The sequence below is a fragment of the Legionella micdadei genome (genome assembly GCF_000953635.1).
In the GTDB taxonomy this organism is placed as follows: domain Bacteria; phylum Pseudomonadota; class Gammaproteobacteria; order Legionellales; family Legionellaceae; genus Tatlockia; species Tatlockia micdadei.
Genome location: NZ_LN614830.1, coordinates 2,097,473 through 2,155,143, shown reverse-complemented (window position 1 = coordinate 2,155,143; position 57,671 = coordinate 2,097,473). Strand labels below are relative to the sequence as shown.

Below are 57,671 nucleotides of genomic sequence, written 5' to 3'. Positions count from 1 at the left end.
AGGTCAAAAACGAGCCGAAGCGATCGTTAAATATCGTACAGAACACGGCAATTTTAATTCGATTGAAGGGTTGTCTAAGGTACCTGGTTTGGGCAATCGATTCGTTAAAAATCATCTAAAGGAATTGGAAAAAGTGTTTATGGTTAATTAATACTTCTATTCTCTAAATTTTTCTAAGTACCGCGCTTTATGCGCGGTATCTGTTATGTGAATGCGCTAATAAGGCGAGTCAGCTTAAATAGAAAGAAATAATCCATAATGAAAAGTGAGCTTGAGTTTATACTCTGTTCAACGCCATTTCTCGCACTCATGCGGGTAGGCACACGTTCGCCTACTTCGAGGAATTTAGACGCGGTAGCCTTGCAATAAATCTTTCAAAAGATCTGTCGATTTTTATCTCAATATAGGTTAAAGTGTTCGCCAAAAAAAGAACGAGGTAGTGAGGCTCATGTTCAGGAAATTGCGGGGCGTTTTTTCCAATGATTTATCGATTGATTTGGGGACGGCCAATACGTTGATTTATGTGCGGGATAAAGGGATAGTCTTAAATGAACCTTCTGTTGTTGCTTTACGCAATGAGTCGGGTCAAAAGCGAGTAGCGGCTGTTGGTCTCGAAGCCAAACGAATGCTTGGAAGGACTCCGGGTAACATTAATGCTATTCGGCCAATGAAAGATGGGGTAATAGCCGATTTCTTTGTTACTGAAAAAATGCTCCAGCATTTTATTCATAAGGTTCATGAAAATCGATTTCTGAGACCAAGTCCTCGGGTGCTGGTTTGTGTGCCTTGCGGTTCGACCCAAGTCGAGAGACGCGCAATTCGTGAGTCAGCAATGGGAGCAGGGGCGCGCGAGGTGTTTCTCATTGAAGAACCTATGGCGGCAGCATTAGGTTCTGGTATGCCAGTTGAAGAAGCTAGTGGCTCAATGGTCGTTGATATTGGTGGTGGTACAACTGAAGTTGCTATTATTTCTCTCAGCGGTATCGTTTATCATCAATCAGTGCGTATTGGCGGTGACAAGTTTGATGATGCGATCGTTTCTTATGTCCGTCGAAATTATGGAACTCTAATAGGTGAGACGACAGCTGAACGCATTAAGCATGAGATTGGTTCTGCTTTCCCAAGTCGCGATCTATTTGAGATTGAAGTCAGAGGGCGAAATCTAGCCGAAGGGGTACCCCGTAGTTTTACTCTAACCAGCGCCGAAATCTTGGAAGCTTTACAAGAACCATTATCTGGTATTGTCGGTGCTGTTAGGGCTGCTCTCGAACTGGCGCCACCTGAATTGGCTGCTGATATTGCGGAACGCGGTATGGTGCTAACTGGCGGTGGGGCTCTCTTGAAAAATATGGATACCCTATTGATGGAAGAAACAGGTCTACCCGTGCTAGTGGCAGAAGATCCATTAACTTGCGTTGCTCGTGGTGGTGGTAAGGCCCTGGAAACAATGGATCTACGTGGCGGTGATTTCCTCTCAACAGAATAATCCTAAAGACAGACTCTTCGCTAAAGGCAAGCATAGGCCATTTGGTTTTGTGTTTGCCTCAATGCTGTCGGTCTCACTGATGTTTTCAGACTATCACTATCGGTATTTAGATAGCGTGCGTAGCGGCTTTGCTTTGCTTGTCTCTCCTTTGCAATACGCAGTTGATTATCCTGTGCGCGTTATTGGTTGGATTCAATCGTTAGTCAGTGCTAAAAAGGCGTTAATTAACGAGAATATGCAGTTGCGGTATCAGCAAACTTTGCTTGAGGCCGAATTACAAAAACTGTTAGTGATTAAAGAAGAAAACTCTCAGCTTAGGGAATTATTACTCACCTCAACCAAAGCAAATATGAGGGCGATGGCAGCACAAATTTTAGCTGTCGACACAAGTATTTCACGGCAATTAGTTGTTTTGAATAAAGGAAAGCGTGACGGTGTGTATACGGGGCAACCCGTGCTTGATGCAAAAGGGGTAATGGGACAGATTATCGATGTAGGATATATGACAAGCACTGTGTTATTAATCTCAGATTCAAAAAGTGCTGTTCCTGTAAGAAATAATCGCACCGGTGAGCGAGCTATTCTAGTGGGAACCAATAATATGAGTCAGCTATCTCTGGTTAATTTACCGCGAACATCATCGATTGAAAAAGGAGATTTGCTGGTTACTTCAGGTCTTGGCCGTCTCTATCCGGAAGGTTATCCAGTTGGCCAAGTTGAAAGTGTCCGAAGTATTCCCGGAGAAGCTTTTATTAAAGTAGATGTGAGTCCTGTCGCATTGCTCAATAGGAATCGTTTGGTACTTCTTATATGGCCTGATAAGGAGCAAGAGGAATTAACAGCCCAAATTAATGAGCGGATGAATGCAATTGGAGCTAATGCATGAACCATAATGGCTCACGAAGGGACAAAGAATCCGATAAAGTGTTCGGATTTAGTCCAGTGTCTACACAAAATGACACAAGAAAACGCAGCATACCTTTTTATATGAACATTCCGAGGCGCTTTTTGTGCGTAAGATCGGGAAAACTTGGACATTTCCTTGTCCGGGGTGGGCTGCTGTCATGAATCCTTTGTATTTGCGCATAGTTACGGCAATCATCATCGCCCTGGCTTTAACCATTTTGCCTCTGCCAGAACTTCTCTTGGAGCTCAGGCCGCCATGGATATTAATCCTTATTTTATACATACAATTCTTTTTACCCGATTACTTTAATATTGTGTTTTTACTGATTATTGGTTTGGTGCTTGATGTTCTACTCTCTACTGTACTCGGGGAACATGCTTTCGCATTATCCCTTGTGGCCTGGTTAGCGAACAGTAAGGCTAGGCGATTCCGCTTGTTCGCCATGGGGCAGCAAATGGCATTGATAGGATTTTTTTGTTTACTGTATCAAGGGCTCATTGTAGTGATCGATGCATCGCTTGGGTATTACTACGGTTTTCTCATGTCGCTAGGCAGTACAGCCATAAGCGTCTTGTTATGGCCATGGATGAGGTTAATAGCCGATGATGCCTTAGGTAGCAGAGTGCCTAGGTTGGGTGATTAATTAAGCGGTACTCCCCAGGTTTTAAATCTCCTAAAGACCAATCGGCAATGCGATGGCGAACTAGCCGTAGGGTAGGGAAACCGATGGCAGCAGTCATCCTTCGAATTTGATGGTTTTTACCTTCTTTTAAAATGATCTCAAGCCAGCTGGTTGGCACAGTCTTGCGGAACCGCACAGGAGGTATTCTTGGCCAGAGTGTCGGCTCTTCAATGATTTTAACAATAGCAGGTAAAAATTTTGTTTGTTGGAGCATTAATCCTTTTCTTAGCGGCATTAATTCTTCGCTGGTTGGAATCCCTTCAACTTGAACCCAATAATATTTCTTTTTATCAAAGCGCGGATGGCTTAAGCGGTGTTGTAATTTCCCGTCATCAGTCAATAGCAGCAAGCCTTCGCTATTTTTGTCCAGTCGACCTGCGGCATAGAAATTCGGCACTTGAATGTAATTGGCTAAAGTTTCTTCTCCAAGCGCACCAGTAAACTGGCTTACTACCCCATAAGGCTTATTAAATAATAGAATAGAGCTCATAAAACGGGTGACCCCTTTTCACATTGGTAATGTGGGTTATACGAAAAAATGATTATGCATGCGAACGCAAGTTAGGGCAAAGGGTATTCCAGGATGTGCCTTTGTGGTTGAATAAAAAAAATTTTTGTTTGCTATACTCGTTTTTTTCAATTGAACATTTAAATCTGGTGGAGACCCCGGTGAATAAAGTCATAGATACTTACTGAGCTTTACTTAGCATGCTATTATAATTGTCTTTAATTAGCCGGAGTTGTCGATGACATTCGAAAAAATTCTTGTACCTACTAATGGCCAAGCCATTACCCTTAAAGCTGATCAATCATTACAGGTACCAAATTTTCCGATCATTCCTTTTATTGAGGGAGATGGTATCGGTGTGGATGTTACTCCTCCGATGCGAGAAGTAGTTGATGCAGCAGTCAAAAAAGCCTATGGAGAAAAAAAGAAAATTGCCTGGATGGAAATCTACGCAGGGGAAAAAGCAACAAAAGTTTACGGTGCTAATCAATGGCTGCCAGCAGAAACCCTTGAGGCAATTAGAAAATACATCGTCGCAATCAAAGGACCGTTAACTACCCCAGTGGGAGGCGGTATTCGCTCGTTGAACGTCGCAATTAGACAGGAATTGGATCTTTATAATTGTATACGGCCGATTCGTTATTTCGAAGGTGTACCAAGCCCTGTTAGAGAGCCATGGAAAACGAATATGGTAATTTTCCGGGAAAATTCAGAAGACATTTATGCAGGTATAGAGTGGCAGGCTAATTCAGAAGAAGCAAGGAAAGTCATCCATTTTCTACAAAAAGAAATGGGGGTTAAAAAAATCCGCTTTCCTGAGAATTGCGGCATAGGAATCAAACCAGTCTCTAAACAAGGTACAAGCCGTTTAGTTAAAGCAGCCATTCAATATGCTATTGATAACCAACTTGATTCAGTGACCTTTGTGCATAAAGGGAACATCATGAAATTTACTGAGGGGGCATTCAAGGAATGGGGTTATCAAGTCGCTAAAGAAGTTTTTGGTGCTACGGATTATGAAGGTGGTCCTTGGATGCAAATTAAGAATCCTAAGAATGGAAAGACCATTATTGTCAAAGATGTTATAGCTGATGCTTTTCTGCAGCAGATTTTGCTAAGACCGGAAGAGTATAGTGTTATTGCAACACTTAATTTAAATGGCGATTATATTTCTGATGCACTAGCAGCACAGGTTGGTGGGATAGGTATTGCTCCAGGTGCTAATATTGGTGATAAAGTGGCAGTTTTTGAGGCAACTCACGGGACCGCTCCAAAATACGCTGGTCAGAATAAGGTTAATCCTGGTTCTATCATTTTATCTGCTGAAATGATGCTCCGTTATTTAGGATGGTCTGAAGCGGCAGATTATATTGTTAAAGGTATGGAAGGCGCGATTAAGGCAAAAACCGTAACTTATGATTTTGAGCGTTTGATGGAAGGAGCTACCTGCTTAAGTTCCTCCGAATTTGGCAAAGCGATAATTAAACACATGTGAGCGAGTATCGACTAATTATCCTGAAGCACGCTACAGATTCTTTGAAGAGGAATCTCTTTTTCCATAAATTTGTAGCGCGACACCACTGTATGGCCAATATGGTCTTGTTTAAGAGTGGTTGTCCTAAATCATCTCAAGCTGTTCCCTGATAGAGGCTGCCCGATTTTGAGCCTCTTGGGGGCGCTTTTGTGCTTTGCTGTCGTTAAAGCACAGGGCTGTATTTATTTTTGTTTTACAAACAAATGGCGTGGGTCTTTATTCACCCTGCAAAAACGAATATGGGTGCGATCTAATCAAAGTGTAGCTGATTATCGCAAGGTTTAATTATTTCAATAATTAAATCATTTTTTTACTGGCCAAAATGCTCTTGGAAGTCTATAAAATTAGTAAAGGGTGTAAGTTATGAGTGGATGGTCATTAGAGGAAATAATTGAGCACAAAACGGCAGAGTCAAAGGCTGTGCCTGAGCTTAAGCAACCTAAAAAATATAGGGTAATTTTGCTCAATGATGATTACACCCCTATGGAGTTCGTGGTAGATGTACTAAAGCGGTTCTTCCATTTTAATGAGGAATTGGCAACGCAGGTGATGTTACAGGTTCACTTTTTAGGTAAGGGTATTTGTGGCGTGTTTACTAGGGATATCGCAGAAACAAAAGTAGCCTTAGTTAATGATTTCGCTAGAAGTAATGAACACCCACTGCTATGTACTATGGAACCCGAATAGTTTGGTGTTGTGGCTGGAGAGGAGCGACAAAATGTTAAACAAAGAACTTGAATTCACCTTAAATCTAGCCTTTAAGGAAGCGAAAGAGAAGCGTCATGAATTCATGACTGTTGAACATTTGCTATTGTCTTTGCTAGATAATCCGTCAGCTGGGAACGTGCTCCAGGCTTGTGATGCTAATATTGACGCACTTCGTCGCGACTTAACTGAGTTTATTGACGAAACGACTCCAAGAATTCCTGAAGATGAACTCGATCGTGAGACTCAACCAACTCTAGGTTTTCAACGTGTACTCCAAAGGGCTGTCTTTCACGTTCAATCAGCAGGAAAGACAGAAGTAACGGGTGCCAACGTTTTGGCTGCCATTTTTAGTGAACAAGAAAGCCAGGCTGTATATTTTCTGCGCCGTGAAAACATTACTCGCTTAGATGTTATCAATTACATTTCCCACGGTGTTTCTAAATATCATAACAACGAAATGAGTGATAGTATGAGCTCACCCATGGATGAAGATGCAATGGGCAGTGAGGGCAGTGAATCGCCACTTGAAAGCTATTGTATGAATCTTAATAAACGAGCCAGACTGGGTAAAATTGATCCGCTCATCGGGCGTCATGAGGAAATTCAACGCACGATTCAAGTTCTATGTCGCCGCCGCAAAAATAACCCCTTGTTGGTTGGTGAAGCTGGGGTTGGAAAAACCGCAATTGCTGAAGGATTGGCAAGGCGTATAGTTGATGGTGAAGTTCCAGATGCGATCAGAGGTTGTGTGGTTTACTCGCTTGATCTTGGCGCTTTGTTGGCAGGTACCAAATACCGGGGGGATTTTGAAAAACGCCTAAAAGCGGTATTAAAGCAATTAGGCCAACAAGAAGGCGCTGTTTTATTTATTGATGAAATTCATACCATCATTGGAGCCGGCGCTGCTTCAGGTGGGGTGATGGATGCTTCCAACCTGATCAAACCATTACTCGCGAATGGTGAATTAAAATGCATTGGTTCGACGACTTATCAGGAATATCGAGGTATCTTTGAAAAGGACAGGGCACTTGCCCGACGGTTCCAAAAAATTGATATCAAAGAGCCAACCGTTGATGAGACTTTTGAAATTCTCAAAGGATTAAAAGGCCGGCTCGAAGAGCATCATGGTGTTAAATTCTCTATTCCTGCGCTAAAGGCTGCAGCAGAATTGTCAGCCAAATACATCAATGATCGTTTCTTACCTGATAAGGCAATTGATGTAGTGGACGAAGCTGGTGCTTATCAAAATCTATTGACAGCAAACAAACGTAAGAAAATTATCAGCGTCACTGAGATAGAAAGCGTTGTTGCGAAGATTGCACGAATTCCGGTTAAAAAAGTCTCTGCGCGTGACAAAGATACCTTACGTAATCTTGAGAGGGATTTAAAATTACTTGTATATGGCCAAGACGATGCAATTACCGCTCTGGCTTCCGCGATTAAATTGGCTCGCTCAGGATTGCGCGATCCTCAAAAACCAGTAGGCTGTTTCCTTTTTGCAGGCCCTACAGGTGTTGGTAAGACTGAGGTAACCAAGCAATTAGCGAATGTGTTAGGTATCGAATTGTTGCGTTTCGATATGTCCGAATACATGGAAAAACATACAGTTTCCCGTCTCATCGGTGCACCTCCTGGCTATGTCGGTTATGATCAAGGTGGATTGCTTACCGAGGCAGTTACTAAAAATCCACATGCTGTATTGCTGCTGGACGAAATAGAAAAAGCCCATCCGGATGTTTACAATCTGCTGTTACAGATTATGGATCATGGGACACTGACTGATACCAACGGACGACAAGCTGATTTTCGCCACGTCATAGTGGTCATGACGAGTAATGCAGGGGCGACAGAAATTTCGAGAAACTCGATAGGATTCGCTGTACAAGATAACAGCAATGACAGTTTGGAAGCAATTAAACGCCAATTCAGTCCTGAATTTAGGAATAGACTGGATGCAATCATCAACTTTGCACCACTCGATAGCACGACTATTGGGCTTGTGGTTGACAAATTCATCATGGAGCTTGATGAACAGCTTAGTAACAAAGGGGTCACTTTTAAAGTGGATAAAGCCGCTCGCGATTGGTTAATCGAACATGGATATGATAAAACAATGGGAGCGCGTCCAATGGCGAGATTAATCCAAGACAATGTGAAGAAGCCTTTGGCTGACGAGTTACTCTTCGGCAAATTATCAAATGGCGGCCATGTCACATTAAAAGTAAAAGACGGCAAACTGCATTTTGATAGCCATGATCATCGGGAAGGTGTTTGCTAAGCATTACTTCTCCTGAAGATTGGTCATTTCCGCACAGCAAGTGTCTTAAGTGTATCGCTCAAGAGACTTGCTATCCTTAATCATGATAGGCTAATTCTAAATCGCCCTTCTTTGTAGCGAGAGCTTGTGGATGGGGTGAATTATCAATAATCCTAGTTTCATTTATGCGGGTATCTGGTTAGAATAAGCCTTTTATGGTAGTCCGGTTAAAACATGCTTAGTGTTATCATCATTGCTAAAAATGAAGAGGCGAATATCAGGCGCTGTCTTGAGTCTGTCCGATGGGCTGAAGAAATCATAGTCCTGGATTCTGGAAGCAGTGATAATACTATCGCGATTGCAAAAGAATACACTGATAAGGTTTATTCAACCGATTGGCAAGGTTACGGTATTCAGAAACAGCGTGCATTAGCTCTCGCCACAAAGGAATGGGTACTAAATTTGGACGCAGATGAGAGTGTGAATGCCGAATTAAAAGCCGTAATTCAAAAAACAATTACCAGTGATCGTGCTGACGCTTACCGTATCCCGATACGCATGAATTTTTATGGCTTCCCTTTAAAGTTCTCCTCCAGCCCTAAGAGGCATGTTCGTCTTTTTAAACGAGAGGGGGCTCGATACAGTTCGGATATCGTTCATGAAAAAGTAATTTTACCACCTAATGCAAGGATTAGCAGGATAAAACAAGCAATCATGCATCATTCGTTTCAAGATGTAAGTCATGCGCTTTATAAAATCAATCGCTATTCGTCCTACAGTGCTAAGATTAAAATCGAAAAGAAGAAAAAAACCAGTTTTGCAAAGACGCTTGTTGGCACGTGCTGGATGTTTTTCCGTTGTTATATCTTACAGCGTGGTTTTCTTGATGGAAAACCAGGTTTTTTATTCGCTGTTTTTAATGCTCAAGGCACTTTTTATCGTGGGATTAAGCAGTTATACCACGATTCACAATTGAACAAACTCCCTAAAACTCATTTGTAGGATATAAATGGACGCACTCATCGGTTTATCAACAAAATTTTCCGCGCAGAAGTTTGCACCTTTGCTTTTAGCGGTAACCCTTTTTGTGCTCCCTTTAAGTTCTTCGGCAAAAAGTATATGTTTAAGTTTGTCGGTTATAGCCCTTTTGTTGGTTCCCACCTACCGTGCTGAAGTCCTCGGTTTATTAGCAAAAGATTGGTGTAAAGCGGCTATTGTTTTATTCTGCCTTGCACTTATTGCTTGCTTATGGAGCCCTGCTAGTCTCTCAGAAAAAATGCTTATCTTGGAAAAATACAGCAAATTCCTTTATCTACCCGTTCTCGTCGCAGGTTTTCGCGATGAGAGAACAAGGAACTTGGGTTTGCACGCGTTTTTATTAGCCATGTTACTCACCTCAAGTATTGCGGTATTAAGGTTTAGAGGTTTTCTGCCTACCTTCAATATTAATCCTGATAATATTTTCCGCAATCATATCATGGTCGGTTATATGCTGGATTTTGCTGCTTTTTTATCGGCTTTATTGGCTTATCGGCAGCGAAGTATTAAGCGAGTGGCTTATAGTTTGTTGTTTCTCTTATTCAGTTACCATGTGCTTTTTATCAATGGGGGACGAATGGGCTATATTGCCTATTTTGTGCTGATGTCCCTGTTAATTTTGCAAATTTGCTCTTGGCGGCTTGCAATTGCTGGGTTTCTCATTATTTGTACAGGGTTTTTCCTTGTTTATCATGAAAGCCAATACATGAAAAATCGCTTAAGCTTAGCGGTTATCGAAGTAAAACAGTATCAAAATGATAAAGATACGCCTGTAGGTTATCGCTTGCAGTTTTACCACTTTGCTTACCAGCTTTTTAATAAGCATCCCCTAGTAGGCAATGGAACAGGTAGTTTCACCTATTATTTTAGAACTGAAAGACCAGTCCCGTCTTGGACAAATAGGTTATTGGAACCGCATAACCAGTATTTTTTTGTGGCGACAGAATTTGGGTTATTGGGAGTCGTTGTTTTATTCGCATTCTTTTTAAATTTAGCTAAAGCAAGTTGGCGTTTAGATAAAATGCGACCCATTGCTTTTGCTATGCTGGGATGCATCCTTTTAGGGAATTTAACTGATTCTCTCTTGCTTTATTCTGGTTCTGGTTATTTCTTTATTTTATTCATGGCGCTTTGCTTAGCTGAGCAATTGGAAATCTTAAAAACAAAAGGTAATTCATGAGCCTTATGCTTTTCTAAGGGCATATTGGTTTTGGCACTGTATATTGCGGTAAAAAACAACAAAAACTCATTACAGATACCTATGTGAGTGGTTTCGGTCATGTTTCTCACAAGATATGTCAAATTTTCCTTTTCGTGATAGGTGTTGTTATATTACCAAACAATCGGGTTATAAAATAATACAGATTAAAGGGAACTGGATCCATGGAACAAAGCCAAAAGAATCATTGGGGGAATTATCAATAAGAACTCATTTTTAACAAAAGTCGCTCAAATATTGATAACTCAAATTTCAGCAAGGCACTTTTGGCATTTGCTCCACAAATCCTCCCTATACCTTATGATCTCCTATACAAAACTTACAGTCCCAGGAATACGCTCTTTCCTGTTACTGGTGGCGCATAACGCCCGCTAGTGTATTGCTGCCAAGTTGCGGCGGGTTGCAGTACAGTATTGCAAGGAACTGTGTGCCATCCTGTTCCTGAAAATTCATCTGGTACATTCCATGTTGGACATGTCGAACAATGTGCACAAGTTGTGCATATTGAAGCATATGCCTGGCTTGCACCCACTGCACTCATCGTTGCAGCGACTATTATCCCTGCTACAGTTGATTTAATCTTCATATAAATCTCCTTATTCCTTGATGCATCATAATGATGCATAATCCGCTTTCTAATTATAGCTTAATCGACGAACTTAGGAGTTGAAACCGAATAGAATCCCATTTTACCTCATTAAAACGAAGTCTGATTCATACTTAAAATTTAATAAGAACAATTAGGGTCAGATGAATTCAATTAACCTGCTAATATTGGAGATTAACAGTGTTATTAAGCGAAGATGGCCTTACTCTACTCAGAGTGAATGATGATGACCTCACTGACGAAGGCTCTTTTCATATTCCTGCCAGTATTACTTCGATTGGTCCTAAAGCGTTTTGGGGTTGTTTGAACCTTAAATCTATTCGAATTCCTAATAATGTCGTTTCGATTGGCCCCTCAGCTTTTGAAGATTGCACTAATCTTCAACAAGTTAACCTTGTTGAAGGCGTTACCTCCATTGGCATTAAAGCATTTTTGCGCTGTAAAAGCCTAGGGCAAATTGTTATTCCTGCAAGTGTTACTTCAATTGGAAGTGAGGCATTTAGGGATTGCAAAGGTTTGAAACAAATCAATCTTCCTGAAGGGATTACTTCAATAGGCGACAGCGTTTTTTTACGCTGCAAAAGTCTGCGCCAAATTAACATTCCTACAAGCGTTACTTCTATTGGAGCTTGTGCATTTTGGGTTTGCACAAAGCTGGAACAAATCAATCTTCCTGAAGGGATCACGACAATTGGTAATGGCGCATTTAGGTGCTGCACAAACCTGCAACAAGTCTATCTTCCTGAGGGGGTCAGAAAGGTAGGTTGTAGGGCATTTTGGGGCTGCCTGAGTCTACGGCAAATCAGCATTCCTGAAAGCGTTACTTCAATTGGCTCTGATGCGTTTGTTTTCTGTAACAGAACAGAAATTGTATTCATTAATAGCTTGGATGAGAATAGAAGAGCAATCATTGTTGCATCATTGCCGAAAGAACTGCGCAACAAAGTGGTAGCTTATACAGAAGAGCAAGTTACTAAAATATGGAATCAACAACTTAGGAGAGTTTTAGGAAGACCAGAAGCTAACCCACTATACCGCTTCTTTAATAATTACCACGGGAGTCCAACCCAACTATCGCCATCATTACCCAACGAAATGCTCGTTCTTATCAACGAGTTTCAAGGGGGCGATAATCCTTATTATCGTAAAGCGAAAGTTCTAATGAAGGGCGTTCCTTTACCCACACGACAAAAAGGCAAACAAGCCTACGAAAGGAAAATACAAGCCATCGCTGATGAATGTATTCAGGAATCAATTGGATTTAATAAAAAAATTAGCCGCAACAATTATTCATTTTTGTTGGATGCGCTTGCTCTCACTGCTTCTGCGGGTGGTTTAGCATTGGGGCTCATCGCTCTTATCACTGTGCTTGTGATTGGTTCCCAAACTCTTTCTGCTGCGTTACTCGTCGCTAGTGTCGGATGTGGATTGGCCGCTGCAGGAGCATTTTTTTATCGCTCTTGTGTACGCCAACAAGAAACGCCACTGGAACTTATTCCTAGAGAACAGTGCTGTCCTTAAGTAAATAAAAAAATCTTTTTATATTCAAATTGACCCTACACGAAACGCATTATTACTCTTATCAACACTGCGGGCAAACTAACGCATCCCGTGCTTCAATGTAATCTAAAATTAATTATCTAATCAATGATCAAAATTTGCTACAGTTAGGAGTAGGCGCCCCGCTTTTTAAAAGCGGGATAACTAACAAATCACTTAAATAGGCGGTATGATTTCATGGATTTTTATTTGAATTTATTTATCATCATCGCAGATCAGTTCATGTTGTTTATTATCAACATGTTAGTAGCACGCCATGTGGGCGAGGAGTTATTTGGTGATTTTACTGTGGCCACTAACGCCTTATTACTTTTGGCCACTGTCCTGACCTTTGGCATCGATTCAATTATCGCCTACTACATTCCTAAATTTTATATTCGCAGACGATATAAAGAAATCGCTCGGCTGACCCGCTCGGTCAGTGTTTTTCTTAAGCCGATTTATATTACTTTACTTATTGGAGGCCTATTTTTATGTTTTGCCATTATTGCAATAGCTTACCTGATTCAAGATGTTGACCTTTTTGAAATTAGCCATCCCTTTTTTTTATTTCTTTGGGGAGCTGTAGTTATTTCTTTATTTGCCATATTTTATGAGTTTTTCCGCGCAACAAATCATATGCGTACGGCAATCATCCTGAATTTATTGCAGACAATTTTCTATTTTATCCTCACCTTATTCATTTATTTTTATCTTTATCCAGTTGTGTTTGGCAAAAATAGGCATTACTTTCCCCATGTAATGCTTACCGGGTTTATTGTCAGTTATGTTCTTATTGTCCTGTTATCCATTGCTATTGAACGAAAAGCGATTTTGCAGCGGTTCTATCAGAAGCGCACTCCTCGTTTAATCCGAATTGAATGGAAAGAAAAAATGTATGGCTACACCATACAAAACCTGAATAAATACGTTTTTGCTACCATCCCGTTACTGGTAATTGAGTGGTTGGGACCAGAGGAAGGATCGGTTGGATTATTTTCAGCGGTTGTTTCAATCATTTCTCTCGCATATATTGCAATTAGCCCGATTGGGGTCTTGATTGCCCCTGATATCTCTTCTGCGTTCGCTCAAAATCGAGAAATTTTAAAAAAAACGATGTGTAAGTATTTGTTAATGGCTTTTGGGATTTCGCTTATTATTGCGGCGATAATCGCAGTTTGTTCGCCTTATATTTTAAATTTTTATAAGTCGAATTTCATCAAAGCGTTACCTTATACGTATTATTGTCTGATCAACATTATTACTTATGCCATTTCTATGCCGTTATCCAAAATGATCCAATATTCGAAAGAAGGGAGTAAAATTGGGGCAAAATTAACTGTTTTATTAATATTGATTCAAGTAATAGCTAGCCTAATTTTGATTCCTTGGCTAAATTTGCTTGGGGCGGTCATTTGTTTTATAGGAATTAGCCTTATCTATAATGCTGTGATGGTTATCATGGCAATACGCATTTATGAGCGAGATCCATTTGGGCATGAAGCAATTTGAAAATTAATCAACGAGCCATCGGTTAGTCCCTTAACTTCGCCTGAGGCAGGCAGATCGCTTTAACCAATTTGATAATAGTAGATAAGCCCCCCTCAGAAAACGGCCATATTTGGCACATCTAGCGAGAGAATGTAGAAAAGACTAATTCACATGCTTTATGCCATGTTTTCTTGCAACCTGCTTAAATCTTCCTGTTTGTGCCAAATCAAACCTGATCAGCTAAGTTATTACATTTGATAATCAGCTGAGAAGCACCTAAAAAGCCAATTTAAATTGCTGCCAGTATTTGTTGTATAGTTCTAGTGTTTCCTCACCAAGATCGCGTTGGAGATAAGCGTGTTTTAATGTTTCTTCTGAAGGATACACAATTGGATTGTCATTAATGGCTTTAGGTAAAAGGGCTCGTCCTTTGGCGTTAGTTATAGCTGCGCCCTCTAATAGGGCAATTTTTACGCTTGATTCCGGTTTAAACATAAAATTAATGAATTCATAGGCTTCTTTAGGATGGGGCGGATCAGTAGGAATAGCGAGGCAATCAACCCAAATAACAAACCCCTCATCCGGATAACTAAAGTTAATTTTTGGGTTTTCGGCTTGGGCTTTGAAAGCATCACCATTCCAGGCAACCCCGGCGATAGCATCTTCATCAATCATAATTGCTTGGATACTGTCGCTTGCAAACAATTTAATGTTAGGCACTAACTCCAAGAGGCGAGCATAGGCTTGCTCGATGTGTTCGGGATCTTTATCGTTTGGGTTATAGCCTAAACTCATTAAGGCAATTGAAAATGCTTCGCGTGAGTCGTCTAATAGCATAAGCTGATTACGCCAGCGTGTCTGCCATAAATCTTGCCAGGTTTTTGGAGCATCTTTTACCTGGCTTTTGTTATAAAAGATCCCTGTGGCTCCCCAAATTAAAGGAGCACTGTACTGATTTCCAGGATCATAGTCGTTATTGCTGAAACGGCTATCGATATTGGCTAGGTTCGGCAACAGTTTATGATCAAGAGGTGTCAGCATACCTTGATTGCGCATGCGCTCAACAAAATAAGCGGAGGGTAGAATAACATCATAAATACTTTTGCCGCTTGCTTTTAGTTTGGCATACATCGTTTCGTTACTATCATAAGTGGATAAATGGACTGTGATGCCTGTTTCGTTCTCGAAGTCTTGCAAAAGTTTTTTAGGGATTTCCCCGCCCCAAATGTAAACATTGACAACTCGATTAGCAAAAAGCGTGGTCGATACTAAAGCAAAAAAAAGAACTAAGATAAAACGTGTCATGGTGATTTACTCGATAAGCGATGGGAAAAAATCACCAATACCATCGATAAAGCAAGGGTGATAGTACAGAGCGCATTTAGTTCCGGAGTTACGCCTGTCCTGACCAAAGAATAAATTGTCAATGGTAAGATGTTGAAATCAGGGCCTGCTACAAAGTAACTAATGATGACATCATCAAAAGAAAGGGTAAAACAAAGTAAAAATGCACTCAATACGGCTGGCCATAGTAAAGGTAACAAGATTTTAATTAAAGCAGTAAACCGGCTAGCCCCCAAGTCCAATGCACTGAAATAAATGTTTGGATCGAGTGTGTGGATCCGGCTATTAATGGTTAGAATGACAAAAGGTATGCAAAAAGTAATATGGGCAATCAATAAACTGAAAAAACCCAAGGGAATGGAGGTGACATTAAAAAAAATTAAGAGAGCAACGCCGAGGACTAAATCCGGAATAATTATCAGTAACAACAAAATTCCGTTTAACCAGCGTTGAGATTGGTTACGAAAAAGAAAAAAATGGACACAAGTAAGTAATCCAAACGTTGTTGCAACGATTGAGGCGCTAAATCCTAAAATGACTGAGTGAAAAAAAGCCGACCATAGGCCGCGGTCATGAAATAACTCAGCATACCATTGCATTGAAAAACCATGCCATTGCAAGGAAAACTTTGCATCATTTATCGAATAAATAACGAGCACCAAAATTGGAAAATAAAGAAAGAAATAAACCAAATTTATGAATGTTTTTTGCGCCAAAGCTTTCATTGCAAGACCTCCTTGCTTTGACGACGACAGAAAAATAATACCACTAATAAAAGTACAGTAAGTAACACTGAAGTTGCAGAACCTTGCGGCCAATTTTCTAATACTAGAAACTGATCTTGAATTAAGTTTCCGAGTAAAATGGAGCGGGCTCCACCTAAGACATTTGGAATATAAAATAAAGTCATTGCGGGCAGCAACACCATTAAACAACCAGCTATAATGCCATTGGCGGTGTTAGGTAGGAATACGCGGAAAAAGATATTCAGTTTTCCAGCTCCTAAATCTTTTGCAGCTTCAATGAGTCTGAAATCAAATCGCTCCATGTTGGTAAATATAGGCAAAACCATGAAGGGGAAGAGGTTATAAATCAAGCCGGTAATGACTGCAAAGTTGGAATAAAGTAGGGAAATGGGTGCATCAATTAAATGTAATTTTAAAAGGACAGCATTGATGATGCCTTTTGATTTAAGTAAAGCTATCAAAGAATAAGTGCGTATCAATGAGCTTGTCCAAAAAGGAATAATAATAAGTAGCAACATGATGGATTTATACTTTGATTTAATTAGTAAAAAGCTAAAAGGATAAGCAAGCAAAAGGCAACAAGCCGTGGCAAATAAAGCCATAAATAGAGAGCGTAGAAAAATTTTAATAAATATGGGAGTAAGCAAAGCTGAGTAATTACCTAGCGTAAAAGGTAAATCAACCAAATGAGCGCTGTTTCTGGATAGGAAGCTTGATATCAATACCAGGCAAAGCGGTATAAAGCTAAAAATGACTAGCCAGATATAGGTAAGATAAACTGACAGTGATCTAACTTTCATTAGACACTCGCTTTAGTAAATAAATAATTTTTGATCCTCCATAGTAATCTTTACTCGAGCGGTCAGATTCTGAGCACTTAAGAAAATAAGGCTTATTGTTCATAAGGTAACAGTACTTCCCAACCAGGTAGCCATTGTACCCACACTGATTCATGAAGCGTATATTCTAGCTTATCATCGTCTTCATCAAAAAATTCGGAGGCATTTATAATTTTTCCAGAAGGCAATTCCACTTTTAAATCAACCGTTGAACCTTTATAGACAATATCAACAATTTTGCCGGGCAACATTTCACTGGTATCATCGGTTTCAGATAAATTCCATACACGAATATCCTCAGGACGAACAATTAAATGCACGGTATCACCAGGTTGGAAATTACCTGTATTTTTGCAATGAAATTTTACTGATTCGATTTCGGTGATTAAATTTTGTCCAGATATTTCATTAACCAAGATATCAAAAATATTGGTTTCACCAATGAATTTTGCTACATAGAGGTTACTTGGTGTTTCGTAAACTTCTCGAGGTGTTCCGATTTGTTCTATATGGCCATGGTTAAAAATCACGATCCGATCGGACATGGATAACGCTTCTTCCTGATCATGAGTAACAAAAATAAATGTCATATTCAAGGCTTTTTGCAATTGCTTAAGTTCGTACTGCATGTCTTTACGTAAGCGGTAATCAAGCGAACTTAATGGTTCGTCTAAAAGCAAAACTTGTGGACGATTAATCACCGCGCGAGCGATAGCAACACGTTGTTGTTGTCCACCACTTAATTTTTTAATATCACGTTGCGCGAATGATTCGAGCTGCACTAAACGCAGAGTTTCTTGCACCCGCTCATCAATGATTTTCTCTTCGACGCCCTTACATCGTAAAGCGAAAGCAACATTTTCATAAACGGATAAATGTGGAAAAAGGGCATAGCTTTGAAATACGGTATGCACATCCCGTTTTTGTGGAGGTAGGGAATTGACACATTGCCCATTGATGTAGATTTCTCCAGATGTAGGTTGTTCAAATCCTGAGATTAACCGCAATAAGGTCGTTTTTCCACAACCAGAAGGACCTAAAAGAGTCAAAAACTCACCGTTATGCACAGACAAAGAAACATTGTTGAGAATCAAAGCGGTGCCGTAGGATTTATTAACTTGCCTAATTTCAATGAGTGGACTAGTCATGTCGTGTGGGTCGCATTAAATGCGCAATTATGGTCTCTGCTGTCGCAGTTGTCCAGTCTGGGATATAAATTAGCTTAGTCAATTATAGAGAGTTTAACAATGGTTTTCGTACATTGGTTCGTCTGTCTCCAACATTTGGATCTTACCTCAATCGGCGACATAACCTACCAACTCGAAACTTGTTCAGTTGGATTTTGTAAACTGCAGACCTCTGAAATACTGCCATTGTTGCAAACCACATTACCTAGTTCGGAAACAGTCATTACACCGCCCTGCCACAAGCAGCATCCTTGAAGCTTTTGTAGATTCATTACGGCATGTCTGGTGCAATAACAAGTAGAATAGTATCCATTGTTGCATACATAGCGGCCGGCTACTGAGTCGCAATAGCTAATCCCTCCCATTGCATGGCAACACAATTGTTTGTCGCAATAAGGGATAAAAATCGGATCGCATTCGGGAGGGACTTTTGAATGACTGAATGAAGCAACAAATAAAGTAGTTGCAGTTATCAGCGAGTAGGGCAAAATTCGCATGATTTATTCCCGCATTAAGTGTACGACTAGCATACCATAGGTTATAAATTAAAAAGAAGTTATCTAGTTAAAACTCATTCAATTTCTGGAACAGCAAGATCTGACATCTCCAGCTCAACCGACTCAATTTTATGAAACCGTTGGGTTATCTTTTTCGCCGATGTATTTACCTCACTGACATCTTGATGAGCGAGGTCGATGTGTTTTGACAGCTTATCCATGCGCTTTTCAAAGCGTTGAAAATCATCGGCAAGGGCATGTAAGTGTTTTTGAATAATATGCACTTGTTTACGAGTTGCATCGTCTTTTAATACCGCTCTTGCTGTAGTTAAAACAGCCATCAAGGTGCTGGGCGAAACAAGCCAAACTTTAAGCCGTTGGGATAGTGCAATTATGTCTGGGTAATTGGCATGTATTTCAGCAAAAATAGCCTCTGCAGGAATGAACATGACTGCCCCATCTGCGGTTTCGTTAGGAATAATGTATTTTTCCGCAATATCTTTGATATGTTTTTGTAAGTCTTGGCGGAACTGCTGTTGTAATGTTTTACGTTCTGTGAGACTGGCATCAATGTTCATGAGTTTCTGATAGGTTTCAAGGGGAAATTTGGCATCGATCACAACATGGCCAGTAGGGTCTGGCAAAAAAAGAATACAATCAGCCCTTTTTTGATTACTGAGCGTATATTGCATCCGATAATGGGAACTGGGAATCATATTGGCGATAAGTGTCGATAATTGCACTTCGCCGAAAGCGCCACGTGCCCTTTTATCAACAAGAACATCTTGTAAACTTACCACATGCGTTGAAAGTTCGGTAATTTTTTTCTGTGCCTCATCAATGATGGTAAGCCTTCTAACCACATCGGTGAAAGTAGATGATGTTTTTTCAAACCCTTCGGTTAACTTATGATTCACTTGTTGGGTGAGATTGTGTAAATGATTTCGAATTTCTTCAGTTAATGATTGCAGATGTGATGTCAGAGAGCTTGCATGCTGTTTAAAGCTATGACTCATCTGTTCGCGAACATCTGCCATTTGCCCTTGGATAATCTCACTGATTAAGCGCTGATTTGCTAGGTGGCCTTGAGTAATTCTCTCATGAACATGGTGTTGACTAGCTTGGAAGGCCTGTTGCAACTCGAGATTCAATTGTGGAAGCTGTGTATTCAATGATTGCTGTGTTTTTTCGAACTGTGATTCAACCAAAATCTGCTGGCGCTTTAAGCGGCTGGTAATAAAAAATATAAGCAAGGTCTGGAGGCCAATGATTATAGCAAGGCCCTCAAGGAGAGAAATGTGAGGTAAATTGATCATTTATTAACTTAATTTGGTTATTTCAATCGGCGCATCGTACTCAAAGACTGGTTTCATTTGCCCAAAATCGGTTAAGCGGATATAGCCTAGGTAATAGGGCGCTTTATAATCCGTTTTGATATTAGAATCAAATGAAAAATGGATACGATGTTGCCCTGCAGAAAGCCAGGAGGAAGATTGGGTAGTCTGAATGGGGTATATTTTACCTTGGTTATCACTGGCAAAAAGAATTGCACTGAGCGCATAACGACTTCCAGTAGCGACTTTAATTGAAGCAGAAAAACTTAAAGATCCAGGATTGTCTATGGCTATGTCTTCTACGGCTCCAGAAGGGATAGTATAAGAAAATGCGGAATGAACCTGACGCTTTATGATGCTATCGCTTACTATCGAAGTGATAGCTGCTTCAACGTACCAATTGGCACCCTGGTTGTTTATTTCTGAGTCCAGGACAGTCCTTGCTTGAAAAATATTAGGCGCAAGTGGTGTGGCAGCTAGTGAGGTGATTTCACCATTAGGGCTAATTAGCGAGACCGTGAGTTTATCGATCGGGCAATCCAGGGCAGTATCGTTTAAGACTATCGTAGCGATGAGTTCATCCCCCCGATAATAACGTGCTTTATCGGTTTGGATGCTTAATTCAGTTGTTGAGTTTCGATCAAAAACATGAATGATAAATTGGCTGTCGTCATTCTTTTTGTCGACTGAATTACTACTGATGGTTAGTTCACCAGCACCGATTTCGGGTTTTAACTCGGCGAGCACGGAGGTATTGCCTGCAAAGGGAGTATTATTTAAGGCTTCATCTTTTGAAAACAAAGAAGATACTTCCATCAAGCTTGCGTTTATCCCGTGAACATTTTTAATCCAAAATTCGGGTTTTACCAACGTTTGATTGACAGGGCTAATGCGGATAATTGCCCCTGGGGCTTGGGTATAAATCGGAACACCAGAGCGTAGCTGCTTTAAACTCGCTTTTACTGTGTATTTGCGGCTTGTTTGTTGGTGTTTAGTAACATGAGGCAAAAGGTTACCCTTGATAGGCCAGCTCATGCTCAAAGTGTCATGTGGTAAATTATCACAGCTTAGGCATTCGTATGGCATGATTGATCGCTGTTGTGGTAAAGGGAAAGCGTGTGAATTTCCAAACCATAAAAGTGCAAATAGAATTAAAGGTAGTGATTTCATGGTGTGACTCCTTGAGCCAAGAGGTCATTGCGTAGGATTTGGTCTAAACCAAAGCAGTTATGGCGGCTTTGATTATGACTTAATGGGGTTTGGCGGATTGTTTTTTGCCAATCATAAAACCAGAGGTCGCCAGCAAGAATTTGCGAAGCACAATCTAAAAATCCATCAGAACAATTCCTTAAATAGGATTGGGTAATTTTTAGGCCCGTGTTCAGGAGAAAACCGTTACAATACGCTGCCTTGGTAAAAGGTGAAGCATCTACGTCAGAGCCAATCACCACTCGGAAGGGAACAGGGAGCGTTGGGCGCCCCAATGTACCTAACAGGATTTCCTCATTATAGAGGGCCATATCACCAACTCGTTGCTGTTTAACGGCATCATTTTGATAACCAAGCAGCCAAGCCAACGTTTCTTCAAAGCCGTTCCCATCAATGACTTCATCTGCCAGTTCAGTACCACCACTGGAAGGAGCTAAGGCAATGACCTGAGCAATATGTTTGACTAGATTAAGGTAACGTGTGTCATAGGTGGGATTTGACAAAATCCAGCGAATCACATTCCCTCCATTGGAATGGGTGTACACGATTAATTTAGTAATTTGTTTATTATTGATAAATTCGGTCAGTTGATTAACAACACATCCGCCTGCGTCTTCATGCCACATATAACGGCTGAAATCACAGTGTACAACATAGTAGTTGTTTGGATTGGGGAGCCCTTGGATGACTGAATTAAGGAACTTTTGTTTCCAATAGACTCCTTCCGCTCCTTTACTGTAATCGTGGGTACCATGAATGAAAGCCACTCCAAGATTTTCAAAAGGTTTCTCGACGGAATAAGCGAGAGACGCGCAGAAAAATAAGAATAAGCAGATCGCAAAGCGCAATAAATCCATTTTTTATTTCCTGGCTAAAAATAAGACGAGATCTATAACACAAGAGAAATTATCCGGCAAGTTGGGATTGGGTATGGGTAACATAGCAATCATCTTCTGTATTTGAATAGATGCAACACTGCAGTTCTTAGAAAATAGGATTGCGGCAAATGCTATGCTAACTCCCGGGTTGCAGGTAGAATGAAGTTCATGCAAGTTTCGGATTTACAAGGTAAAAAAATAGATGACAGAGGATGATTTAGCTAAAAAAATCGAAAGCTTACGAGAGCGTATAAGGCTATATGATTACCACTATTACGTTCGTGACGAGCCATTAGTTCCTGACAGCGAGTACGATCGCTATTTTAAAGAATTACAAACACTTGAGCAGCAAAATCCCCAATACATTTCGCCTGATTCCCCTACTCAGCGAGTGGGGATAGCCCCGTCCAGTGCATTTGAACCTGTCGAACATAAGCAACCTATGCTTTCTCTCGGAAACGTTTTTTCCGAGGACGAGTTGCATGCTTTTTTCAAGCGAGTGGCTGATCGCCTGGATGTTGATGAAGAGTCTTTGCAATTTGTTTGTGAACCAAAATTAGATGGATTAGCGGTTAATTTGAGTTATGAAAATGGCCGGTTAGCCTACGCAGCAACGCGTGGTGATGGTGCGGTCGGTGAGAATATCACAAGCAATGTTAAAACGATTCCTGCAGTCCCTTTAAAATTAATGACCAATAACCCCCCCGCTTTTATTGAAATCAGAGGTGAGGTCTATATGCCTAAAGCTGGGTTTGAGGCTTATAATGACAATGCACGGACCAAGGGAGAAAAAACATTTGCTAATCCCCGTAATGCCGCAGCAGGCAGTGTTCGCCAGCTTAATCCAGCCATTACTGCTTCTAGGCCTTTAGCCATTTATTGCTACGGTATTGGTGCGTGCGAAGGTTTTGAAGTCCCTGACAGCCACATGGGACAATTAGAGTTTTTGCGGCAATTGGGGTTTCGCGTCTCTTCCGAAATCAGGCGTGCTCAAGGTTTTGCTGGTTGCCTGGCTTATTATCAAGAAATGCTAAGACGACGATCGCTACTACCTTATGAAATAGATGGCGTTGTTTACAAATTGGATAACATTGCACTACAACAGCGTTTAGGCTATGTTGCCCGTGCTCCACGTTTCGCTTGTGCTCATAAATTTCCTGCTAGTGAAGAAATGACTGAGTTATGTGCTGTTGATTTCCAAGTAGGGCGGACAGGCGCGTTAACACCTGTTGCACGTTTGAAACCTGTCAGTGTTGCTGGAGTAACCGTGAGTAATGCAACGCTTCACAATATGGATGAAATAATCCGAAAGGATATTCGCATTGGTGATACTGTGATTGTGCGCCGTGCAGGAGATGTTATTCCCGAAGTTGTTTCTGTGGTCATGGAGAAGCGCCCTGCTCATACTGAAGCAATCCATCTCCCCACTCATTGTCCCGTTTGTGGAGCTGATGTCATAAGAGAAGAAGGGGAGGCTGTTGCCCGTTGCACAGGTGGTTTGTTTTGTAGTGCCCAACTTAAACGTTCGCTATGGCATTTTGCGTCTCGGAGAGCCATGTCTATTGACGGCTTAGGTGAAGTGATCATTGAGCAATTAGTCGATCAAGGGATCGTCCGCGATATCTCTGATCTTTATAAGCTTGATCTAACTACCTTAGCTAATCTACCGCGTATGGGAAAAAAATCGGCTGAAAATCTTCTCAACGCAATCGAAAAATCAAAGAAAACAACGTTTGCCCGCTTCCTCTACGCTTTAGGGATTCGTGAAGTTGGTGAAGTCAGTGCTCGCGCATTAGCACTTGAGTTTGGTGATGTTGACGCATTAAAAAAAGTTTCCGCTGAGCGATTCATGGAAATAAGAGATATTGGCCCAATTGGCGCATACCATGTCGTTCACTTTTTTGCACAGAAACATAACGTTGAAGTCATTGACAAGCTTTTAGCACAAGGTATCCACTGGCCTTATGAAAAACGTGTACAACTTAACGAGCATCACCCTTTTTATTCTAAAGTGATGGTACTTACTGGTACTTTAGCTAGTATGGGGCGCGAAGAAGCGAAAGCACGTCTGCTTGCAGTTGGGGCAAAAGTCACTGGCAGTGTTTCTGTTAAAACGGATTATGTCGTGGCTGGAAGTGAGGCAGGGTCTAAATTGGACAAGGCGCAAGAATTAGGTGTTAACGTATTGAATGAAGAAGAATTTCTTAGGCTTCTATGACCTCTATGAAACAATGGATTGTATCGATTTTATCACTATGGAGCTTTTTGCCAGTTCATGCGGGTAATTGGGTGCTTAATAATCCGTATCCCGAAAGTGAGGCAAATCAAAAGATCTACTACTCTTCTTTTAATGAACAGCCTAAAACTTTAGATCCAGCCCGCTCGTATTCAAGCAATGAATACCAGTTCACGATGCAGATTTATGAACCGCTTCTGCATTATGATTATCTCTCTCGGCCATACAAAGTCGTGCCACTTATTGCTACTGAAATGCCAGAAGTTCGTTACACCGATAAGTTTAATCATACCCTTTTTAATGCTACAAATGCTGATGTAGCTTATACCATCTACACCATCCACATCAAACCAGGTATCTTTTTTCAACCTCATCCGGCTTTAGCAAAAGATAAAAAGGGTAATTATCGTTATTTAAATTTGCCCACGAATTATTTAGACGAACACGATATAAATAAATTATCTGATTTTCACTACACGGGCACACGCGAATTAACTGCCGATGATTACCTATACGAAATTAAACGCTTGGCGAATCCAGCAGTGAACTCGGCAATCTATGGTTTAATGAGTGAGCATATTGTTGGGTTTCGCGAATACGCAAGTATCTTACCTTCCCAATCAAGCGGATTTATTGACTTAAGAAAATACCCGATGGCTGGTTTGCAGAAATTGGATAATTATACATTTGAAATCACGCTGAAAGGGCAATATCCGCAATTTATGTTCTGGCTCGCTATGCCTTTTTTTGCCCCTATTCCTTGGGAAGCAGATCGGTTTTATTCACAAGCAGGAATGCATGAAAAGAATCTCACTTTTGAGTGGTACCCTATAGGAACGGGACCATTCATGCTCAGTGAGAATAACCCAAATCGACGGATGGTTTTGGATAAAAACCCCAATTTTCACAAAGACTATTTTCCTAACAAAGGTTCTCTCGAAGATCAAAGAAAAGGCTACTTATTGCATGCAGGGGAGAAATTGCCGCTTATCGATCGGGCTATCTATACCCTTGAGAAAGAATCCATTCCGCGGTGGAATAAATTTTTACAGGGATACTACGATTTATCGGGCATTAGTGCTGATAGTTTCGATCAAGCGATTCAGATTAGCCGTTCAGGAGTACCTCGCTTAAGCCAAGCGATGATTGATAAAAAAATGACACTAACCCAAACAACGGATCCAACTCTTTTCTACTTAGGGTTTAATATGCTGGACCCAGTCGTTGGCGGCAATACGGAGCGAGCCAGAAAATTGCGTTTGGCGATTTCAATCGCTGTTAATTTTGATGAAAATATTGCCATATTTTTAAATGGACGAGGAAAATCGGCTCAAGGCCCGATTCCTCCAGGAATTTTTGGTTATAGGGAAGGGGCGGCAGGTATAAATCCTTTTGTTTATTATTGGGACGGCAGAAAAGCTAGAAGAAAATCAATTAAGGATGCGAAGAAACTGATGCGAGAAGCAGGTTATCCAGGAGGACGCGATCCCAAAACAGGCAATCCATTGATTCTAAACTATGATGTCCCCATCACAGGTAACCCCGATGAAAAAGCACAATTGGATTGGATGAGGAAGCAATTTGCCCGTATCGGGATTGATCTCAATCTTCGTGCGACCCAATATAATCGCTTTCAAGATAAGATGCGTACCGGTAATGCGCAAATTTTCAGTTGGGGATGGAATGCTGATTATCCTGATCCTGAAAATTTCTTATTTCTGTTTTACAGTACAAATGGCAAAGTAAAGTACGGTGGGGAAAACGCCGCAAACTATAAGAATCCCCGCTTTGATCGCTTATTTGATCAAATGAAAAATCGCAATAATGATCCCACACGCCAGCAACTTATTGATCAAATGGTCGAGATTCTTAGGCATGATGCGCCATGGATTTGGGGAATTAATTCGCAAACGCTAATTCTGACGCAGCAATGGGTTTCTCCTACAAAACCCAATACGATCAGCACTAGTGCCTTAAAATACATTGCAATTGATGTCGCTAAGCGCAACGAATTACGACGACTTTGGAATCAGCCTGTATTGTGGCCCATAGGTATGTTGTTTTTATTTTTCCTGCTCTCTTTACTGCCTTTGCTTGTCGCTTATCATAGAAAAGAGAAGCAGTGTGCATTGAGAGAGAAACAATGATTTATTATTTATTGCGGCGTATTCTTTACGCACTCCCCATTTTATTTGGGATTAATGTAATCACCTTTGCTTTATTTTTTATGATTAATTCACCTGATGACATGGCTCGAATGCAATTAGGACAGAAATATGTCAAACCTGCTGCCATTATGCAATGGAAAGCCCAGCGTGGTTACGATTTACCGCTTTTCTATAATGGTGAAAAATCAGGTGTGCAAAAGTTTACCCAGACTCTTTTTTTTCAAAAGTCATTACGTTTATTTGTTTTTGATTTTGGTATTTCCGATGGGGGGAGAGATATTGGTTATGATATCTCGCATCGCATGTGGCCCAGTTTAGCGATTGCCGTTCCTATCCTTATTTTCGGTATGTTAGCTGATATTGTATTTGCAATGTTGATGGCATTTTTCCGCACTTCATATCTTGATCTAACTGGGGTTGTTTTTTGTATCGTCTTAATGTCTATTTCTAGCCTTTTTTATATTATTGGCGGGCAGTATCTTTTCGGGAAAATTTTACGCCTAGTCCCTATCTCTGGTTATGATGGAGGGATTGAGGCGGTTAAATTTGTGGTTTTGCCAGTTTTGGTAGCGGTTTTGGCCGGGCTAGGCGCTGGTTCGCGTTGGTACCGTACTTTATTCCTAGAGGAGTTAAACAAAGATTATGTCAAAACGGCGCGTGCTAAGGGATTATCTGAAGTTAAAATATTGTTTCATCATGTTTTAAAAAATGCCATGTTGCCAATTTTGACTGGAGTAGTGGTGTTAATCCCTTCTTTATTTATGGGAAGTTTAGTCTTGGAGTCTTTTTTTGGCGTTCCAGGTTTAGGTAATTACATCATCGATGCTATTGGGCAACAGGATTTTGCTATCGTCCGATCAATGGTATTTTTAGGCTCGGTTCTTTATATCTTGGGTCTGATCTTAACCGATATTTCCTATACCTTAGTGGATCCCAGGGTGAGGTTTAATTAGCCATGGAACTATTATGGACCGATCAATGTTTTCTGGCAGTGTTGCTGATAAGTCTTACTATTAGTTTAATTAGCTTGAGGAAAAGGCATGTCAGGCGGGCATTTCAGCGTATTTTTCATCGACCTTTGGCAGTAAGTGCAGGGATTGTGTTATTTTTTTTTCTGGCAATTGGCATTATGGATTCCATTCATTTAACTTCGATGGTAATTGATGAAAATGTTGAACTATCCGCTATCCAAAATAATTCGATTTTAGACCGAATATTAACTCCATTGGGTAGCACTTATGAAAAAACGTACTCTGCTCCTCTCGCTTTAAATTTGTATAGCTCCGAAACAGTTCTAGTTAATGGAACTGCCCAGCAAGTTTATCCGCGGTTAAAGTACCCTGCTACGATAAAAAACGAGGCAATCAAACATCAATTTATTCAACATAATGTGTTTCTGGCCTTCTTACTCAGCTTATTTGTTGTAGGAATACTGTGGTCCGCTATTGTTATCGTGAAATGGTTAATGACTCAAAAAATGGAATTCGCGGTTACCACAAGTGGTTTGAGTGCACTAATTACCTTGTTTATCTGTCTATTTGTCATTTTTGCTAGTTACTGGATATCCAGGGATTTGCATCTTTTAGGTACGGGAAAAATAGGACAAGATATTTTTTATTACACTGTTAAAAGCATCCGGACAGGTCTTATTATTGGTATTTTGACGACGTTGTTTATGTTACCATTAGCTTTGCTCTTAGGGATTTCAGCAGGATATTTTGGTGGTTGGATAGACGATATTATTCAATACATTTACATCACGTTGAGTTCCATTCCAGGTGTCCTATTGATTACTGCTTCAGTCTTATCCATGCAAACTTATATTGCCAATCACCCGCAGCAGTTTTCAACATTAAGCAAAAGTGCGGACGCACGTTTGCTTGCGTTGTGTTTAATCTTAGGAGTAACCAGTTGGACAAGCCTATGCCGTTTATTGCGTGCCGAAACTTTGAAATTAAGGGAGATTGATTACGTTTTAGCAGCACGTGCTTTAGGCAGTAGTTCGTTGACAATCCTACGCAAGCATCTTCTTCCCAATGTGATGCACATTATTCTGATAACACTTGTTTTGGACTTTAGTTTTTTAGTTCTCGCCGAGGCTGTTTTATCCTATGTAGGAGTAGGTGTCTCGCCGATGACCATCAGTTGGGGTAATATGATCAACGGCGCCCGGCTTGAATTAGCAAGGGATCCGATTGTTTGGTGGCCTATGCTTTCTGCTTTTGCCTGCATGTTTATTTTGGTGCTGGCATCCAATCTTTTTGCAGATGCGGTGCGGGACGCTTTTGATCCCCACCAGAGTACGGGGTGATAGATTTTATGAATTATGTTGGCGGAAAAGATAAAAAAACTTTTGGGTTGTATTACATCAAGCTGGGAATTTTGCTTTTTTATGCGCTCTGGTTTTTAATCGCATGTGTAACAAATGTGATCAATCTACTGAATGCTTTAGACATCATTAATGCTTGGAAATTTAATTCCGGTAATTTACTTGCTTTGAAAAATTTAATTTTTAAGTTTGATGCTTCCTATCTCTTGTTGGGGTTATTGTTTATTTCGGGGGTTTTTGTACAAGCTTTCTCATCGATGTTGTTTTTTTTAGCTTCTTTTGCGTTTTGGAGAGAAAGAAACAAATGGAAATTAATTAATCTTGCTTTTGCTATCAGCATGATGTTGTGGGCAGCCTTTGTTATTATTGAAGAAATTTTTATTGACTATTCTTACGAACCCACGCATTTAAGGTTATTGGCTTTGGAGCTTGTTTCCCTCCTTGCATTTCATTTATTGGCTGATGAAACGAAAAAATAATAAAGGGGTAGTTGAGGCTGATTAGACCCAACCACCATTGAGCACTCAATTTACCGGATACAATCGATCGTCATAGAAACTGCTTCAATACATCCATTTGATATGAGTTAGGTAAGACCCGGAGGTTATAATTGCCCCAACCATGTCCTGTAGACCAGATAGTCCATCCTACAAAGCCATAGCCTTTATCTTTTGCGGCATTGTCTTGTAAGTATTGCATGAAATGAGTCAACGGGGCACGACAGCTATCACTACTCCTGCCTGCACCGAATTCAGTGACTATGGCTTGCAATTGATTGGTAGTTAAATAATCTCCGAATGCATTTAAATTAAACCCATTAGAACCCGTGGTTGTTAAGTCTTGCAGGCAAGTATCATGGGTTCCACTGTAATCTGAATCCAGATATTGATGGACATTAATCACCACCTTAGATAAATCGGTAATCCCTGCCTTCGCAAAATTGTCTCGGGTAAATAAGGTCGCATTGGTATAAGGCGTGCCATCCGAACCTGTCCACTGGTAAGTAGTCCAAGAATGCAGGCCAGTCCAGTTGTTACCTTCAACAAGAATATAGCCTCTATAATTCTGCTCTCTAAGCATTTTGATTAAAGCGGCTTGTATTGTGAAAACTTTATCGTCCGGTACATCGACGGGTTCATTCATCAGATCAAGCATAAGATAATTTTTATCGATTTTACTATCTTTTAGCATTCGTTCAGCAAGTTGTCCCCAAATTGACTTATAGGCTGCTTCATCCGTGATTAAAGTTCCATCAGGGCAATGTGCCGTAAAAGCAGGATTACAACCAGAGATTTGCTCACCAAATTTGGAGTACCGCATGTAAGCATGCAAATCAACTATCGTATTAACCTTCGCTTGAGTGAGCGAACGCAGCAGCGGGGCGATATAATTTTCGTAATATTCTTCATTAAGTACGCCGATGCCAGGTCCATCCAATTGAAGAAATCCCCAGCTTATCGGAACACGGACGGTGTTGATTCCTGCTTTGATAAATTCCTCAGTATCTTTAAAATCCGAATTAGTGGTGCTGGAGTCAGTTAGGGAAAGATTTGGAATAACGGTAGGGTCAATGACTTTGCCAAATTCCATACCCGACAAATTAATACCGGCAAAGGGCCAATTAGACCCAGGCTTGGCTTGGGTTAAATTGGGATTATCGGCGATGGGTGTGTATTCAATAGAGCCAGTAACATTGCCTGAAGCATCGATGGCCGGATTTTTTAAAGCAATGTGTACCCCTTCAGGTGGCTTGTATTCATTGATTGAATTATTGCCGTTATTGCTAATGAGAAAGCCGATATAGCCAAGATAAGTGTTGTCTCCGGTGCAGCCATCAAAGCGGATAGCTCCACCTGCATAGCCTTGGTTACCAGATGCTTGATTCGCATCACCAGTCATACCAGGTGCAAGTCTTAAAGTCACTGTACCATCTGATCTTTGAATGCAAATATACGGTTTAATCGATCCGTGAGGACCTACGCCAGTAATGTTATTCGTTATCGTAGCCGAAAAAACAAGCGCAGGAATAAAAGAAATCATTGCTATTAATTTATTCATACAATCCTCATTAATGAGTTTTTTTTAAATCAAATGTATAATATCAGTTCATTTTATGTTAAAAACCTGTCTTTTTTAACAGGTTTTGGGAAAAAGATGTTTGAAATTTGTCATCGTATGCCATTGGCTTCATCTTTGAACGGATTGAATTTGATGTTGGTGAATTATTTCGTTCAGCATGGGATAGGAAGTTTTGCGATTACTTACTATAGCCAGCACACCAAAACCGGATCAAAGCTGATCTATGAGTGGGCAAGTCCCGATTTGCGTCCCTGGCATCAACATTATCTTGATGAACATTATGCTGAGGGTGATTTTCTAGTTTTGGTTTTGCACCAGCGAATTAATGAAACGGGTCTGTTGGAATGGGAGCAAAAGCAATATCAGTGGATAGCTATTACTCAGTGTTATTTTCATTATCTCAGAAAATTTCTTTTGGACGGAGCTATAAAAAGCGTGAGATTAACACGCCGTGAGCAGCAATGTTTAATGCTAACCGCACGAGGAGTAAGAGTGGATAGTATCTCAACCACTTTAGGTATTTCCCAAAGGACGGTAAATTTTCATCTACAGAATGCGAATAAAAAATTGGGTGTTAACAATAAGTATTTAGCGATCATGCGGTGGAAGGGGATAGCGCCTGCCTCTGTCTGAGTAGGTTGCTTCGGATTGACAAGTTAAGTCTTAGCTCTTGCCCTAATAAGCTGACTTCGGTAGAGTTCATTCATCCAATTTTAGGAATAGCTAAGTTATGCTGCCGCGTTTTGTTCATTTACGTGTACATACCGAATTCTCAATGGTTGATGGCTTGATCCGTGTTAAGCCGTTAATGAAAGCCATTGTTGAAAAAGGAATGAATGCCGTAGCAGTAACTGATTTTTGTAATCTGTTTGCTGCGGTTAAGGTGTTTAAAGCTGCGTTAGATGTTGGAGTAAAGCCTATCTTAGGATGTGATTTACCCTGTCATGATCCTGAATATCCAGAACAACTCACAACACTGGTTCTCCTTTGCCAAAATGAAACAGGCTATCGTAATTTAACATGCTTAGTCTCTAAAGCTTATCAGGAGGGTCAGTACCAAGGTCAGCCGAGAGTGCATCATGACTGGATAAGGCAACATGCAGAAGGACTGATTGCCTTATCGGGTGGTAGGACAGGTGCTATTGGCAAAGCCTTACTCGCTGATAATGAAACTGAGGCGTATAGCCTGGCCAAGTCTTTTGCACAATTGTTTTTTGATCGTTTTTACTTGGAAATCCAACGGACTGGGCGTGCCGATGAGACGGCATATAATGAAAAAATCGTTCGCCTGGCAGAAGAGTTAAAATTGCCTTTAGTTGCAACGAACGATGTGCGATTCATTCACAAAGAGGATTTCGAAGCGCATGAGGCACGGGTCTGTATTCATGAAGGTTTTACCCTGGCCGATCCTCGCCGTAGCCAACAATATAGTGCTGCCCAATATTTGCGCTCTGCCGAAGAAATGGTTGAATTATTTAAAGATTTACCTCAGGCAATTAAAAACACAGTCGAAATCAGTAAGCGTTGCACTGTAAAACTTGATTTAGGAAATAATTACCTGCCTAATTTTCCTATCCCGGATGGATCCACCGTCGAGGTGTATCTCTCGAGTTTATCTAAAAAAGGATTAGAGGAGCGGCTTCTGCAAATTTTTCGCGGGGAACCTCCAGAAGTGATACAAGCCTCGCGTGTTGCTTATGATAAGCGATTGCAAGTCGAGTTAGATGTAATCAACTCCATGGGTTTTCCTGGCTATTTTCTAATTGTGGCGGATTTTATTCAATGGGCTAAGCAAAATGGTGTTCCAGTCGGCCCGGGACGAGGATCAGGAGCGGGTTCGTTAGTGGCTTATGCATTGAAAATTACTGATCTTGATCCTTTGCAATATGAGCTGTTGTTTGAGCGCTTCTTAAATCCTGAACGGGTGTCGATGCCTGATTTTGACATCGATTTTTGCATGGAGGGGCGCGACAGGGTAATTGAGTACGTGGCTGAGAAGTATGGTCGGCAAAGCGTCTCGCAAATTATTACTTTTGGTACTATGGCAGCCAAAGCAGTTGTCCGTGATGTAGGTCGAGTTCTCAGTCATCCCTATGGTTTTGTGGATAAACTGGCCAAATTAATTCCTTTTGAAATTGGTATGACACTGAAGAAAGCACTCGAAGATGAACCGGAGTTGCAACGTCGTTATCAAGATGAAGAAGAAGTTAAGGAATTGTTCGATCTAGCGCTAAAACTCGAAGGGATTACCCGAAACGCGGGAAAACATGCTGGTGGGGTGGTAATTGCTCCATCAAAATTAACCGATTTTACTGCGATTTATTGCGAACAGGGTTCATCGCAAATTGTAAGTCAATTTGATAAAGACGATGTGGAAGCAGTAGGTTTAGTCAAATTTGATTTCCTAGGTTTACGAACACTGACCATTATTGATTGGGCGCTCGCTATTGTGAATAAACAACGCAAAGAGCAAGGTGGGGAGCCCATTGATATTTCAGTGATTCCCACTGATGACGAACAAACATTCACTCTCTTAAAGGCATGTCAAACAACGGCGGTATTCCAGCTGGAATCGCGTGGCATGAAGGAATTAATTCACCGGTTACAGCCCGATTGTTTTGAGGATATTATCGCGCTGGTTGCGCTCTTCAGGCCAGGGCCTCTTCAATCGGGGATGGTCGATGATTTTATTGATAGGAAGCATGGACGTGCAAAAGTTGAATACCCTCATCCTGATTTGGAGCCCATATTAAAACCCACCTACGGAGTAATTTTATATCAAGAGCAAGTCATGCAAATTGCCCAGGTGCTGGCAAATTATACGTTGGGTGCTGCGGACTTGCTGCGTCGCGCCATGGGTAAGAAAAAGCCTGAGGAAATGGCAAAGCAAAGAGCTATTTTTACCGAAGGTGCAAAAGCGCGCGGGGTCGATGAACAAACCGCGACTTATATTTTTGATTTAATGGAAAAATTTGCGGGTTATGGTTTTAACAAGTCTCATTCTGCTGCCTATGCACTCGTTGCTTACCAGACTGCTTGGTTAAAAGCACATTTTCCTGCTGCCTTTATGGCTGCGGTAATGTCTTCGGATATGGATAACACGGATAAAGTAGTCACATTCATAGATGAATGTGAGCAAATGAAACTTAAAGTTTTGCCTCCTTCAATCAACAATTCTTTTTACCAATTTACCGTGAAAGATGAACACACAATATTGTACGGACTTGGTGCAATCAAAGGAGTAGGTGAATCTGCCATCAGTTGCATTGTGGAGGAGCGTAAAGCAAACGGTTCATATATAGGTTTATTTAGTTTATGTCAGCGCCTGGATCTGCGAAAGGTTAACCGGCGGGTGCTCGAAGCGCTCATAAAGAGTGGTGCTCTGGATGATTGGGGAGTAGAGCGGTCTATCCTGTTTGCTTCTTTGGAAAAAGCACTAAAAGTTGCTGATAAAACCCATCAAAATCAATTAAGTGGCCAAACTGATTTATTTTCCTTACTGGAAGATACCACGAATCAAGAAGATTATCTTGACTGTAAACCCTGGCCTGAGATGCAACGCTTAGAGGGTGAAAAGGAAACGCTCGGACTTTATTTAACTGGGCATCCAGCAGCCTATTATTGTCAAGAGTTTAAGGCTTTTATTCAGCCTATAGGGCGATTAAACCCCTCTGTCATGAAAAAAGCAGTAGTTTGTGGGTTAGTGACGGCTATCCGACGAATCATGACAAAACGCGGTAAAAAACTAACAATCATTAGTCTTGAAGACTCCACCGCAAAACTTGATATCGTTGTGTTTTCGGAGACCTATGAAGCTCAACAGACTCAAGTGCAAACGGGCCAGATGCTTGTTGTTGAAGGAGAAATTGCAGCGGATGACTATAGTGGCGGCGTTAAAATGACTGCCAACCAACTGTATTCAATCGGTGAGGCCCGTACTCGTTTCGCAAAATGTTTGACACTTAGCTTAACACAGGAGCATATCGCTATTATTCCTACGCTGCAGTCTATTTTAAAAGCAAATAAAGGCGGATGTGTTGTGCAAATCAATTACTCCAACTCAGCAGCAAGGGCCACCCTAAGCTTGGCTCCTCAATGGTCTGTTTCACCGAGTGATGAATTACTCTTACGCCTTATGGATATAGTAGGCCAAGCGAAAGTTGCTTTGAGTTATTAGATGATGTCCAAAGTTTTATGCAGGTGCCCGAACTCGAGCATAGATTAATTGAGCTATTTAAGCCTTTAGAGCCCCCTCGCTTTGCTGGGGAGAATACGTTAACATGTCATTTAAGTAGTTAAGGGATTGTTATAATGGCTTTTTTAGGACGAACAGTTGGGTTTTTTGCATTAACACTGTTGATGATATGTAGCGTTTACGCAGCTAACCGCAGCAACAATTTTTATCGTAATTTTTGGCTGCCGACCTATCACGGTGTGCGTTTAAATTACTGCACAGTGGACGGTAAGCTGTGCGGATTGCCAGTGGCCACGCGTTATTGCCAAATGATGGGATATCTACGGGCAGATCAGCAGATCATTGATTATAACGTTGGCCTCACAAATTTTATTTCCAGTCCATTGAGTTGTAAGGGTTGGCGGTGTAATGGCTTCAAAACAATTCGTTGTATTGCTAATTTAGCTCATATCCCTCCGAAACCCTACCATTATCGATTTAGGCAATTTGTATACCCACGTTTTGAGCAGTTTCGTGTCGCTTGGTGTTACGATGGGCGAAGAAACTGTGGACGTCGAGCAGCTTTTTCATTTTGTCGACGCATGGGCTACTTACGCGCTTCACGATATGCCATACAGCGAAACATACCCGCTACTAAGACTCTTGGGAATCAAAAACTGTGTTTTGGGCACCAATGTAACGCATTCGAATACATCACATGCTACCGTTAGCAAGGTTTTGGTGTATAGATTGATGACGCTTGGATAAAAAAACGTCATGGATTTGACAGAATATTAGTTAGTAACCAATACTCAACATTAGACGATATACGGACAGGGATCAGCTATGAGCAGCAATGAAACAATTATAATCATTGATGACAATGAAGAACGTTGCCGCAAGCTTAATACAATTTTGAATTTCATTGGCGAAACGTGTTATCTCGCAAATTATAGCAATTGGCGCTCTCTCCCTTATAGCAAAACACACATAGTTGTAGCCGGAGCGCAAGAATCTTTCAGTGATTCCCTCGGATTTCTAGAGGAATTGACAAATATTGCTCCTAATTTGTCAGTGATATTGGTTGATTCGCCTTTACCAGAAAGCCATTACAAAATAAAAAATGTATTAGCAAACCTTCATTTTCCCTTCACTTATTCGCAAATGCTTGAAGCACTGCACAAATGTCAAATTGCCCAAGAGGCCGTCGAAGTAAATGGTAAGAAAAGAACACCTTTATTCCGCAGTTTAGTCGGTAGTAGTGAATCCATACGTCAAGTCCGCAAATTGATAGCGCAGGTTGCTGACACTGAAGCAAGTGTTTTAATACTGGGTGAATCAGGCACGGGTAAAGAAGTGGTTGCACGCAATATCCATGCGCTTTCGTCTCGTGCAAATAAGCCATTCATTCCGATTAATTGCGGTGCTATTCCTGGTGAGTTATTAGAAAGTGAATTATTTGGTCATGAGAAAGGCGCTTTTACAGGTGCTATCACTTCCAGGCAAGGACGTTTCGAATTGGCTAATGGAGGGACTTTATTTCTTGATGAAATTGGTGACATGCCTCTTGCTATGCAAGTGAAGCTATTGCGTGTATTGCAAGAGCGTTGTTTTGAACGAGTTGGCTCGAATAAAAGCGTCGAAGTGAATGTAAGAATTATCGCTGCAACGCATCGTAATCTGGAAGTGGCAATAAAGGATGGTAAATTCCGTGAAGATCTTTTTTACCGTTTGAATGTTTTTCCTATCGATATGCCGCCCCTACGAGAAAGACGTGAAGATTTACCTTTGTTAATTAATGAGTTGGTTTCGAGAATTGAAGGGGAAAATAGACCCAGCGTCCGCCTTATGCCAGGAGCATTAGAGGTCTTAAGTCACTATGAATGGCCAGGTAATGTACGAGAGCTTGCTAACCTTGTCGAACGTTTATCGATTTTATTTCCTAACGGAATCGTAGATAAAGAGGAATTACCTAGGCGGTTCAGATCAGACAAAGCTCTGACTCGTCGAACAGGGGGCAGCGAGCGAGAAACCTTGCTGGAGGTGGTTGGACAAGAACAAGGGAATGAAGGAGATGGCATTGATCTCAAGGAACATTTGGTGAAGACTGAACTGGCTTTGATCAACCAAGCTTTAGATGAGTCTGATTGGGTTGTTGCTCATGCAGCAAGTTATTTGAATATGCGGCGCACAACGTTGGTTGAAAAAATGCGGAAATATGGTTTAACTCGTCCCGAGAGAGCATGAGAGTAAGTGGCAATGGGTTAGTCAGGTAAGTACGATTACCTGACTTCCTTGATGTAATAGCTAGGAGGTTTCCCGCTTTGTTCAGAATGACAGACAGATTTTTCCTTGCTCGAAGTAAGTTTTATTCAAAGCTCTAATCCTTGTTGGCTTCAGGATTATCTGGGTTAACCGGTTCTTCCTTCTTAGGGGCTTCTTTCTTCTTTGCTTTCACAGGAGTCGCTTTCGCGTCTTCTTTTACTGGGGTTTCTGTTTTTTTCTCTACATGTACTTCAGTTGATTTGGCTTCAGCTTTACTTTCTCCGGCCGCTTTAGCTTCGTCTGCAGCTGCAGCTGCTTCTTCAGCGCGTTTTTTTTTATAATCTTCAATGATTTCGCAAACACTTGCTTTCACATCTTTAAATAGTTTGGTTGCCATCGAAGAAAATTCTTTGAAGTCAGGTAATTTTGATTTGAAATCGTTCATATTTCACTCCATTTAGTGATATTACCCTAAGTATATACTAAGACATTATAGGCGCATATTTCGGAACGTACTGTTTTTTTTGACATTAAGCCCATGGATGAATGAGTTTCGTGACAGGTTTAAGTAATTTTTCCATCATTGATTTTTTACCTTGTATAGCAATCTTAAAGGCATTGAATTCTTGCATTTTTTCAGACAGGTAATCATCACTGGTTTTTAAACAATCTACAAGTTTCAAATCAAAAGCATCCGTTGCTAACCAGTGTTCGCCTGTAGATACTTTATCAATATCTAATTGGCCACGGTTAGAAAGGACGTTGGTTTTAAATGCTTCGTGTATTTTTTCCAAATCCTCTTGAAATTTTTCTCGTCCTTTTTCGGTATTTTCACCAAATAAGGTTAAAGTTCGTTTATATTCACCTGCAGTAAGTAACTCGATATCAATATTATGCTTTTTAAGCCAACGATGAAAATTAGGAAGCTGGGCAACTACTCCAATTGAGCCAATAATTGCAAAGGGAGCTGCAATAATGCGATTTGCGACACATGCCATTAAATACCCGCCACTGGCAGCAATTTTATCAATACAAACAGTGAGCGGGATATTTCTATCACGTAAGCGTTGTAATTGTGAGGCTGCTAAACCGTAACCATTCACAGCCCCTCCAGGGCTTTCCAAACGTAGAACTACTTCGTCTTTCTCCTGGACAATTGAGAGGACCGCACTCACTGCCTCACGAAGCTGCTCAACTTGCGAAGCTTTAATATCCCCATGAAAATCAATAACATATAAAGAGGGTCTATCTTTCAATTCTTTTTTACTTTTCTTATCCTTTTTTTCTGGTTTCTTATTTTTTATTTCATGAGCTAGCCGTTGTTTCGTCGTCTCATATTGTTTGTTAAGCGAGGTAATTTCTAGCATCGGTTTTGGCTTACGGCCGAGTGCCAAGATACCCGCAACGACCAGAAGGAAGGAAATGACGAGTGTCAGCGCTTTTAGGAGAAATAAACCATATTGTGAAAGAAAGCCCATTATTTACCTTACCAATTGATTTTAAAAAACAATGATTATCCTCTCGGGAGCTTGCTGATGCAAGTAGAGCAGGCGCTAAAAGCCATCAGTTTATGAGAAGGGAAATTTTTTTTATCGGCAGGAAAGGGTTTGTGTTTTTTTCAAACCCCTCTTGCCTGTAGGAAAAACTGCTGAAAATGATCCGGTTTTAAAAAGATGTGCGGGATTGAGATATATTAGGCGATTTAGTATCGGTCTTTTGGTCTTCGCTCTCAGGTTCTACCCCTGTAAATAGACCAATTTTACCCATTGCCTGTGTTAATTCTTTTGGGTCTCTGATAGCGACCTTAGGAGAAGCAAGGCCAGTCGAACTTGGTTTGGGAACAGACAAATTGACTTCCGTTGAGTCTTCGTAGACTTTACAAACAGCATTTTCCTTTACATAGTCTTTTGTTTTAAGGGTGACTCCACTTAAAGCAATTTTTTTCGTTTTTTCAATAGCACCAAGAACAAATTCTGGTTCCGATGATTCCAGAATTAAATGCACCTTTCTACCTGAGAAGAAATCGTTAAGCGTCCTATCAAACAAAAAAGGGGCTAACTCTTCTTTTTTCTTACAACATAAATTTAAATCAGCTGCGAAGGTGACTTTACTGCACTCGTTTTCTTTCTTTATAAGGATTTGCTCTAATAGTTTCAGCACTTCCTTTTTGACCGTCCCATGATCATAAGGCTCAAGGAGATCGACACTTAAGCTATTTTCTTTGACTTTACGATCCCTCGTTAAAGTGACTGCCTTAGTATAAGATTGAATCTTGTCATGATAACAAGAAATAACAAGCTCGCCTTTAGGTTTTTTACCATAATGAATGTATATTGATTGTGTCATAATATTCCTTAACTTATAAAAGGCTTCCTTTTTAAATATAGAAGATAATTAACAAGGTGGGGCGTATAATCTAGGCCGAGCTGCAGACGCGCATCTTTCTTGATAAAGTCCCATAAAATACTCCTTCGCTTTATTCGGGGAATCTATTCCCATTGAATTACTGCATTTAAGACCAATTCCCAGGCTTGCATTTTTAATGCTGTAGGTGCTTTCGCCCAGTATAGCTTGGGCACAATCGAGTGATTGTAGGACGGATCGATAAGCCTGTTCTGCTCTCTCATACTCTGAATTGTCCATTAACCACATGCAATAACGACCAAAAGCCTCAGCTAAAACCATAAAGCCGTAACTTCCTGATTGTTCCTGTAGGTTTGTGCTATTGTCAATAAGCTCTGCGTATAGTGCCTCTGCTTCTTGAGCATTTGCTGCTTTTGTGAGTTGTGAGTAGAGGTATTCGTTGTATCGTTGCATCGCATGAATAGAGCCATATTCAATAGCAATTTGAAGGAATTTTATTTCAGAGTGGCTAAAATTGAATTTCCGATTTTTTCTCATTTCTTGAGAAAGATGAAAAAAATGAACCCCCCGGGCTAAGTCAAATTGATTTAGCTTTGGATGAGAATGAAATAGCATTTCCGGTAAGTTTTTCTGCCTGGTTAAAATTATACCATGTGCACACCACAGTCGACTCCAATGCTCATCCAATTCTTCGCAATTGCAATGTATTGCAAATTCAAAACTATGGTCTGCGAGAGTGGCTACTATTTCTAAGGGGGTATTTTGAATTAGTTCGAGTTTTTCTTTATAGTTCCGATTATTAAAATCCCTAAGAATATAAGCATGAACCATTGTATAGGGTAGTCTTTTTTTGACTTCTTGGTTATTAAAAAAAAGAAGCTTATTTCTCATATAATTCGAAATTTTAAAAATGGCGCGCAACTATAGCATCATGTTTATACGTTGCGCAAATCTAGGATCGACTAATGTGCTCCGGAGGGATCAGCTACTGCATTTTTCTCCGGTTTCGTTAGCCAAACCAAAGGGATTAGCGCAATGAAGATAATTGAGGAAACCCAAAAAACATCATTTAACCCCAACATATCTGCTTGTACACTTAACAATCGATTAAATAGTGCATAACTTTGTTCTGTTTGAATTTTTAACCAAGATTGGCTGGTTTCAACAAATGTCGTAAAAATGGGATTGTAAGGTGTTGATTGCTCTGTGAGATGAGAGTGATGAAGGATAGAACGATCATTCCAAACTGTGCTGAAGATGGAAGTGCCTATTGCTCCGCAGAAAATACGGGCGAAATTGGACAAACCTGCTGCGGCAGGAACTTTTTCAGGCGGAAGACCTGAAAGAATTATCATTGATAATGGTATGAAAAACATCGCTACAGGAATTCCTTGTATCAAAGTCGGTAAAACAAGGGTCCAGGTATCAACATCAGTGGTGTAAAGTGAACGCATAAAGAAAACTAATCCAAAAAGGAGAAAAGCAAGTGTTGTTAGGATTCGTGCATCTACTTTAGGTAAGATTTTACCAACGATAGGGGAGGTTATTACTGCAAAAAAACCCAGAGGGGCCATGACTAAACCTGCGTTAACTGAAGGGTAGGCTATATCTTGTATCAGCCATTGGGGAAGTAGCACTAAGTTTCCAAAAAATACGCCGTATCCTACTGAAATAGCTATGGTGCCCCCGGTGAAATTGCGTACAGAGAAAAGCCGTAAATCGATAATAGGATTTTTTTGAGTAAGTTCCCAAATGACAAAATAACAAAAACCAATGGCAGCGATGAGGGCTAACGTGATAATCGTTGTTGAATTAAACCAGTCTAAATCACGTCCTTTATCTAACATTATTTGCAAGGCTCCGACCCAGACGACAAGAAGAATTAAACCAATGGCATCAATAGGTAATATTTTTCTGGGGGTATCTCGATGTTTATAAATAATCCAAGTTACCATCGCGGCAAATATGCCGACCGGTATATTGATATAAAATATCCATGACCAACTGTAGCTATCGGTGATCCAGCCACCCAATGCAGGGCCTGCAATAGGCCCCACAGTAGCGGTCATCCCCCAAAGAGCTAGTGCGATGGCGCTTTTTTCTTTGGGGTAGGAACTAAGAAGTATCGCTTGAGATAAGGGAATTAAAGGGCCTGCAACAAAGCCTTGAAAGATTCGTGCAGCTAAAAGAAGTGATAGGCTGTTTGCTAACCCGCACAACCAGGAAGCGACCACAAACAATAATATTGCAGACACAAACAATCGCACTTGTCCAATCCGCTGCGTCAGCCAGCCAGTTAGGGGAATGGAAATTGCATTGGCCGCGGCAAATACAGTAATAACCCAAGTGCCTTCATTAATAGAGACACCGAGATTGCCAGAGATCGTTGGAATAGCGACATTGGCTATTGAAGAATCTAAAACAATCATAAAAGTAGCAAGTGCCACGGCTATTGTGGCAACTATCAGTTTGACCCCTTGTAAAGGGGCAGGGAACATCGGAGTACTCATCGTGAGATCCCTTTATTTGCAGAGTCCCTATTAGAATTATCGCTAGCATCAAGGTTTGCTGTTTTACTGATATTTTCACTGATTACTTTATTGATTTCAGCATCCGCTTCTTTCCCCCAATTTTCATAGATCGGTGTTTCATAAATGGAGATAGGTGCTGTTTCACTAATGTATTTTCCGCTTTGATTATGCAAATCAACGGTGACCTCCATTGACAAACCAATTCGTAATGGATGGGCTTTCAATTCTTTAGGGTCCAATTTAATACGCACGGGCAAGCGTTGCACTACTTTTATCCAGTTTCCAGTCGCATTTTGCGCGGGAAGAAGTGCAAAGGCGCTGCCTGTTCCTGCCGAAAACCCAACGATTGTTCCGTGATACACAACAGATGAACCATATAGATCGGCAGTCAAGGTAGCTGGTTGGCCGATTCGCATGTAGCGAACTTGCTTTTCTTTAAAATTAGCTTCCACCCAGACTTGCTCTAAAGGAACAAGTGCCATCAGTTGAGTCCCTGCAGCAACGCGTTGGCCTACTTGTGCTGTACGCTTTGATATTTCGCCAGAAACAGGGGCGCGAATGGTGGTGCGCATGTAATCGACATACGCTTGACGCAATTTAGCTGCTGCGGCCAAAACATTGGGGTGTTGTTGCAAATTGGTATTTTCTGTTAAAGCCCTGTTAGCTAACAGTGCAGACTTAGCTTGGGTTAAAGCAGCATTGGCACTTTTAAGCGAATCCTCTGCATGGGTTAATTCTTCTTTTGAGACAGCACCAACACCAATCGCTCGGTTTCGACGGGATAAATCTTGTTTTGCCTTCTCTTGAGAGATTTCTTGATTTTTTAGGTTGGCTTGTAAGCCGGTATTATTAATAAATAACTGGTGAGTGTTTCGTAGTGTTTGAGCCAGATTTGCTTTGGCTTGTTCAAAAGCAATAAAAGCATCGATCGGATCAAGTTCAACCAATAGTTGGCCAGTTGTGACGTACTGGGTGTCATCGACTTTAACAGCAACGACAGTACCGCCTACTTGTGCCGTAATCGGTATGATGTTGCCATTAACATAGGCATTATCTGTTTCCTCATAAAAACGGGCAATAAACCACCAATACAAGCCATAAAGCATCGCAACAACCACAAGGAAAGTTGTGAAAAAAACGAGTAAAAACTTTCGCTTTTTACCGAGTTTCTCTTCAGGGGTAATAGGAAGCTGATCCACTGTAGGCATTTATTTCTCACTTTATTGTTTTGTTTGTAGCACGACAACATTCGATCATTCGAGCATCAAACCCGCCTCCGAGCGCTTTAATTAAAGCAACTTGGAGGTTGCGTCGATTTAAAATAAGTTGTAAACGAGTTTGCTGCTCTGCAAGGTAACGAGTTTCAGCATCAAGCACGACTAATTGGGAGGCAAGGCCAACCCGGTATTGATATCGGGCCAAATTATAAGCGCGCTCTGCTGTATCGAGTGCCTCTTGCTGAACCTTAAGTTGTTTGTCAACGGCTAAAATGTTAGTCAGTGAAGTTGCGACATCCGATAGTGCGTTATTCAGTGTTGTGTTGTATTGCCCTACAGCTTCTTCATAAATGGCATATTGCTCTCGTAATTTACCACGAAGCGCACCGCCATCAAAAAGCGGCAACGTAATAGCAGGTCCTACAAATTCACTATTTGCTCTGACTTCGATATGGCTGAGTTTCACAGAGAGGAAAGCAAAGCCTGCTAATAAATTGATATTGGGGTAGAACAACGCTTTTGTATAGTTTATACCTTGACAAGCCGCTTCCACTTGCCATCGAGCGCTCACAATATCTGGCCTTCGTCCTAAAAGATTTAAGGGTAGATTAGGTGGAAGGGCTGGTGTTTGGGTATGCCCTAAATGCGGTCGCTTTATCGTTAGACCTCGGTCAGGGCCTACGCCAAGCAAGGTACCAAGCTGCTGTCTGGTTAAAGTTATTTGCCCTTCAACTTGGACTAATTGAGTGCGTGCAGTTGCGGAAGTATTACGGGCTTGATAAAGCTGCACGCGAGTATCTAACCCAGTCTGTAGACGAACTTTAGAAATTGTCTCCAAAGCTTCACGTTGCACTACCGTTCGCCTTAATACATCACGCAAATCATAGTAATAAGCTAGTTGATTGTAGGTAGATGCAACTGAAGTAGCAATGGTTAATCGAGCTTCTTGCTCCTCAGTTTCACTTGCCTTCTCTTCAGAAATGGCTTGCCTTAGTTTTGAGCGATTTTTCCCCCAAATATCCAAGTTATAACTTGCTTTAGTGAGAAATGCAGTTTGATTAAAAACTGAATTGCTTATTGGCGGTATAAACAGGTTATGAGAAGAAAGGCGGGTGCGAGCCGCTATTCCGGAAAAATTGCCATGCGGGTATAAGGCTGCAGCACTTTGCTGTACCAATGACCTAGCCTGTCCGATGCGTGCGTTTGCAACTTGTAAATTTGGATTATTCGCTAAGGCTTCGTTAATTAAGGTAATCAATTGCGGATCGCCGAACTGTTTTGCCCAATCCGAGGCGGGCCACTTCCCTTTTTGGTTTGGTATACTCTTTGTGGTTTGAAACTGAGAGGGTGGGGCTATTTTTTTATTGCTCGTGATCCCAATGTAGTTAACACAACCTGCAAGCACCCCAAGGAGTATCGAAGCAAAGATTGCTTTATAACGCTTTTTCCAGCTGCTCGAAGTTAACCTCATGCACAGTTCCAAAAAATTGCAGACATTGCTCTTTCTAACATCCTAATAATAAAACTTTTTTTTTCTTTAATCGACTGATACTTGAGCTTTGTTCATAAGTTATTAGCCAAATTTAATAATTGCTTATTTTTTGGTGATATAATGTACAGAATCTATTAGCTAGTTCCTTTTATGACGATCGTTTTAGATTCAACAAATATCGCTGACAATCCTTGGATATGGATCCATCTTGAGTCATGCCGTCAAAGTTATGGTGAGGATATTTGGTACGCAGGGAATACATTTAACTTTAGCGGCAAAGAATACAAATTCGGGCAAACCATTTTTGTTAGAGAAAGAAAGCATGGTGGATATGCCTACGAAATGTTGTCATCTGATTGTCTTGGCAGCGGAGCTTTTGGTGCTGTTTTCAAAATTTCTTGTACGATCAGCCAAGGGAAGGACAATAGGGGATTCCAAGCATTAGACAAAAATAGGGTCGTGAAATTTGAATCGGAATATTATGCCAGAAGGGAATATGGTGCAGGGAAATATGCTTTGCATTTACACATGAAAAAGCCTATTAAAGGCCGTCTTGTCATGAGAAATCTTGGTGAAAAATCATTTGCAGAAATAGAGAGTCTACTTACTGATCCTCATAAAAAATTGGCGTTAACTAAAGAGTTATTAAAAGCCTATGAAGAACAATTGATTAAACAACAATTGGAGCATGGAGACTTACATTCAAGAAATATTCTTGTCAAAGTTAATCCTGACAAAAACAACCCATTTGAAGTCAATATTATTGATTTTGGTTTAGCGGTACATATTAAAAATGGACGGCAATCTGTCTACTTATTAGACTTTTATGATTATGTAGTTCCTCTTATTACAAGGATATGGAAGACACCAGAAACACCTAATATGATAAGGAAGTTTTTAGCAGGCAATCATCAATTTAATGAATTTGTTGCGCTTTTTGATAAGGTCGTTCTGTCTCCTTGTAAACATAGCCAAAAATCACTTGATCAGTTACTCGCCTTTCTTGAAAAACTGACTATTTCTCAACCGCGATTAAGTGAAGAATTAAAAAAACAGGTACTAGCAGCTGTGGAGCAATCCACTTCTACTGATATGCAGCCTTTGCAAGAAGTTGTAGCACGGTGTAGAGCGACTTTACATGCTGACAGGATTGAAGAACCCAGTTTTCCTGTTGTAGTCTTTGATAATAATAAAGAAAGACAACTGTTATTTAATCAAATAGAAGAGTACTACCATAAGCTTGAAAAGAAAGGGGAATGTCTTTGTTCAACGTCTCAACAAGAAGAAGGTAAACAACTTTGTGTGATTGTAAGTCAACTCCGAAAGAAAACTTGGGAAGCGATCGATCCTCACAATAACCATGGAAGAGTTCAGCTTCTTGAGTGTCGAGATTTTTGTAAGTCTTTATTAGAAGGGAATAAACATCTTTTAGACATCCGCCGAAATAACAACTATATATGGGCAGAAGTGGGTGTAATATTAGGTTCATTAATTGTTCTTTACCCCATCGCTTTAGGAATCAATTATCTTGTTACCCGCAGGTTGGGCTTTTTTACTGAAACAGAGAGTGCAAAAGGTGCAAAAAGACTCGATAAAGATTTTGAAGCATTAGAAGCTGCACTAGCTTGTCAAGGATAATTCCTTTTTTCCATTGCGGAAACGAAGGTATTATAAGGGAGTCATTCTTCTCTCTTGCCAGTAAAGCTATTTACAGATAGTCTGCGTTTTTAACTTTAATAATTTTCGTTATGCTCGATGTGCAAGTCCTATCGTTTGATTATCAAGATAAACCCGTGTTGGATAAGGTACAATTTTCATTAGCCCCAGGGCAGCTCTTGCATTTAAAAGGGGCCAATGGTGCTGGGAAAACCACTTTATTTAAGCTATTGGCTGGTCTTTTTAAGCCCAATGAAGGTGAAATTTTTTATGAAGGCCAATCAATTTATCGAGATCTGGTTTCTTACCAACGCAAACTTTGTTTTGTAGGCCATAGAACTGGTTTGAATCCTCTTCTTACTGTAAAAGAGAATTGTTATTTCGATATGCATTGGGGGCGGCGCAATGTTCATCTTGAAGATTTGCTCGTGCATTTTGGGTTACAAGGCTTGGATGAAGAGCCTTGCTATTTGCTTTCTGCCGGACAGCGTCGGCGCGTTGGCTTATTAAGATTAATGATGACTGATGCAAAGCTATGGCTGTTGGATGAGCCGCTCATTGCCTTGGATACAACCGCCATTCAAACTTTAATAACTTGTCTTGGAAATCACCTTGGAAAGGGGGGGCAAGTGATTTTGACTTCTCATCAAACATTACCTTTTCCTCAGCCTTATCAGGAGTATTCATTGTGATGAGTATGACTACTCTTTTTCTGCGGCAATTTCGTCGAGAATTTTTATTACATATTCGTCAACCAAAATTGTTATTGCATTCTTCTTTATTTTTTCTAATGGTTACTATTTTTTTTCCTTTGACTATGCCCCCTGAAACTTCTATTTTGCGCTCAGTTTCACCAGGACTAATTTGGATCGCAATGTTGCTATCGATGTTATTGACCTCGGTTGGGCTTTTTCAGCAAGATTACGAAGATGGCATCATTGAGCAATGGCTAATTTCAAGCTATCCCCTGAGTTTGATTGTCGCTGGAAAGCTCGTTGTGCATTGGTTAATTAATTTACTACCCATGTTGATTTTTTGTCCATTACTTGCATTATTATTTAGCTTTACTTGGCAAGAAACAGGGGTTTTAATACTTAGTTTAATTGCCGGCACACCCGCGATTCTTTTTTTATGTGGGCTTGCAGCTGCTTTTAGTTCGGGCATGCAACAAAAAGGTGTACTCATGGCTTTAGTACTATTGCCCTTAACCATACCTGTTATGATTTTTGGTAGTGGTACTTTAACGACAGCAATGCAGGGTTTAGCCGTTTCTGGTTATCTGTCGATGTTGCTTGCATTATCCCTTCTTGCAGTTGGTTTTTTACCTTTTGCAATTGCCGCAGTGATTCGAATAAGCTTAGTGGATTAATCCGAATACTTAGAAGCAATTAGGGTATCTGCGCAAGCGTTTTTGCTTTAATGCAAATTTAGGAAACGCAGACTAGGCAACTCTTTGCGCGGGATCCGTGGTGAATTGAATTGTCAATACATTCTCAAGCATGATAAAATTTCGCTTTTTGTAATCCAAATCATCCCCTCATGTGGAATTTTTTATATCAAATGGCTTCGCCAAAGGCGTTTTATCGATTAACAAAACCTTGGCTTGCTTGGTTGGGTTTCAGTGCCTTGGTTTTTCTTATTATCGGTATAACTTGGGGTTTATTTTTTGCTCCGCCTGATTATCAGCAAGGAGATGCTTTTCGTATCATTTATATACATGTTCCTAGCGCTTTTTTATCTATGGCAATTTATGGTTGGATGGGTTTTCTTGCTGTTCTCTTGTTAGTTTGGGGCATTAAAATGGCCGGGATGATGCTTGGGATTGCCGCCCAGTTGGGCGCCTCCATGGCTTTTCTCGCATTACTTACAGGGAGTATTTGGGGTAAGCCGATGTGGGGGACTTGGTGGGTTTGGGATGCGCGGTTGACCTCTGAGCTTATCTTACTTCTTTTGTATCTAGCCATATTAGCAACCAAAGGTGCTTTTCAGAGCAAAGAACAAGGCGATAAGATTGTTGCGATCTTAACATTGGTTGGATTAATTGATTTACCGATCATTCATTATTCAGTGTATTGGTGGAATTCTCTTCATCAAGGTGCAACGCTTTCTGTTTTTGCTAAGCCTAAAATCGCAAGCGCAATGTTATATCCATTGTTGTTAACCTTACTCGGGTTTTCCCTTTACTGTGCCTGGGTTATATTGCATAAAGCACGAAGCGAAGTACTCAATCGCGAGCGCAGGCAAAATTGGGTCAAGGATATCGTTGAAAGAGGGGAGCTATGAATCAACTTCAACAATGTTTAGCGATGGGAGGATATGGTCCATATGTTTGGCCTGCTTATGGGTTGGCGTGCATCGTATTGCTGATGAATTTTCTAAGTATTCGATTGCAGCGGCAACGGACGCGAAGAAGTTTACAGCAATGGTTTAAGAGACAATAAGATGAGCCCTGTCCGTAAACGAAAAATACTGGTGTTATTGTTTATCCTGTCTATCCTTGCGTTGGTGAGCGGTCTTGTCCTCTATGCGTTACGGCAAAATATCAATCTATTTTATACTCCGACCCAGGTTGCGAAAGGAGAAGCATCACCTCAGCATACTATCCGCTTAGGTGGAATGGTTGAGAAAAACAGTGTGGTACGTGGGGGAGCAGATGGTTTGTCAGTGGAGTTTAGGCTAACTGATTTTAATCAAACAGTAACCGTAAGCTACCATGGCATTTTGCCTGATTTGTTTCGTGAAGGACAGGGTATTGTGGCGTTAGGTAAGTTAAGTGACAATCGTCACTTCATTGCCGAAGAGGTACTCGCAAAGCATGATGCCAACTATATGCCCCCTGAGGTCAAAGATACTTTGGCAAAAGGAGCACAACCTGGAGTAAAGAAAAGCGCATGATAGCTGAAATTGGCTTATTTTCATTAATACTAGCCCTACTGTTCGCCATACTTCTAGCAATTATTCCAACCGTTGGTTTATGGCGTAATAAAGAAGATTGGGTGAATGCCGCTCCTCTTTATGCTTGCGGCCAATTCATTTTTATTGCCCTGGCTTATTGCTCTCTTACGGCGTGTTTTCTTAACAACGATTTCTCTGTGATCTACGTATTAACTAATTCCAGTCTTTCATTGCCGTGGTTCTATAAACTTTGTGCGGTTTGGGGTGGGCATGAGGGATCAATGTTACTGTGGGTTGCGATTTTAAGTTTTTGGATGGTTGCCATAAGTTTTTTTAGTTCTGCTTTAGATCAGGCGATGCGAGCTAGGGTTTTGGTAGTTTTGGGATGGCTTAGTATTGGATTTATTCTTTTCCTTCTTACAACATCAAATCCGTTTATTCGGCAGTTTCAATTATTGCAGACACAAGGGCGCGATCTAAATCCGCTTTTACAAGATCCTGGGTTTTTATTTCATCCTCCGATGCTTTATATGGGGTATGTAGGTTTTTCCGTTGCATTTGCTTTTGCTATTGCAGCACTTTGGGTAGGAAGGGTTGAGCCGGTTTGGGCAAAATGGACTAGACCCTGGACTTTAGCCGCGTGGTGTTGCTTAACAGCGGGCATCACACTGGGGAGCTGGTGGGCTTATCGCGAATTAGGTTGGGGCGGCTGGTGGTTTTGGGATCCGGTTGAAAATGCGTCCTTTATGCCCTGGTTAGTTGGTACTGCCTTATTGCATTCGCTTGCAGTGAGTGAGCAGCGACAGCAATTTAAAGCCTGGACTATGTTGTTGGCTATTACTGCTTTTTCTTTAAGCCTAGTGGGTACATTTTTAGTGCGCTCGGGAGTGTTGACATCTGTCCATGCTTTCGCTGTTGATCCGCAACGTGGGCTTTATATTCTTTGTTTCCTCTTAATAGTCATTGGAGGGTCGTTATTTCTATTTGCTTTACGTGCACAGACCCTTCAGCGGCGTGATAATCCTGCTCCGATTTCTCGCGAAAGTGCGCTGCTTTTGAATAATGTTTTTTTGGCAGTTGCTATGTTGACGGTGCTGATGGGTACAGTTTATCCGTTGCTTATTGATGGGTTGGGCTTAGGTAAATTATCGGTAGGAGCACCTTATTTTAATTCTGTTTTTGTACCACTCATGATTCCTTTACTGATTTTAATGGGTGTAGGCGTGCATTTAAATTGGCAACGCGACAGTTTGAAAAAAATAGCCGTTAAACTAAGCTGGGTATTTTTTATTAGTGTCATGGCTCCCTTATTGTTGTTAGCTGGTTTAGCTAAATCAATCGATGCTTATACCTTACTTGGTTTAACGCTGGCATTCTGGATAGGGTTAAGCAGTTTCAAATTGATACTTGTTCGTTTAAAACAGCGTGGATTGTTGAATATCGGACAAGCATTCTGGGGTATGATGCTTGCCCATTGCGGCGTTGCTGCCACAGTAATCGGCATTGCTGTTTCGACAGGTTATGGTATTCAAGATGATGTTAAAATGGCGCCTGGGGATTCCATTAACCTTGCTGGGTTTAAAATATCATTTTTGAGTGAATCACCATTAGTTGGTGCTAATTATCGCGGTTCGCAAACCAAATTCTTAATTAGCCGAAAAGGGAAAGACACAATCATTTACCCAGAAAAGAGAATTTATAATGTGGGTCAAATGGCAATGACGGAATCGGCGATTGATGTGAGTCCATTTCGCGATATTTATGTTGCCCTTGGCGAACCACTTGATGATAAGGCTTGGTCAGTACGTGTGTATTTTAAACCCTTCGTCCGTTGGATTTGGGGTGGAGGTTTTATGATTTTGGGCGGAGGTATATTGGCTTTGACGGATAGGCGATATTATAAAGTGCGTGAAAAGTTAAAGGCCAACTGCGAACAAGAGGTGGCTGCATGAAAGCGCTGCGTTGGCGATTAATCCCGTTGTTGGTTTTTGCTATTCTCGTTGTTTTTCTCTGGCGCGGATTATCGTTAGAGCCAAGGAAATTGCCCTCTATGCAATTAGGTAAATCACTACCAGCCTTTCAGATACCTGCATTAGAGGAAGGTAAATTTTTTACACCAGAAGTGATGAAAGGCCATGTGGCTCTGCTCAATGTGTGGGCAAGTTGGTGTGAAGCATGTGTCGAAGAGCAAGTCTTTCTCATGCGGCTTGCACAGCAAGCGGTACCTATTTATGGTTTAAATTACAAAGATAATACAGAAAATGCACAGCGTTGGTTGAGAGAATGGGGAAATCCTTATCAAGCTGTAGGCGAGGATAAAGAAGGGCGAATAGCGATTGATCTAGGAGTCTATGGCGCTCCTGAAACTTTTCTTGTTGATCAGAAAGGCATTATTCGTTATAGACATATTGGTATTTTAAACGAAACTGCTTGGAAGTCTGATTTTTTACCGCGTATTAAACAATTGCAAGGTGAAGCATGAAAGCTTTCTTTTTAATCTTAAGCTTTTTAGTTGTATTTCCAGTATCAGCGAATACGTTCTATCCGTTGGAAACTGCAAAGCAAGATGCCCAATTCTCACATTTACTGAAAGAGTTGCGCTGTTTGGTTTGTCAAAATCAGGATTTAGCAGATTCTAATGCTGGATTGGCTAAAGATTTACGCGAGCAAGTGTATGGCATGGTTAAAGAAGGGAAAAGTGACAGTGAAATTATCAGTTATTTGACTGCCCGTTATGGGGACTTCATTTTATTTAAACCTCCGATAAAGCCTTTGACGGCATTGCTGTGGTTTGGGCCATCAATGTTTTTGTTTTTAGGCCTATTAATTTTTTGGCATACCTGTTTAAAGCGAACGTCTAATGAATGAATGGTGGTTGTTGATCAGTTTTATTGTTTTAGGAATGCTGGCGTTGCCTCTAGCTTTATATCCTCTGCGTAAGACTAAGTGGCTCATATTTATTATTTTGCCTGTGCTCATTTGCATTTTGTCCCTGGCTTATTGGCGATGGGGAGCTTGGTCAAGTTGGCAGGCTTATGTTCATCGTGAAGCAGCCCAACAACAAATACAAGCGGTATTACAAACCATTAAAAGCCCTGCAGAATTAATCGAGAGAATGATAGCGAGACTACAAGCAGAGCCTAATAGTGAGCGCGGTTGGTATTTATTAGGAAGATTATATGCAAGTCAAGGGCAATGGCCTGAAGCGCGAGATGCTTTTTCCAAGGCCCTTGAGCTAAAGCCAGGCAATGAAGCGGCTAGAATCAATTATGCACAGAGCTTATGGCAATTAAACCAACAACAATTTAATGAGCAGATTAGAGGTATACTTACCAACTTACTGCAAAAAAATCCCGATCAACCGGATGCTTTGGCGATGTTGGCTATGGATGCTTTCGAAAGCAGAAATTATCAATTAGCAATCGACCATTGGCAGCACTTACTCAAACTGGCACCTGAGCATTCTGAAGAAGCCCAATTGTTGCGTAAAGCGATCGCTAAGGCACAACAAAAATTGATGCCTTAAAATAAAACGGCTGTACTGTGATAAATCGAAATTGATGTATAAAGGATAAAAGGAAGAAGCTTTGCGTAACGATGCTTTATCATTTTTAGAATCCTTATTGTGAAATTGAGGAAATAATTCAAGAATCGTGCCTAAACTGCGAAAATCTGATACATGGAGTTGTATTTATGAGCCAAGAAGCGCTAGTCCTCTTACCCGGTGTTTTATCAAATCACACTGTTTGGACCCATCAAGTGAACCATCTAAATGATCGGGTACATTGCCAAGTCATTCCTTTAACTGAACACGATAATATGGAAGATTTACTGCGTATGGTTTTGACTACCGTTCGGGGGAATTTTATTTTAGCAGGCCATTCGATGGGTGGATGGCTCGCTTTAGAGTTAGCGTATGCGGCACCAGAACGGATTACAAAATTATGTTTACTGAATACTTCCGCAAAAGGCGACCCGCCCGAAAAAAGCAAGGATAGGCTTAGGATGGTTGAAGCGGTTAAGCAAGGCGAATTTCACTCCGTGGCTGAGAGTATCGCAAACCGGTATGTTTATAATAATCAGATAAAAAAGGATGTTCTATCAATGTTTCTCTTTGTGGGGGAAAGGGCTTTTGTTAATCAGGAAAAAGCGTTGTTAACTCGTCGGGAAACGGTTGCACTACTTCCACAATTAACTATGCCGACGATGGTCATTCATGCGCAAAATGATCAAGTTTTCCCATTATCATCCCATTTAGAATTGAAAACAAAAATGCCGAATGCCAAATTAGCGATAGTTGAAGATTCAGGGCATATGAGCCCGATGGAAGCACCACAAGCGGTGACGGCATTGATGAGATTTTGGATTGATTATTTTTGAATCGAAGGCCTAATGTTGGAGAGCGGCCGGTCTTTGTCCGAGAAATTGTAATTAATTCGTGCCAATCGGCAATTTTTCGTCTACACTAAAATTCACTAAAGGCTTACACTCGCTCAAATTTCAAGGAGAAGAAATGAGTAATCAAGTCTATCAAATTGTTGAATTGGTAGGGACCTCAGAGGATGGCATAGAGGAAGCAATCAACAATGCAATTGCCAAGGCCGCTAAGTTACATGGTAAATTGGATTGGTATGAAGTAGTAGAAACGCGAGGGTTTATCGAAGGCGATAAATGCAAATATTATCAAGTGCATTTAAAAATTGGCTGCCACGCTCATTAAATTTTCAGGTTTGGTCACTTTGGCCCAGCAAGAATTGATAGAGAAGTGTTAAGCGCTCTCAGTATTACGTAATACTTTCAAAAAATGCAAACCATAATGGTTCAATTTGTGTTGTCCTACACCAGAAATATCCAATAATTCGTCTAAAGTTTGGGGTTTTTCTCTTGCCATTTGGTGTAGAGTTGCATCGCTAAAAATCATGAAGGGAGGCTTATTTTCTTCTTCTGCTAGCTGCCGTCGCAAGGCACGTAATGCTTCAAATAACGGGCTTTCAGCTGCAGAAATCAGATTTCGTTCTTTGAGTTTACCACTTTTGGTCTTTAAATCAGGTTTTGGTAGCGTTAGAAAAACTTTCTCCTCCCCTTTTAATACGGTAACTGCCTTTTTAGATAAGCGCAGGACATTATAATGGCCTATATCCTGATAACAGTAATCACGATGAATCAATTGCCAGGCTAATTGCTTCCAATAATTTGCAGATTTATCTTTTCCGATACCAAAAGTACTTAGCTCCTGATGTTGGGCTTGTTGTATTTTGTCCGCAGCGCTCCCACGAAGGACATCAATCACGTAGCTCATGCCATAGCTCTGGCGTAAACGGTAAATACAAGAGAGTATTTTTTGTGCATCCTCTGTTGCATCCACGGTTTGCGGTGGGTTGTCGCAAATATCGCATCTATTGCAGGCTTCATCGCAAGGCTCGTCAAAGTAACGGAGCAAAATTTGCCGTCGACAGTGGGACGCGTCGGCAAAAGCTAACATGTGGTTTAGCTTGCTCGTTTCAATCCTTTGCTGCGCTTCGTTGGTAGTGGTTGCAATCCAACCGCGAAGTCTGCCGCTGTCTGCTGGATCATAAAGCAGCAAAGCGAGCGCTGGCAAACCATCACGCCCAGCTCTGCCTGTTTCCTGATAATAACTTTCAATATTTTTTGGTAAATCATAATGAACGACAAATCGGACATTTGATTTATCAATACCCATGCCAAAAGCGAGGGTTGCAACCACAATGTCTATATGGTCATAACGGAATAAAGTTTGCACTTCTCGACGTTCACTGTGGGCAAGACCAGCATGGTAAGCTCTGGCTCGGTATCCTAATTCTTGTAATTTTTCGGTTAAACGCTCCACTCCTGTTCGTGTGCCGCAATAGATAATGCCAGACTGTTGCTTTTGATTAAGTAAAAATTGATGTAGCTGTTTAAGCGGATTATTTTTGATAATGACGCTGTAATGAATGTTGGGTCGATTAAATGAAGCGATGAATTGCTTAGGTTGATAGCTTAATTTTTTAATAATATCTTGGCGCGTTTGCTGATCTGCAGTGGCAGTGAGAGCGATGATAGGTATTGCAGGAAAAAGTGTTTTTAATACACCTAAAGCAGCATATTCGGGACGAAAATCATGCCCCCATTGGGAGATGCAATGCGCTTCATCGATGGCAAACAAGGCAATATCACACTCTTGCAAGCGCTCGAGAAATGATTGGCTTAGTAGCCGCTCTGGCGCTATATAAAGCAAATCCAGTTCATTATTATGGAGTTGAGCAAGCACTTTCCTGGCTTCTTCGCTCTTAAGAGAAGAGTTATAGTAAGCAGCATGAATACCTTGCAATTTTAGCGCAGCAACTTGATCTTCCATCAAAGCAATTAAAGGGGAGACGACAATACCAACGCCTTGACGCACTATGGCAGGGATTTGATAACAAAGCGATTTACCACCGCCGGTTGGCATAAGAACCAATAAATCATCGCCAGCGATGAGGCGGGTAATGATTTCTCCTTGAGGGCTGCGAAAGGAATCGAAGCCGAAATAATCTTTTAAAACACGATGCGCTGTAGCGCTTATGCCTTGAAGAGGTTGTGTGACTGATTCCATGTGATTTTCTTTTTTTTATTCTATGGACACCAAAAATTGACAATAATACCATTTTAAGTAAGGCTAGAATAGAATTGCTGGGCTTATAAGGATGGGCTATGGATTTCAAGTTAAGTGAAGAGCACATTGCTTTTCGGGACATGGCAGCAGAATTTGCGCGAGATAAATTAGCACCCAATGCGACAAATTGGGATGAAAACAGTTACTTTCCTATAGATGCGTTGCGCGAAGCGGCAAGTCTGGGTATGGGTGGTATCGTTGTCGCTGAAGATATTGGTGGCTCTAACTTAAAGCGCTTAGACGCTGCGATTATATTCGAACAACTTGCAACAGGATGCATCACGACCAGCGCCTATCTTTCCATTCATAACATGGTTGCCTCTTTAATCGATAAGTATGCTGCTGAGCCTTTACGAAGCACTTGGGGTCCGCGTGTTACTTCATTAGATGCTTTTGCCAGCTATTGCCTTACCGAGCCCGACTCCGGATCTGATGCAGCTTCTTTAAAGAGCCGCGCAGTTAGGGATGGTGATTTTTATGTTTTAAATGGAGCAAAGTCGTTCATTTCAGGGGGGAGCGTCAGTGATGTTTATTTATGCATGGTGAGAACGGGTGATGATTCACATCATGGCATCTCTTGTTTGCTCGTTGAGAAGGGTACGCCAGGATTAAGTTTTGGTAAGTTGGAAAAGAAAATGGGATGGCGGAGTCAGCCGACCTGCATGGTTTATTTTGAAAACTGCCGCATACCTGTCACTAACCGAGTGGGTGACGAAGGAATGGGGTTTAAAATTGCTTTAAATGCGCTTAATGGCGGAAGAGTAAACATTGCTTCCTGTTCGTTAGGAGGGGCACTCGCTTGTTTACGCCTTACGCAAAAATACCTCCAAGAACGTATTCAATTTGGTAAACCTTTGGCCAAAATACAAGCTTTACGGTTTTATTTTGCGGATATGTTAACTGATTACGAAGCTGCGCGTTTAATGGTTTATCGTGCAGCGGATGCTTTAGATAAAGGCGAAACGGATGCACCTATGTATTGTGCTATGGCTAAACGCTTGGCAACAGACGTTGCGTTTCGAATCAGTGATAAAGCGATGCAATTGCATGGCGGGTACGGTTACTTACATGATTACCAGATTGAGCGCATATTTCGTGACCTAAGAGTGCATCAAATCCTTGAAGGGACGAATGAGATCATGCGGGAAATCGTTGCTAAAGCAAGTTTGGATGAAGACTATTTTATCGACTAACAGGAGTTATACATGAATTTGATTGATCAAGATTTAGCTAATGACGGCATTCTGACTCTGACACTTAATCGTCCAGAAAAGCTAAATGCGCTAAGCACTGAAGTGTTGCATGCATTAAGTGAAATTTTCGATTCAGCCAAGGAAAATCCTAAAGTGAAAGCGTTGCTGCTAACGGGCACTGGTAAAGCCTTTTGTGCTGGTGCGGATATTACACGTCTAGCAGAATGTAACGCACAAAGCGGGTATCAATTTGCGCGTGATGGCCAAGATATATTTAGGAAATTGGAAACCATGGGCAAACCTTCGCTTGCTGCTATTAATGGGTTTGCCTTTGGCGGGGGGTGTGAACTTGCTATCGCTGCAACAATGCGCATCGCTGCAACGACAGCCCAATTTGGGCAACCGGA

Annotated in this window: 53 protein-coding genes (2 of these 53 running past the window's edge); 34 read left to right on the top strand and 19 right to left on the bottom strand. The window is 41.0% G+C overall.

Annotation, left to right across the window (positions count from 1 at the left end; translation table 11 throughout):
- The 4 genes from LMI_RS09650 to mreD all read left to right on the top strand — a co-directional run.
- Positions 1–151, top strand: partial view of a ComEA family DNA-binding protein gene (locus LMI_RS09650; RefSeq protein WP_045099614.1) — the 3' portion only. 173 nt of this gene lie to the left of the window's left edge; the window shows 151 of its 324 coding nt (coding positions 174–324); its start codon lies beyond the left edge, outside the window; it ends in the stop codon at positions 149–151.
- A 297-nt stretch (positions 152–448) separates the two neighbouring features.
- Entirely contained in the window at positions 449–1,486 is a 1,038-nt protein-coding gene (locus tag LMI_RS09645) for a rod shape-determining protein (protein ID WP_025385468.1), read from the top strand.
- The gene (mreC, locus tag LMI_RS09640) at positions 1,464–2,372 is read left to right on the top strand and encodes a rod shape-determining protein MreC (RefSeq protein WP_045099613.1); all 909 of its coding nucleotides are present in this window, start codon (positions 1,464–1,466) and stop codon (positions 2,370–2,372) included. The genes LMI_RS09645 and mreC overlap by 23 nt, the downstream gene beginning before the upstream one ends.
- 124 nt (positions 2,373–2,496) lie before the next feature.
- Positions 2,497–3,036: a rod shape-determining protein MreD gene (gene mreD, locus LMI_RS09635; RefSeq protein WP_349267095.1), complete on the top strand. Its 540-nt coding sequence runs from the start codon at positions 2,497–2,499 to the stop codon at positions 3,034–3,036.
- On the opposite strand, the gene LMI_RS09630 is transcribed toward mreD, so the two are convergent.
- On the bottom strand, positions 3,020–3,565 hold the full coding sequence (locus tag LMI_RS09630) for a pseudouridine synthase (RefSeq protein ID WP_045099612.1): 546 nt from the start codon (positions 3,563–3,565) through the stop codon (positions 3,020–3,022). The genes mreD and LMI_RS09630 overlap by 17 nt on opposite strands.
- Before the next feature lie 256 nt (positions 3,566–3,821).
- On the opposite strand from LMI_RS09630, the gene icd reads away from it, so the two are divergent.
- From icd to LMI_RS09605, 5 genes are all read left to right on the top strand, one after another.
- Entirely contained in the window at positions 3,822–5,078 is a 1,257-nt protein-coding gene (icd, locus tag LMI_RS09625) for an NADP-dependent isocitrate dehydrogenase (protein WP_045099611.1), read from the top strand.
- Between the two features lie 402 nt (positions 5,079–5,480).
- A complete protein-coding gene (clpS, locus tag LMI_RS09620; protein ID WP_045099610.1) occupies positions 5,481–5,804 on the top strand; it encodes an ATP-dependent Clp protease adapter ClpS in 324 nt (107 codons plus the stop codon).
- 31 nt (positions 5,805–5,835) lie between these two features.
- On the top strand, positions 5,836–8,103 hold the full coding sequence (gene clpA, locus LMI_RS09615; RefSeq protein WP_045099609.1) for an ATP-dependent Clp protease ATP-binding subunit ClpA: 2,268 nt from the start codon (positions 5,836–5,838) through the stop codon (positions 8,101–8,103).
- A gap of 213 nt (positions 8,104–8,316) precedes the next feature.
- Positions 8,317–9,084, top strand: coding sequence for a glycosyltransferase family 2 protein (locus LMI_RS09610; protein ID WP_045099608.1), 768 nt, complete (start codon positions 8,317–8,319; stop codon positions 9,082–9,084).
- A gap of 7 nt (positions 9,085–9,091) precedes the next feature.
- Complete coding sequence (locus LMI_RS09605) at positions 9,092–10,300, top strand: O-antigen ligase family protein (RefSeq protein ID WP_045099607.1); 1,209 nt, start codon at positions 9,092–9,094, stop codon at positions 10,298–10,300.
- Positions 10,301–10,658: 358 nt separating this feature from the next.
- Here LMI_RS09605 and LMI_RS09600 read toward each other — a convergent pair whose 3' ends face one another.
- On the bottom strand, positions 10,659–10,925 hold the full coding sequence (locus LMI_RS09600) for a hypothetical protein (RefSeq protein WP_045099606.1): 267 nt from the start codon (positions 10,923–10,925) through the stop codon (positions 10,659–10,661).
- A gap of 201 nt (positions 10,926–11,126) precedes the next feature.
- On the opposite strand from LMI_RS09600, the gene LMI_RS14920 reads away from it, so the two are divergent.
- On the top strand, positions 11,127–12,467 hold the full coding sequence (locus LMI_RS14920) for a leucine-rich repeat domain-containing protein (RefSeq protein ID WP_052679519.1): 1,341 nt from the start codon (positions 11,127–11,129) through the stop codon (positions 12,465–12,467).
- Between the two features lie 216 nt (positions 12,468–12,683).
- The gene (locus LMI_RS09590) at positions 12,684–13,997 is read left to right on the top strand and encodes an oligosaccharide flippase family protein (protein WP_045099605.1); all 1,314 of its coding nucleotides are present in this window, start codon (positions 12,684–12,686) and stop codon (positions 13,995–13,997) included.
- A gap of 255 nt (positions 13,998–14,252) precedes the next feature.
- Here the strand turns inward: LMI_RS09590 and LMI_RS09585 are convergent, their stop codons facing one another.
- From LMI_RS09585 to LMI_RS09550, 8 genes are all read right to left on the bottom strand, one after another.
- Positions 14,253–15,281 (bottom strand): ABC transporter substrate-binding protein, encoded by a 1,029-nt coding sequence (locus LMI_RS09585; protein WP_045099604.1) that lies wholly within the window; start codon positions 15,279–15,281, stop codon positions 14,253–14,255.
- Positions 15,278–16,045, bottom strand: coding sequence for an ABC transporter permease subunit (locus tag LMI_RS09580; protein WP_045099603.1), 768 nt, complete (start codon positions 16,043–16,045; stop codon positions 15,278–15,280). The genes LMI_RS09585 and LMI_RS09580 overlap by 4 nt, the downstream gene beginning before the upstream one ends.
- Positions 16,042–16,866, bottom strand: a complete 825-nt coding sequence (locus LMI_RS09575; RefSeq protein WP_045099602.1) for an ABC transporter permease — start codon at positions 16,864–16,866, stop codon at positions 16,042–16,044. Before LMI_RS09575 ends, LMI_RS09580 begins: the two co-directional genes overlap by 4 nt.
- Positions 16,867–16,958: 92 nt before the next feature.
- Positions 16,959–18,053: a spermidine/putrescine ABC transporter ATP-binding protein PotA gene (gene potA, locus LMI_RS09570; RefSeq protein WP_045099601.1), complete on the bottom strand. Its 1,095-nt coding sequence runs from the start codon at positions 18,051–18,053 to the stop codon at positions 16,959–16,961.
- A 164-nt stretch (positions 18,054–18,217) separates the two neighbouring features.
- Positions 18,218–18,589: a hypothetical protein gene (locus tag LMI_RS09565; RefSeq protein ID WP_052679518.1), complete on the bottom strand. Its 372-nt coding sequence runs from the start codon at positions 18,587–18,589 to the stop codon at positions 18,218–18,220.
- Between the two features lie 74 nt (positions 18,590–18,663).
- A complete protein-coding gene (locus tag LMI_RS09560) occupies positions 18,664–19,905 on the bottom strand; it encodes a DNA recombination protein RmuC (protein ID WP_045099600.1) in 1,242 nt (413 codons plus the stop codon).
- Between the two features lie 3 nt (positions 19,906–19,908).
- Positions 19,909–21,093: a DUF4785 domain-containing protein gene (locus LMI_RS09555; protein WP_045099599.1), complete on the bottom strand. Its 1,185-nt coding sequence runs from the start codon at positions 21,091–21,093 to the stop codon at positions 19,909–19,911.
- Positions 21,090–21,989 carry a hypothetical protein gene (locus LMI_RS09550; RefSeq protein ID WP_045099598.1) on the bottom strand — a complete coding sequence of 300 codons (900 nt, stop codon included), beginning with the start codon at positions 21,987–21,989 and terminating at the stop codon, positions 21,090–21,092. Before LMI_RS09550 ends, LMI_RS09555 begins: the two co-directional genes overlap by 4 nt.
- A gap of 223 nt (positions 21,990–22,212) precedes the next feature.
- On the opposite strand from LMI_RS09550, the gene ligA reads away from it, so the two are divergent.
- From ligA to LMI_RS09525, 5 genes are read left to right on the top strand one after another with little or no spacing between them, the layout of a single operon-like run.
- On the top strand, positions 22,213–24,228 hold the full coding sequence (gene ligA, locus LMI_RS09545; protein WP_045099597.1) for an NAD-dependent DNA ligase LigA: 2,016 nt from the start codon (positions 22,213–22,215) through the stop codon (positions 24,226–24,228).
- Positions 24,225–26,393, top strand: a complete 2,169-nt coding sequence (locus LMI_RS09540) for an ABC transporter substrate-binding protein (protein ID WP_045099596.1) — start codon at positions 24,225–24,227, stop codon at positions 26,391–26,393. The genes ligA and LMI_RS09540 overlap by 4 nt, the downstream gene beginning before the upstream one ends.
- Positions 26,390–27,367, top strand: coding sequence for an ABC transporter permease (locus LMI_RS09535; RefSeq protein WP_045099595.1), 978 nt, complete (start codon positions 26,390–26,392; stop codon positions 27,365–27,367). The genes LMI_RS09540 and LMI_RS09535 overlap by 4 nt, the downstream gene beginning before the upstream one ends.
- 2 nt (positions 27,368–27,369) lie before the next feature.
- Entirely contained in the window at positions 27,370–28,725 is a 1,356-nt protein-coding gene (locus LMI_RS09530) for an ABC transporter permease (RefSeq protein WP_045099594.1), read from the top strand.
- Positions 28,726–28,733: 8 nt separating this feature from the next.
- Positions 28,734–29,222 (top strand): hypothetical protein, encoded by a 489-nt coding sequence (locus LMI_RS09525; RefSeq protein WP_058393241.1) that lies wholly within the window; start codon positions 28,734–28,736, stop codon positions 29,220–29,222.
- A 70-nt stretch (positions 29,223–29,292) separates the two neighbouring features.
- On the opposite strand, the gene LMI_RS09520 is transcribed toward LMI_RS09525, so the two are convergent.
- Positions 29,293–30,801 carry a glycoside hydrolase family 5 protein gene (locus tag LMI_RS09520; protein ID WP_045099592.1) on the bottom strand — a complete coding sequence of 503 codons (1,509 nt, stop codon included), beginning with the start codon at positions 30,799–30,801 and terminating at the stop codon, positions 29,293–29,295.
- A gap of 96 nt (positions 30,802–30,897) precedes the next feature.
- Between LMI_RS09520 and LMI_RS09515 the strand changes: the two genes are divergently transcribed.
- The 4 genes from LMI_RS09515 to LMI_RS09500 all read left to right on the top strand — a co-directional run bounded on the left by LMI_RS09515 (position 30,898) and on the right by LMI_RS09500 (position 37,243).
- Entirely contained in the window at positions 30,898–31,455 is a 558-nt protein-coding gene (locus LMI_RS09515) for a helix-turn-helix transcriptional regulator (RefSeq protein WP_045100688.1), read from the top strand.
- Between the two features lie 97 nt (positions 31,456–31,552).
- On the top strand, positions 31,553–34,999 hold the full coding sequence (gene dnaE / locus LMI_RS09510; protein WP_045099591.1) for a DNA polymerase III subunit alpha: 3,447 nt from the start codon (positions 31,553–31,555) through the stop codon (positions 34,997–34,999).
- A gap of 134 nt (positions 35,000–35,133) precedes the next feature.
- Complete coding sequence (locus LMI_RS09505) at positions 35,134–35,727, top strand: hypothetical protein (protein WP_052679516.1); 594 nt, start codon at positions 35,134–35,136, stop codon at positions 35,725–35,727.
- A gap of 115 nt (positions 35,728–35,842) precedes the next feature.
- Positions 35,843–37,243, top strand: coding sequence for a sigma-54 dependent transcriptional regulator (locus tag LMI_RS09500; RefSeq protein WP_045099590.1), 1,401 nt, complete (start codon positions 35,843–35,845; stop codon positions 37,241–37,243).
- 133 nt (positions 37,244–37,376) lie between these two features.
- Here the strand turns inward: LMI_RS09500 and LMI_RS09495 are convergent, their stop codons facing one another.
- From LMI_RS09495 to LMI_RS09465, 7 genes are all read right to left on the bottom strand, one after another.
- Positions 37,377–37,706: a hypothetical protein gene (locus LMI_RS09495; protein WP_045099589.1), complete on the bottom strand. Its 330-nt coding sequence runs from the start codon at positions 37,704–37,706 to the stop codon at positions 37,377–37,379.
- An 85-nt stretch (positions 37,707–37,791) separates the two neighbouring features.
- Complete coding sequence (gene sohB / locus LMI_RS09490; protein ID WP_045099588.1) at positions 37,792–38,739, bottom strand: protease SohB; 948 nt, start codon at positions 38,737–38,739, stop codon at positions 37,792–37,794.
- 187 nt (positions 38,740–38,926) lie between these two features.
- Entirely contained in the window at positions 38,927–39,607 is a 681-nt protein-coding gene (locus tag LMI_RS09485; protein WP_052679514.1) for a hypothetical protein, read from the bottom strand.
- Between the two features lie 48 nt (positions 39,608–39,655).
- Complete coding sequence (locus LMI_RS09480; RefSeq protein ID WP_143001003.1) at positions 39,656–40,516, bottom strand: DUF5630 domain-containing protein; 861 nt, start codon at positions 40,514–40,516, stop codon at positions 39,656–39,658.
- A 71-nt stretch (positions 40,517–40,587) separates the two neighbouring features.
- Entirely contained in the window at positions 40,588–42,135 is a 1,548-nt protein-coding gene (locus tag LMI_RS09475; RefSeq protein WP_045099587.1) for a DHA2 family efflux MFS transporter permease subunit, read from the bottom strand.
- A complete protein-coding gene (locus tag LMI_RS09470; protein WP_045099586.1) occupies positions 42,132–43,364 on the bottom strand; it encodes an HlyD/EmrA/EmrK family protein in 1,233 nt (410 codons plus the stop codon). The genes LMI_RS09475 and LMI_RS09470 overlap by 4 nt, the downstream gene beginning before the upstream one ends.
- A 7-nt stretch (positions 43,365–43,371) precedes the next feature.
- Entirely contained in the window at positions 43,372–44,844 is a 1,473-nt protein-coding gene (locus LMI_RS09465; RefSeq protein WP_045099585.1) for an efflux transporter outer membrane subunit, read from the bottom strand.
- A 171-nt stretch (positions 44,845–45,015) separates the two neighbouring features.
- Between LMI_RS09465 and LMI_RS09460 the strand changes: the two genes are divergently transcribed.
- From LMI_RS09460 to LMI_RS09405, 12 genes are all read left to right on the top strand, one after another.
- The gene (locus LMI_RS09460; protein ID WP_045099584.1) at positions 45,016–46,503 is read left to right on the top strand and encodes an AarF/UbiB family protein; all 1,488 of its coding nucleotides are present in this window, start codon (positions 45,016–45,018) and stop codon (positions 46,501–46,503) included.
- A gap of 110 nt (positions 46,504–46,613) precedes the next feature.
- The gene (gene ccmA, locus LMI_RS09455) at positions 46,614–47,213 is read left to right on the top strand and encodes a cytochrome c biogenesis heme-transporting ATPase CcmA (protein ID WP_045099583.1); all 600 of its coding nucleotides are present in this window, start codon (positions 46,614–46,616) and stop codon (positions 47,211–47,213) included.
- The gene (gene ccmB / locus LMI_RS09450; protein ID WP_052679511.1) at positions 47,213–47,890 is read left to right on the top strand and encodes a heme exporter protein CcmB; all 678 of its coding nucleotides are present in this window, start codon (positions 47,213–47,215) and stop codon (positions 47,888–47,890) included. Before ccmA ends, ccmB begins: the two co-directional genes overlap by 1 nt.
- Before the next feature lie 170 nt (positions 47,891–48,060).
- Positions 48,061–48,804: a heme ABC transporter permease CcmC gene (ccmC, locus tag LMI_RS09445; protein WP_045099582.1), complete on the top strand. Its 744-nt coding sequence runs from the start codon at positions 48,061–48,063 to the stop codon at positions 48,802–48,804.
- Positions 48,801–48,962: a heme exporter protein CcmD gene (ccmD, locus tag LMI_RS09440; protein ID WP_045099581.1), complete on the top strand. Its 162-nt coding sequence runs from the start codon at positions 48,801–48,803 to the stop codon at positions 48,960–48,962. The genes ccmC and ccmD overlap by 4 nt, the downstream gene beginning before the upstream one ends.
- A 1-nt stretch (position 48,963) precedes the next feature.
- On the top strand, positions 48,964–49,416 hold the full coding sequence (gene ccmE, locus LMI_RS09435) for a cytochrome c maturation protein CcmE (protein WP_045099580.1): 453 nt from the start codon (positions 48,964–48,966) through the stop codon (positions 49,414–49,416).
- A complete protein-coding gene (locus tag LMI_RS09430) occupies positions 49,413–51,368 on the top strand; it encodes a heme lyase CcmF/NrfE family subunit (protein ID WP_045099579.1) in 1,956 nt (651 codons plus the stop codon). Before ccmE ends, LMI_RS09430 begins: the two co-directional genes overlap by 4 nt.
- Complete coding sequence (locus LMI_RS09425) at positions 51,365–51,898, top strand: DsbE family thiol:disulfide interchange protein (protein ID WP_045099578.1); 534 nt, start codon at positions 51,365–51,367, stop codon at positions 51,896–51,898. The genes LMI_RS09430 and LMI_RS09425 overlap by 4 nt, the downstream gene beginning before the upstream one ends.
- The gene (locus LMI_RS09420; RefSeq protein WP_045099577.1) at positions 51,895–52,284 is read left to right on the top strand and encodes a cytochrome c-type biogenesis protein; all 390 of its coding nucleotides are present in this window, start codon (positions 51,895–51,897) and stop codon (positions 52,282–52,284) included. Before LMI_RS09425 ends, LMI_RS09420 begins: the two co-directional genes overlap by 4 nt.
- Positions 52,277–52,942, top strand: coding sequence for a tetratricopeptide repeat protein (locus LMI_RS09415; RefSeq protein ID WP_045099576.1), 666 nt, complete (start codon positions 52,277–52,279; stop codon positions 52,940–52,942). Before LMI_RS09420 ends, LMI_RS09415 begins: the two co-directional genes overlap by 8 nt.
- Before the next feature lie 167 nt (positions 52,943–53,109).
- Positions 53,110–53,796 (top strand): alpha/beta fold hydrolase, encoded by a 687-nt coding sequence (locus tag LMI_RS09410; protein ID WP_045099575.1) that lies wholly within the window; start codon positions 53,110–53,112, stop codon positions 53,794–53,796.
- A 133-nt stretch (positions 53,797–53,929) separates the two neighbouring features.
- Positions 53,930–54,136, top strand: coding sequence for a dodecin (locus LMI_RS09405; protein WP_045099574.1), 207 nt, complete (start codon positions 53,930–53,932; stop codon positions 54,134–54,136).
- 48 nt (positions 54,137–54,184) lie between these two features.
- Here LMI_RS09405 and recQ read toward each other — a convergent pair whose 3' ends face one another.
- On the bottom strand, positions 54,185–56,011 hold the full coding sequence (gene recQ / locus LMI_RS09400; RefSeq protein WP_045099573.1) for a DNA helicase RecQ: 1,827 nt from the start codon (positions 56,009–56,011) through the stop codon (positions 54,185–54,187).
- A 98-nt stretch (positions 56,012–56,109) separates the two neighbouring features.
- Here recQ and LMI_RS09395 point away from each other — a divergent pair, with 98 nt between their 5' ends.
- Together LMI_RS09395 and LMI_RS09390 are read left to right on the top strand one after the other, a co-directional pair.
- Complete coding sequence (locus LMI_RS09395; protein WP_045099572.1) at positions 56,110–57,264, top strand: acyl-CoA dehydrogenase family protein; 1,155 nt, start codon at positions 56,110–56,112, stop codon at positions 57,262–57,264.
- 12 nt (positions 57,265–57,276) lie between these two features.
- Positions 57,277–57,671 carry the 5' portion of an enoyl-CoA hydratase/isomerase family protein gene (locus tag LMI_RS09390; protein ID WP_045099571.1) on the top strand. It continues 382 nt past the right edge of the window, so 395 of the gene's 777 nt are visible here — the first part of the coding sequence; the start codon lies at positions 57,277–57,279; its stop codon lies off the right edge, out of view.

What these genes read in the sequence shown, in the direction of transcription:
- LMI_RS09645 (WP_025385468.1), top strand. Translation starts at nt 449, where the DNA reads ATGTTCAGGAAATTGCGGGGCGTTTTTTCCAATGATTTATCGATTGAT.
- LMI_RS09630 (WP_045099612.1), bottom strand. Translation starts at nt 3,565, where the DNA reads ATGAGCTCTATTCTATTATTTAATAAGCCTTATGGGGTAGTAAGCCAG.
- icd (WP_045099611.1), top strand. Translation starts at nt 3,822, where the DNA reads ATGACATTCGAAAAAATTCTTGTACCTACTAATGGCCAAGCCATTACC.
- clpS (WP_045099610.1), top strand. Translation starts at nt 5,481, where the DNA reads ATGAGTGGATGGTCATTAGAGGAAATAATTGAGCACAAAACGGCAGAG.
- clpA (WP_045099609.1), top strand. Translation starts at nt 5,836, where the DNA reads ATGTTAAACAAAGAACTTGAATTCACCTTAAATCTAGCCTTTAAGGAA.
- LMI_RS09610 (WP_045099608.1), top strand. Translation starts at nt 8,317, where the DNA reads ATGCTTAGTGTTATCATCATTGCTAAAAATGAAGAGGCGAATATCAGG.
- LMI_RS09605 (WP_045099607.1), top strand. Translation starts at nt 9,092, where the DNA reads ATGGACGCACTCATCGGTTTATCAACAAAATTTTCCGCGCAGAAGTTT.
- LMI_RS09600 (WP_045099606.1), bottom strand. Translation starts at nt 10,925, where the DNA reads ATGAAGATTAAATCAACTGTAGCAGGGATAATAGTCGCTGCAACGATG.
- LMI_RS09590 (WP_045099605.1), top strand. Translation starts at nt 12,684, where the DNA reads ATGGATTTTTATTTGAATTTATTTATCATCATCGCAGATCAGTTCATG.
- LMI_RS09585 (WP_045099604.1), bottom strand. Translation starts at nt 15,281, where the DNA reads ATGACACGTTTTATCTTAGTTCTTTTTTTTGCTTTAGTATCGACCACG.
- LMI_RS09580 (WP_045099603.1), bottom strand. Translation starts at nt 16,045, where the DNA reads ATGAAAGCTTTGGCGCAAAAAACATTCATAAATTTGGTTTATTTCTTT.
- LMI_RS09575 (WP_045099602.1), bottom strand. Translation starts at nt 16,866, where the DNA reads ATGAAAGTTAGATCACTGTCAGTTTATCTTACCTATATCTGGCTAGTC.
- potA (WP_045099601.1), bottom strand. Translation starts at nt 18,053, where the DNA reads ATGACTAGTCCACTCATTGAAATTAGGCAAGTTAATAAATCCTACGGC.
- LMI_RS09565 (WP_052679518.1), bottom strand. Translation starts at nt 18,589, where the DNA reads ATGCGAATTTTGCCCTACTCGCTGATAACTGCAACTACTTTATTTGTT.
- LMI_RS09560 (WP_045099600.1), bottom strand. Translation starts at nt 19,905, where the DNA reads ATGATCAATTTACCTCACATTTCTCTCCTTGAGGGCCTTGCTATAATC.
- LMI_RS09555 (WP_045099599.1), bottom strand. Translation starts at nt 21,093, where the DNA reads ATGAAATCACTACCTTTAATTCTATTTGCACTTTTATGGTTTGGAAAT.
- LMI_RS09550 (WP_045099598.1), bottom strand. Translation starts at nt 21,989, where the DNA reads ATGGATTTATTGCGCTTTGCGATCTGCTTATTCTTATTTTTCTGCGCG.
- ligA (WP_045099597.1), top strand. Translation starts at nt 22,213, where the DNA reads ATGACAGAGGATGATTTAGCTAAAAAAATCGAAAGCTTACGAGAGCGT.
- LMI_RS09540 (WP_045099596.1), top strand. Translation starts at nt 24,225, where the DNA reads ATGACCTCTATGAAACAATGGATTGTATCGATTTTATCACTATGGAGC.
- LMI_RS09535 (WP_045099595.1), top strand. Translation starts at nt 26,390, where the DNA reads ATGATTTATTATTTATTGCGGCGTATTCTTTACGCACTCCCCATTTTA.
- LMI_RS09530 (WP_045099594.1), top strand. Translation starts at nt 27,370, where the DNA reads ATGGAACTATTATGGACCGATCAATGTTTTCTGGCAGTGTTGCTGATA.
- LMI_RS09525 (WP_058393241.1), top strand. Translation starts at nt 28,734, where the DNA reads ATGAATTATGTTGGCGGAAAAGATAAAAAAACTTTTGGGTTGTATTAC.
- LMI_RS09520 (WP_045099592.1), bottom strand. Translation starts at nt 30,801, where the DNA reads ATGAATAAATTAATAGCAATGATTTCTTTTATTCCTGCGCTTGTTTTT.
- LMI_RS09515 (WP_045100688.1), top strand. Translation starts at nt 30,898, where the DNA reads ATGTTTGAAATTTGTCATCGTATGCCATTGGCTTCATCTTTGAACGGA.
- dnaE (WP_045099591.1), top strand. Translation starts at nt 31,553, where the DNA reads ATGCTGCCGCGTTTTGTTCATTTACGTGTACATACCGAATTCTCAATG.
- LMI_RS09505 (WP_052679516.1), top strand. Translation starts at nt 35,134, where the DNA reads ATGGCTTTTTTAGGACGAACAGTTGGGTTTTTTGCATTAACACTGTTG.
- LMI_RS09500 (WP_045099590.1), top strand. Translation starts at nt 35,843, where the DNA reads ATGAGCAGCAATGAAACAATTATAATCATTGATGACAATGAAGAACGT.
- LMI_RS09495 (WP_045099589.1), bottom strand. Translation starts at nt 37,706, where the DNA reads ATGAACGATTTCAAATCAAAATTACCTGACTTCAAAGAATTTTCTTCG.
- sohB (WP_045099588.1), bottom strand. Translation starts at nt 38,739, where the DNA reads ATGGGCTTTCTTTCACAATATGGTTTATTTCTCCTAAAAGCGCTGACA.
- LMI_RS09485 (WP_052679514.1), bottom strand. Translation starts at nt 39,607, where the DNA reads ATGACACAATCAATATACATTCATTATGGTAAAAAACCTAAAGGCGAG.
- LMI_RS09480 (WP_143001003.1), bottom strand. Translation starts at nt 40,516, where the DNA reads ATGAGAAATAAGCTTCTTTTTTTTAATAACCAAGAAGTCAAAAAAAGA.
- LMI_RS09475 (WP_045099587.1), bottom strand. Translation starts at nt 42,135, where the DNA reads ATGAGTACTCCGATGTTCCCTGCCCCTTTACAAGGGGTCAAACTGATA.
- LMI_RS09470 (WP_045099586.1), bottom strand. Translation starts at nt 43,364, where the DNA reads ATGCCTACAGTGGATCAGCTTCCTATTACCCCTGAAGAGAAACTCGGT.
- LMI_RS09465 (WP_045099585.1), bottom strand. Translation starts at nt 44,844, where the DNA reads ATGAGGTTAACTTCGAGCAGCTGGAAAAAGCGTTATAAAGCAATCTTT.
- LMI_RS09460 (WP_045099584.1), top strand. Translation starts at nt 45,016, where the DNA reads ATGACGATCGTTTTAGATTCAACAAATATCGCTGACAATCCTTGGATA.
- ccmA (WP_045099583.1), top strand. Translation starts at nt 46,614, where the DNA reads ATGCTCGATGTGCAAGTCCTATCGTTTGATTATCAAGATAAACCCGTG.
- ccmB (WP_052679511.1), top strand. Translation starts at nt 47,213, where the DNA reads ATGAGTATGACTACTCTTTTTCTGCGGCAATTTCGTCGAGAATTTTTA.
- ccmC (WP_045099582.1), top strand. Translation starts at nt 48,061, where the DNA reads ATGTGGAATTTTTTATATCAAATGGCTTCGCCAAAGGCGTTTTATCGA.
- ccmD (WP_045099581.1), top strand. Translation starts at nt 48,801, where the DNA reads ATGAATCAACTTCAACAATGTTTAGCGATGGGAGGATATGGTCCATAT.
- ccmE (WP_045099580.1), top strand. Translation starts at nt 48,964, where the DNA reads ATGAGCCCTGTCCGTAAACGAAAAATACTGGTGTTATTGTTTATCCTG.
- LMI_RS09430 (WP_045099579.1), top strand. Translation starts at nt 49,413, where the DNA reads ATGATAGCTGAAATTGGCTTATTTTCATTAATACTAGCCCTACTGTTC.
- LMI_RS09425 (WP_045099578.1), top strand. Translation starts at nt 51,365, where the DNA reads ATGAAAGCGCTGCGTTGGCGATTAATCCCGTTGTTGGTTTTTGCTATT.
- LMI_RS09420 (WP_045099577.1), top strand. Translation starts at nt 51,895, where the DNA reads ATGAAAGCTTTCTTTTTAATCTTAAGCTTTTTAGTTGTATTTCCAGTA.
- LMI_RS09415 (WP_045099576.1), top strand. Translation starts at nt 52,277, where the DNA reads ATGAATGAATGGTGGTTGTTGATCAGTTTTATTGTTTTAGGAATGCTG.
- LMI_RS09410 (WP_045099575.1), top strand. Translation starts at nt 53,110, where the DNA reads ATGAGCCAAGAAGCGCTAGTCCTCTTACCCGGTGTTTTATCAAATCAC.
- LMI_RS09405 (WP_045099574.1), top strand. Translation starts at nt 53,930, where the DNA reads ATGAGTAATCAAGTCTATCAAATTGTTGAATTGGTAGGGACCTCAGAG.
- recQ (WP_045099573.1), bottom strand. Translation starts at nt 56,011, where the DNA reads ATGGAATCAGTCACACAACCTCTTCAAGGCATAAGCGCTACAGCGCAT.
- LMI_RS09395 (WP_045099572.1), top strand. Translation starts at nt 56,110, where the DNA reads ATGGATTTCAAGTTAAGTGAAGAGCACATTGCTTTTCGGGACATGGCA.